A 49,872-nucleotide genomic window follows, 5' to 3' on the forward strand; every position below is an offset into this window, starting at 1 on the left:
GTAATGAATTACGTGTTCACTCAGAGACTTGGTATTCATTTATTGTCCGAAGACGTTAAGAATCCATGTCACTTTGAGTGCCCACACAGATTGTCTGATAAATTGTTAAAGAGCAGTTGCGACGCGCTTGAGCGCCTGTCGCGAGGTGGCGTATAATACGCTTTCCTCTTACAGAGTCAACCCGTTATTTAAGGATTTTTCTCTGCAACCGACCGGATTGTTTGTGAAGTGATTCACGTCTGCCGTGTCAGTGGAGGCGCATTATAGGGAGCTCCCGGGATATAGCAACCCTTAAAATACAAAAAACTTATCAACCGCTCATAATTTAATCTTTTAGCCACAACTGTCTATGTACACGAAACAGAACAAAGCCAGATATTGCATGGTCTGTCGCGACTTTCCGTCAAAAATAACACTTTGTGAAAATTAGCATTGTCCTCGTCGACTCTTCTTTTTTCTGCATCTTTACGCCCGGTTGACGACTTAAGCAACAGCCTTGACCCATGACAAAGCGGCGTGTGGTTGCATGTTTCTATAATCAGGGCCGTTTCTTCTTATCTGGTGTAAACCTATGGCTTATCAACTCAACATTAACTGGCCCGAGTTTTTAGAAAAATACTGGCAAAAGCAGCCGGTAGTATTAAAGAACGCTTTCCCGAACTTCGTCGATCCGATTACGCCAGATGAGCTGGCAGGGTTAGCTATGGAGCCAGAAGTCGACAGTCGGCTGGTAAGCCTGGAGCACGGCCAATGGCAGGCCAGCAGCGGTCCATTTGAACATTTTGATGATCTCGGCGAAACCGGCTGGTCATTACTGGCACAGGCCGTAAACCACTGGCATATGCCCGCAGCAGAACTGGTGCGCCCCTTCCGCGTGTTGCCAGACTGGCGTCTGGACGATCTAATGATCTCCTTTTCGGTGCCTGGAGGCGGAGTCGGCCCGCATATCGACCAGTATGACGTCTTTATTATTCAGGGTATGGGCAGCCGTCGCTGGCGAGTGGGCGATAAACTGCCGATGCGTCAGTTCTGCCCACATCCAGCGCTATTACATGTCGAGCCGTTCCCGCCGATTATTGATGAGAATCTGTGCGCCGGCGATATTCTGTACATCCCACCGGGATTCCCACATGACGGGATTACCCACGAAACGGCGCTGAACTACTCTGTCGGCTTCCGGGGACCAAATGGTCGCGATTTAATCAGCAGTTTTGCTGATTACGTGCTGGAGAATGATCTCGGCAGCGAGCACTACAGCGATCCGGATTTAACCTGCCGCCAACATCCGGGCAGGGTGGAAGAGTATGAACTCGAACGTCTGCGCGGCATGATGATCGAAATGATTAGCCAGCCGCAAGATTTCACGCAGTGGTTTGGCAGCTTCGCCACCACTTCACGTCACGAACTGGATATTGCACCTGCTGAACCGCCCTATGAAGAAGAAGAAATTGTCGATGCGCTACTGGGCGGCGAAATGCTGACTCGCCTGAGCGGCCTGCGCGTACTACATATCGGCGATTGTTTCTTTGTGAATAGTGAACAACTGGAGCCTACGGACCCTCAGGCCCTGGACGCGCTTTGCCGCTATACGCTCCTGAGTAAACATGAATTGGGTGAGACGGCGCTACGCAACCCGGCCTTTATTACCGAATTGACTCGTTTAATTAATCAGGGATACTGGTTCTTCAACGAATAATATTCATCATCAGTTTATGGAGAAGACGCGGATTGACGCGTCTTCTTTATATTGCATATCGCTATATCGTCATTTTCCGAGCAGAGTCTCATATTGCGCCTGGTATTGCGGCGCATTCCATGAACCATCAAACAGAGTGTAAGTAACATATCCTTTGTTCAACCAGCCTGAATCATTATCTCCTTCCGCTGGTTTTATCGCTTCCGGATTCATCGTCTGTTTTGCCGTGCCATCAGGGAGTAGTTCATAACCAATCTGCGGCGCAGGAAATTGTTCATTCCCAACATAATGAATGCCTTTAATTTCAGCCGACGGCAGCGGCGGATAGTTAATGCTCAGTCCCGATCCCTGCGGCAAAATTGGGTTACCCGGTTTATGAGCGGCATTCAGTTTATCCACCAATGAGACAACATAATCCACTGAATCGGGCCAATATTTATGCGTGCTCGGCCACTTGTTTTTCATCTCTTCTTCCGTGAAGCGATAACCAATGCTGGCCGCTATCGCCGGGAAACCATAGCGTAAAGCACGGGCCGCGGCACTCACGGTACCGGAGTTAACCTGCGCCATACCGGTATTGGGGCCATCGTTGACACCCGAAATAACCAGATCCGGCGGCGTATCTTTCAGAACGCCCCACAGGCCAAAATCCAGCGCATCCGCGGGCGTTCCCGGAAAGCAGTAGCGCTTGTCAGCAACTTTTTTAACGTCAAAAATTTTACCCGTCTTAAAGGTAATTGCCGAACCAATACCGCTCTGGTTGGTTGTCGGCGCCACCATCCAGACGTCATACCCTTTGGCGGCCAGTTTTTCCTGCAACGAGGTCGTGCCCACAGACTGGCAACCATCATCATTAACCAGCAGTATTTTCAGCGGTTTTTCAGCAGCCTGTACGCTGGCGGAAGATAGCGCCAAAATGGCGGCGGTCAGGATTTTCGTTCTCATCTTCACTCCTTATTGGGTAGCAGAGCTATTTCTTCGACAAAAAAAAACCTAAGACGCCTGTCGTCAGCCAAATTGACGTACAAGAATCTTAGGTTTTGCCTGCGGTCAGTAACAATCCCAGATAGAGAGAGGAAAATAACGTCAGAGCGTGGAAGAGTCCAGTCGCAATCACTGAATTTTGTGACAAAGCTCAATCCCTGATAATAATCCCAATTCAAAATCACCTATTAGTCCGAAAATTAAATTCAGAATAAAACCCTACCATCAGAATTACCGTCATGAAGATGATCACATTTATTGATATTCATAATACGCAGAAGATGCCTTTTCTCATCTTTAGTGATAACGTCTCCGGTGTTGGATTGTTACTGTTAAGAGCAGGCGAAACCTACATCGGATAGCACCGGCGAACATAATGTTATTTATGTTCCACATCGGGTATCTGACGTAGGTTTTTTTTTGCATATAAAAAGACCATTCAGATGGAGAATAATATGAAGAAATGGATAGTCGTATTAATGATGGCGGCAGGCGCAGCAACCTGCTCTGCGACTGAAGTTAAACATGACGATGGCGTGAATATCTATTTCGCTCGCCATGGAAAAACACTGCTGAATACGTTTGACCGTGTTCAAGGCTGGGCCGATTCACCGCTCACCGAAGACGGCATTCGCGTTGCCCGCTATCTTGGCGAGGGGTTAAAAGGCATTCCATTTGATAGTTTTTATTCCAGCGATGCCGGACGTCAGCGTGAAACCATGCATGTTATCCTCAAACAAGCCGGAGTAAGTAATTACCAACTCACTGAGCTAAGCGGTTTGCGTGAAGCGTTCTTCGGCGGTTTCGAAGGTGGCTATAACAAAGAGATGGCTGCGGCAGGTGCCAGGCAGTTAGGTCTTAAAGATGGCGCGGCGCTTTTCAGCCAAATGAAAGCAGGAAAACTATCCGTCGATACCAACCAAAATGCGCTGGCTGCTGCCGATCCAAAAGGAATGGCGGAAAATTATCAGCAGGTAAAAACCCGCACCCAGGCAGCCCTGCGCACTATCGTTGAGAATGCGCAGGCGCGTGGGGAAAAAAATGTGCTGGCGATTTCATCCGGTACCGCAATGCAAATTATGATTTCAGATTTAACGGACGATAACGCAAAAAATAAACCGCTCGCCAATGCTGCCGTGGTAAAAATAATTTATAACGACGGTAAATATATCATTCCTGAAATCGGCACGATGAAGTATGTTGAAGCCGGGAAACGTGCTCTCGACAAACAATAATATTCGCATTTAATTATTCATTACGGCAGGCTTCAGGCGAAATGACCTCGCCTGAATAACTACGTCCCGACTCTGGGGTTTATTATGAAATTCAATACTATTACAATCGCCATTATGATGCTGGTAATTCCCGCCAGTGTCTGGTCCGCCCCCCAACAAAGCAACGTTAAAGAATGCGATATGGTCGACACCGTGCTCGAGGATCCATTATTTAGCCAGTCACATATGAACGTATCTTTTAAAAACTACTGGAAATATCTGAAGGAAGAAGAAAGCGGGCCGAAAAGAGTCCACAATGCCTGGGGTCAGGGGGTCGCCATTGATTATCAGTCCGGCTATTTTGCCGATATTATTGGCTTTGACGCGACCTGGTATAGCGCGGTAAAGCTTGGTGCCAGCGATTACTTTAACTCCCGCGGCGTGCTCTACAACAACGGCAGCGGTAATAAAAAAAGTAATGCTGAAGGCTTTTCAAAATTCGGTCAACGCAACGTTAAGCTGCGATACCAACTGGAAGGCGTCGGGCTGAATGGCCGCTGGGGCTGGCAAACGATGAAAAATTTTGGCGTAATATCCAATTCAACCCGGCTCTCTCCGACCACCTACTTTGGCTGGACCGGCGCCGTGAACTACGGCCCATTCACCCTGCGCGGCGCTTACATTGAAAGCGCAATGGATCGTAACTCACCGGATAAGAAGCGCTTCCAGACCAACAGTGGGGGCTATATTAACCATATCGCCAGCGGCGATATTCAGTGGAAAAGCGAACGGCTGAACATGCAATACAGCTATGGCGAAAGCGATGACTATCTGCGCCGCCATATTCTGTTTGCCAATCTCAAGCCGATAAAAGCGCTGAACATTGGTACCCAGGTGTACGCTACTCACGCGTTGGATGCGTACAAAGCCATGCCGGCAAACAAGCGTGATTTTGACGACGATGCCTGGCATATCGCCATGGATGTTAAATGGCAGGACGATAGATGGAGTACCAAATGGGGTCTGGGCTATACCGATGCCAACAAGGCCAACGCGGTGGGCTTCTATCCGCGTCATATGAGCAAAAACTCGCGGGGAACCTTTACCTCCATGGCCTATGCCGGTAATGACTATATGCGCGATGGCGAACTGGTGCTCTCGAATATGTCGGACTACAACCTGACACCAGAACTGGCTATCGGCCTGGCAGGCAATATTGCCCAGTTCAACTACCGCGGCAATCATGTTCGCACGGGGGAAATCAACGCTTTCAGCCGCTGGGTGCCGTCGCACCCAAGGCTGAAAAATCTCACCGTCTGGGCGATGTTTGGACCGGGCTGGTCGTATAAGATGAGTGGCAAAACCCCGGTGCTTACCGATGGTGATTACCGTCGCGCTAACTCGCTCTCTTCGGAAGTGATTATCGAATATAAGTTTAACGTGTTCTGATAAATCGGCCCCGCCGCCATCGGCGGGGAAATCTGGCAACACGCGTCACCTGAATTCAGCGTTCTCAGATATTCCACCGCGACAAACGGCTGAATAAAATACCATTGGGCGCTGACAATATCACTATTGATACGTCATCGTGAATGACAGCACACCGTTCGCGCTACCGGTAGTCACGCGATCGCCGGTCTGATAATAGCGCGCTTTGAGCGGCACGCTGAATGATCCACCAGCAGAGGACGCGCCAACGGCGACATCGGAACCCAACGCCATCGGCTGATTGTTATAAAGCAATTGGATCCCAACCCCAGTGGCAGCGTCTGTTCCTCCGGTGGTATTAATCACCCCTTTAGTCGCATCAAAAATATTCCCTTCCATCTTCACGCTAACCTTCGTTCCGGCATTGCAGGTCATCGGCAGATTAAACGACTGAGTGTATGCATCCCCGGGCGTGGATCCTTTGCCATTAAATTCATTTTTATCCACCTCACGCATATCAACAGGTATTGATGCCGTCGTCAGCTTACAGGCTGGTGTGGTAACCGTAAACGCATTGATATTGACGGCGGCATCCGGGGATTGCCAAAGCAATGAGTTATTCAACAGGACCAGCGCACCTACCGTTTTGGCGGTTATCGTTCCGGAGCCAGTTTCTGTTGCAGTTTTATAAAACGTCACCGTGACAGTGCCATTCAAGGTGGAGCTCACCATTCCGGTGGTGTTCTCACAGAGTCTGGCGGTATTAACATCTCCCCGGAGCGTATTACTGCCGGTGACCGCCGCGCTACCGCCCGCACATTTTGTCGTTGAACCCGATATCGCATAGCCAATACCGTCGATGTTGGTTTTATAAACGCGCAAACCGTTCACCATCGAATCGAAGGTACCGTTCGCCTTCACACCTAAAACCTGATTAGAGATAACGCCCTCCGCAGAATCGTAGCAACTAAACGCATTAATTGTCGGGGTCACGAGCTGCGTGCCAATAACTGCGCCAACAGGCAAATCTCGCGATATTGTAATACTTTGCGGCGATACGGTGGTTGACGACGTTAATGTTGTGCAATCCCAGGCCCGGACTGCATGGGAAAACATCCCCAGTACAGCAAAAATCAGGGTGACTAAAATATGTTTCATGTTTCTTTCTCTCCTGCTCAATGGCATTGCGCAGTAACGTTGTGCGTTTTGTCTGAAATCTGCGTTATCTGATATGTTGCATGACAGCTCTCGCCTCCCCAGCGAACCTCTACGGTGCCCTTTTCCGGCGCGCCGTTTAGCCAGACCCGCATACGCTCATCAACAATTCCATCCGTCACGTTGTCGCGGTTTTTAATTTCGGCCGTTGCCCCGAAAGGGATCGCTTTCCCGGTCAGTTGCAACATGATTCTGTAACCCGTTACGGTGGGGTAATCAGCCAGGACCAAAGCACCTTTAGTTGGGACTACCGTACGAGTGTCATTGAGCACATCGGTATTTTTATTCAATGTCGCGGTATCCAGCGATAGATTGTTCTGCCGATACGGCGTGACGTATGGCACCACGGCAAAACCTTTATTGTCGGTGTAGATACCGCTGTTATTTGCCACCTTCACCCCGGCGGCGTTATCCGCTTTTACCAGTGCCAGGGTCTCACCGAGAGGCTGAGTCGCGGCAATACCATACGGGTGAACCACCAACCCGCCCATTGCCCCAACGGAAAACTGACTGTTATCACGAGAGTAGCTATAGCCAAGCTGATACTCACCATGACGACCTTTATAATTAACCGAGGCGCTCCCCATCGTATCGGAGCCTTTGCTGTTATAGCCCTGCTGTACGTTCCAGCTCAGGTTTTTGTCTTCCAGCGCTGCACCAGATAATCCCATCTGTGAAACGGTATCTCCTTTCTTATTGCTGTTAGCAGATAAGGTCATCCAGCTGTCCGGCAGAAAACGTGAGAGTGGGATCTGCACGGTAAAAGCGACAATATGATCGTTGTCATGACGCCATGGGCCTTTCGAGTAGCTGTAGTTCAGGCCATAATTGATGTTGTTAACGCTGGTGTTGTATCCCAGGTTAACACTACGCTCGCTATCACCGCCCCAGTAATCCTGCTGCCAGGCTGAGAGATTAACGTTGCCCCAGTCGCCGAGCCGTTGATTCAGCGTGATTTGCGCCTTACTGCGTTTATTACGCTGATTGCGCCAGTTGTCATCAAGACGAGTTTCATCGTCCGCGATGCGAAACGGATTTACATCGCCGTTTGCTTCCTGAAAATCGCGAAAGCCCGATGAGGAATAGCGATACCCCGTCAGACTCAGGGACGTCCCCGTTGTCGCAAAATCTTTAGCATACTGCGCGCGTAGCGAAACCCCTTCCTGTGTCTTCTCGGGTAATTGCGAACGGGCAAACGTGGTGTCAAAAGAGAGTGAGCCAAAATCGCCAAACCCCTTACCCATACCCAATGCGCCAGCCCGGTAATTTCCGGAGAACAGCATCCCGCCATAGACCGTCGTATCCCACGGCAAACCATAGCTCAGCGTGGTCTGCAGAAATGTCGGTTCCTTATCCTGGTCATTTGCCGCCCGATATTTCCCCGCCGCCAGCGCATATTTGAACTGACCTTCCCGTTGCATCACCGGTACCGCAGAAAACGGTTGGATAAACTGATGCACCGAACCATCCGCTTCGCGTACTGAGACGTCGAGATCGCCGCTGGCAGCGGTAGGATAAAGATCGTCAATCACGAAAGGTCCCGGGGGAACATAAGACTGCCAGATAATATTCCCGCCCTGACGTATGGTGACCTGAGCATTGCTCTGTGCGATACCGCGTACCACCGGGGCAAACCCACGCACGCTTTCCGGCAACATCGAATCATCGGAATAAAGCTGGGCGCCACGAAAATTAACGCTGTCGAATACGCCGGCCTGGGTATAACCGTCGCCTACGCTAAATTGGCTTTTCAGCTTTTTGATATCCCGCTCAAGGGACGTACCGATAGTGTTCCAGCGACTCACTCCATCGCTGTTGTTATAGGTTGAATAATTACGTAGCCGCCAGGCTCCCACATTGAAACCACTGCGCAGATTTAAATAGCTGTCGTTCCGTGAGTTGCCGTTGCTATGGTTATTAGCAGCAGAAAAGTTGTAATTCAAAAACAGCATATTCAGCCCATCATCCCACTGCACTGGCGATACAGATCCCTGAGGATCCCGTCGCAGATACTCCTGCGGCATGGAGAGCTCAAGCCGCATGCCATTAAACTGGAAATGAAGCTGGCTGCCGGGCAGGAGAGCGCTGATATTTTCGACCGATGCCGACTCCTGCACATCCATCCAGCCAGGCTGCGCATTCGGTTTCACGCCCCATTGGGTAAAATCTGCACGTGTCAGAACCGGCACCAAATCACTTTCATTACCGATGAAAGTGATATCGCGTGAGTCGACATAGCTCCCGTTGAGATAAACATCGACATGATAAACACCGGGAATCTGCCCGTCGGCTTTGCTAAAACGGGAGATATCGATATCACGTGGAACATTTCCACGGGTTTCAATAAAATCCGGGGCAAAATAATCCTCAGCCAGTAGCACAGGAGCGTGCATGCATAAATAAATAAGCACAGATAACTGAGTTAATTTCACATAACCTGACACAGCATTGACATGGAGCATGAATGATTAACCTAAATTTTAAATTTATGTTCAGCCGTAATACCTCCAAAATCATTGATCGCACGCCACGATACTTCACCACCAGTTACCGCTGCCTGAGATAGCGATACGGTTTGAAATGGTAAAACCATTGGAGGTTTTTCTAATTCTTTGCCATTAACTTTCACATCATAGAGCGACACGCTATAAGGTGACGGATTATGCACATTCAGCTTTCCACCAGCCGTTGAAAAAGTTAATTGCTGATAAGCTAATGAAGGGTCGCCTTTTAATCCCGCCGGGCGATAAAAAATCTTCATTTTACTTTTTACTGCAATCAGCAATGCGTTTTTCGCATCCGCCGATGATGATGGTATTGATTTAATATTCAGCCAATATACACTTTCCCTGTCCTGAGGTACGGTGTTGTCAGTTAACATTACGCGAACCGAATTCTGTGCATGTGGGTTTAATTTAAATAACGGCGGCGTGGTAATAAAAATACTATCACCATCGTCACTGTTTTCACTGTTACTGACCCATGACTGAATTAAATACGGTGTATTATCCGGGTTACTCACACTGATAGCCGCCTGATGGCCACTACCGTTATAAACAAGTCGGGTACCGCCTATTTCCACGCCACTGATCGCCGTTGCTGAGACAAGTAACAGACTCACCACGACTTTTTTTAATACTTTCTGAAACATGAAGAGATCCTGAGAGAGTCAGGGCCACAAGGGGCCCTGCTTTTACTGGTAAGTCACGGTAAATGACGTAGAAGAATTTGCCGTTCCTGCGCCAACGGTGCCCGTTGCCATATATTTAGCGAAGTAAGTCAGCGTGTTATTAACATCTTCCTGCAGAGTCACGCTTGCTGAGGAAGAACCGACTGGAATGAGCGTGGTACTATCCTGCTCATAAATAGCCACACCGACGTTGGATGCGCTTTGCCCACTGCTTAGCGCCAGAATAGACGGATTCGCGGTATTCGTTGTGCCATCAAAGCGAACGCTGGCGCTGGAAACGCTCTCCGGGCAGGATTTCAGTACAATGTTAAAACGTTTTGCCGCCGCCGTCGCGCCATTACCACCGGCAAATGTCGCGGTCGAAATAGTGCCGAGATCAACAGGTTGAGCAATAGCAGAAGTATCAACCACGCATGCTGTACCGGTAATATTCCCGGTAAAGTTAATCACTCCATCAGCAGCATTTGCCGCCTGAAATACGGACAGAGACATAAGAGCAGAAATCAGTGCAATCTTTTTCATATATAAATTCCAGATAGTTAATTAAATTGTAAAAAAAGAGACATGCTAAAAAAATTCTTGTGTCTTGTACCTCCATAAAAAATTGTTTAATACGGCATAACATTCAGCTATATTCGCAAGTGTTCTGCTTATAAAGTTCGCTGCGCGCAATATTCTGATACAGCGAAACGCGATTGCCTTGCCGTAGTTTAAAAATCAGGCTGCGCCGATGAGTATAAAATGTCTTCATCGTCATCCCTAATTGCCTGCCAATTTCTTTGGCATCCAGTCCTTGTTGCATACAAGAAAGGACTTCTTTCTCCCGACGAGAAAGTGAATATTTAACTCTGTAATTATATTGTGAATTCTTGACCAGCAAACAAGAGGGAATCTCATTCAATCGACATTTTTTATCAATAAAAACAAAATCCGCCATATGCTTTAATGCATAGTAGTCAAGATCGTTGGTGATAAACACAATAATTTTCCTGCCAGGAAATATTCGTTTTCGCACTTCTGACAGGTTTGTCGTATCAATATCTATAATATAGTAATTTTCATCAATCAACTCCGGCGTTAACAACGCACTGATGCCGACGATAAAAAAGTAATCATCAGAAAAAATGGCGTCTGACAAATCCATAAAACTTACCTTTTCGGCGTAATCCCCTTTGTTATTTAACGTCAGTAATCCCTCTCGTGTTTCGATGTAAAATTTACAGAAAATAAATTTTTATGACAGCATAAAAGTAATGGATTTCAGTCACACTGTTAAAAACGATCGTTTCTACTATCTTTTTATCATCAACAGACCATTGATCCACAATAATGATGAAAAACCAAAGTAAATCACCATTAATAAATTAAAATATAGAATTTAAAACTATCATAACACATAGGCACAACTTAATGATCTATTGATATTTGATAGCCAGAACTTGCAATAACCATGAATTTAGATTTTTCTTAGATAATATTCTATTAACAGTTAACCGAATATATTGCGTCGGAACAGGGTTAATTTTACCTGGCTAACAGTAGAGTAACATCAGCGGCGGCTTATTATTCTGTCAGGGGGCGCCTACAGATGTAGGAAGAGGGGCTATGGATGGAATTTTTCTATGTCGTGATCCAACTCATTGAGCGAACTTTCGATTCGGTCAAAAACATCGAGGAGTTCTGCCGCAGAAATAGCCTCGGGCAACCGATCTTCCAGCGACTGAGCGATATTTATCAATTCACTCACTCCCAGTAGTTGGGCTGTGCCGTTGAGACGATGAATATGATGCTTCACTGACAGGTAATCCCCATCCCGTGCGGTCGCCCGGGCGGCAGCCAAATCCCGTCGATTTTCCCGCTGTGCATCATGCAGTGCGGTGAGCATCAGCGCCCGATTACCTTGCGCCAGCAAGGCGAGCCGCTTCTCATCAAACCTCGCCCGGTTCGTCTGACTCACTCCGGCTAACAAATGAGAGATTTGCGCGAGGGTAACCGGTTTAAAAAGACAATCCGTCATTCCCGCCGCAAGACAACGTTCGCGTTCATGTTGCTGCGCCGTGGCAGTCAGCCCCCAGACTGGAAGATCGCTATCAAAACGTCTCACCTGCCGGGTAAGCGCAATGCCATCCATCACCGGCATGTTAAGATCAGTAATCAATAAATCATAACGATCCTGCTGAAGATAGCGTAATGCCTCTTCGCCATTCCCGGCTTCATCCGCAACAATTCCCAGCGTGGCAAGCTGGCATTTTAGCAACAGACGGCTGGAGGGATGGTCGTCGACGATTAATACCCGCAGCGATCGCCCAATAACCGAAGGTGAGGAAACGATTTCCGCAGGGTCGGGGATAGCCTGATAAGAAGTTTGCACCGATAAATTCAGCATCACGCGAGTTCCCCGATTCAGTTCGCTTTGCAGCTCGATGGTTCCGCCCATCTGCTTCATCAATGCGCGGGCAATCGCCAGGCCCAGCCCAGAACCTCGATGACGCACACCCACTTTCCCCTGGCTGAATGGCATGAATAACGACTGCTGCTCTTCACTGCTAATACCGGGTCCTGTATCAGTGACGAAAATCGTCAGAAGATGATTATGTTTTCTCGCAGATACCTCAACGCGGCCATGCCGGGTAAATTTTACCGCGTTGCCGATAAGATTAGTCAGCACTTGTCCCAACAACTGTGGATCAAACTGCATTGCTTCTTTTGGATCCAGATGCGAGTCATAGCGCAATTCTATCCCTTTCTGCGCAGCAAGCGCCGTAAAAAGCAGGACTTTCTCTCTTATCAGGGCATCCGAATTCACCCATTTCTGCACCACCTCCTGCAAACCTGATTCGATCTTTTCCAGATCGAGGATCTCGCCAATGAGTTTTAACAATGAGCGTGAAGCCATAGCTGCATGATCAACCGAGGCTTTATCTTCAGGGCTGAGGCTTACCGTAGAAAGCTGCAGGAGCTCCAGAAATCCCACGATGGCACTTACTGGAGTGCGGATCTCGTGACTCATATGGGAGAGAAATTCCCGCTTCTCTTCATTCGCCTTTTGCGCTTTGTTCTTTTCCATCTCCAGTAAACGTTGTGAGTTCTTTCTTATACTCACTTCCCTTGCCAGATAAATCACCCACAGTAAGGTGCTTATCACCAACAGCGCAGCCAGCGCCGCTACCAGATAGAAGGGGCGGTTATATAACTCCCAGGTATCTATTCTGACATCCGGCAGACGTATCCATTTGCTGACAATCTGTAAAACTTCTTTCTGTGGTATATCGTCAAGGGCTTTATCAAGGATCTGTCTCAATTCCGGCTCAGAGCGGGGAACGCCAAAACTAATTACCGCTGGATCGGCGTCCACCAGAGGAAGCCACGTAAGCTGGTCGGGATAATAATGTTCGCTAAAATAGCGGGCAGTCAGTTGATTCGAAATCGCAGCATCCACTTCCCCCGTGGCGACAAGGTTGAGCGCCACACTGGAATTTTCCACTTCTTGCCAGCGGATACCCGGATATTGGGCTTTCAGTTTCATCAGTAAAGTACTCGCGGCGCTGATGGCCACGCGCGATCCAGCCTGAAGCGCTATCGCCTGAGCGTCCTCCTTTCTGACAACGGTAACAAACTGGGTGGTAATAAAAGGGTGAGTAAAGGAAAGATCGTTTTCACGGCTCAAATCATAGGCGGCAGCCTGCACAATATGCCAGTTGTTCTTTTTCATCGCTGAAATCATGTCTTCATTCGATTTGACGACAACGGTTTCAAACTGCAGACCGGTTTGCAGGCTAATCAGATTCAGAAGATCGCCCACAACTCCCCGTATTTCCTGATTACTGTCGGTCATGGTGTAAGGAGCAAACCATGGATTAATAATCACGCGTAGCGTTTTGTGATTTTTTAACCACTGCTTTTCACGAGGGGTCAGATTTAACGGTTCGAGCAGAAAAGAGAGATTGCCTTTATCGATCATCGACTGAGCAATTTGTCCGTGCTGATTTTCATCTATGGCGCTGATGGTGCTGTTGATAATACTCAGCAAGCGTCTCTGCGCCGATAAAAATAAAAAGTGGCTCGTTTTCTGCGGCGCAGACCAATATTTAACCGTACTCAACGCCAGGCTGAACTCCTGAGAAAGCCAGGTGCTGGTCGTCAGTGAATCCCCCATAAACCACGCATTTTGCCCGTTGACAACGGAACTCAGCGCCTCCTGATAGCGGGTATAATTCGCTATCTCAGCGTTGGGGAACGCCTGATGAATGAAATCAGCATCGGGATAGCCGTCAACAACCGCAACACGAGTACTTTGCGGACTTTGTAAGGGGGCCATCACATTCGTCAGAGATGTCACCAGCCCGGGCCAGGAATGCACCAGTGAGGCTGAGCTCTCAATACCCTCTTCAGCGAATATGCGACTGTCAAGGCCGGTCAACACCGTATCGATCTCACCCGCTCTTAGCGCGCGCATCGCATCGGTGCGATTTTGATAGGCCAGAACGACGATTCGGATATTCAGCGAATAATGGATTAGCGTCAGATAATCAGCATTCATTCCACGGTAGCGCCCGGTGAGCATTGTTTGCACCAGAGGAGTCTGCCCCGGTTGATAAACCCCAACCCGTAACGCCCGTTTCTGCTGCAACCAACGCCTGTCATCCTCGCTCAAATAGACGGGTACCGGCGTGATGTAGCTATAACCTGAGAGCTCCAGTTCAACCGGAGGCTCACCTTGCGCATAAACAGCACGTGCGCTTGCGACAAAGATGATAAGGAGTATCACAAGCCACGGATTCATCGTCAGGTCAGCTTATTTTGATGGGCAAAAGAGAGGAGTTCGACTAACGATTTACAGCCTAACTTCTCCATTAACCGCGTTTTATAGGTACTCACCGTTTTACCGCTAATATACATCGCCTCGCCAATCTGAGAATTATCAAGGCCGCTTAGCACATAGCTCATCACCTTCATCTCCTGCGTTGAAAGTGACTCCAGACGTTGGCTGTCCGTTAACGCAGCAGACGACTCTTCGAGGAAAAAAGGAAAATAGCTATAACCATTTTGCGCTGCATTAATCGCGGCAAGAATATTTTCCATATCTTGTCTTTTACTAATAAACGCATTCGCGCCCGCCTGCGCACAGCGTTTACTGTAATAACGATCGTTTTTTGCTGACGCAACGATTAATATACCGGTAAAACGCTGCGCTCTGAGTTTCTCCACCAGCTCAACGCCATTTATACCTGGAATTTCGACATCCACAACGACTATATCCACTGCCGTTTTCGTTAATGCCTGCAGAGCCGCTGCCCCATCTTCATACTCTTTGATGATGACAATGTTCTGTTTTTCCAGTACACCACGAATAGCCATGCGCGCCAGGGGATGGTCATCCACAAGAATAGCGGTACGAGATGTATGCTCGCTCATATGCCACCTGAAACTGTGATTCTGGGGGTATGATACACTTACGCTGATAGTCTAACGACATTTTAAAGTAATTATATACCCTAAATAATTCAAGTTGCAGGAAGGCGGCGACGCCGTGAATTCCCAGAAGCGTATTCCCGTATATGACTATAGTTGACTCATTTACCCTGTTATTACCGTCTCCTGAACTGGCGAATATTCCGATTGATATCGTTAAGCAAGAGATACCTGCCGCTCCAACGCAACGGCCTTTCAGTAAAGAAGGGATAAAAATAGCGGACACAACGGTTAAAGGTACAATGTAAATCATGTCATTGTCAGCGCCCGCTAAATGAACCTGCGCGCTCCCGACATCCTGTTGATATCCGCGGTGGCACTCGCCATACCTAACGCTGGACCACCGTGAACGACGCGGTTGGGTCAGCGCCATGGCGATGCTGTGCCAGCCTCAGGTACTTATTGCCGATGAGCCGACAACAGCCCTTGATGTCACTATCCAGGCACAAATCCTCGACCTGATGCGCGAGCTGCAGCAGACATTTTCTACCAGCCTGCTACTGATCACTCACGATATGGGCGTTGTGGCAGAAATGGCCGATGATGTGCTGGTCATGAATCACGGCAACATCATGGAGCAAGCCCCGGTAAAGACGCTGTTTACCTCACCAAAGACGCCCTATACCCGCCAACTGTTGCAGGCGGTACCGGTGCTGGGTCAGGCCCCCGCGCTGGCGCCGGTTAAACAAATCCAGCCTCTGCTCAGCATCCGCGACCTCAGTGTACGCTTCCCAGTGCGCGGCGACGGCCTGCGCGTACGCCGCGAAGTCCATGCCGTGGCAGGCGTCAGCTTCGATCTTTTCCCCGGCGAAACGCTGGGCCTCGTCGGTGAAAGCGGTTGCGGGAAATCCACAACGGCAAAGGCGTTGATGAATATGGTGCCGTTTAGCGGCAGCGCACAGCTTAACGGGCAGGAGCTACACGGCCTTCAGGGTGAGGCGTTAAGAGCCATACGACGTGATTTGCAGATGGTGTTCCAGGATCCCTGGGCAGCACTCAACCCTCGCAAAACCATTTTCGATCTGGTAGGCGAACCGCTATTGATTCATGAGCAGACGCCAACAGCACGGCGCGCAGAGCGGGTGGCGCAATTGTTGCAGCAGGTCGGCCTGCCGACAGACGCGATGCGGCGGTATCCGCACCAGTTTTCCGGCGGCCAGCGCCAGCGTATCTGTATCGCGCGCGCCCTGGCGCTAAACCCCAAAGTGATTATCGCCGATGAATCGGTCTCTGCGCTGGATGTGTCAGTACAGGCGCAGGTGCTGACGCTGCTGGAGGATTTGCGCCAGCGCTACCAGCTCAGCTATCTGTTTATTTCCCATGACATGGCGGTAGTGGAACGCATCTGCCATCGCGTGGCGGTGATGTTTGGCGGCCAGATCGTTGAGATCGGCCCGCGCGATAGGGTGCTGCACCATCCACAGCATCCTTATACCCGGCACCTGCTCAGCGCCGTTCCCATGCCTGACGTCCAGCGCAAACGGGAAGCGCGTATCGCCAGTCCAGCGCCGGAACGTCCCGATCCCATCAAACCCCTCGGCTGGCGGGGGGAACAACAGCGCTTTATCGATTTTGGCGGCGGGCATCTTGCGGCTTGCTGAACGGCGAATACGTTGAACCGGCGGGCGCAACGGCGCGCCCGCTTATTTATTTAGGTCGCCAGCATGGCGGAGTGAAAATCAATTTCCCAGCGCAGAACATCGGCGTACAGGGCCGACAGACGCTGCTTTTGCGCGTCATCCAGCCCCTGAGCGCAGCAATCGAGCTCCTCTTTCAGCCAGCAGGCCTGACCATAAAAGGCGTCGTCAACATGTATCTCCAGCCAGGCGCTCAGGTCGCTGTCCGCCTGCGGGCAGGCGGCGGCGCGGGCGCACCAGTGATAGTACATCCACTCGGCGCCGAACATCAGAGTAATGATGTCGGCATAGCCGCCGCGCTGCGCAGCCAGCAGCATGCCATGATGAAAACGCGCGATCCCCGGCGGGATCGGCTGGTATTTTTCCTTCTGCACGCCACGTCGTGCCAGCACCGCGTCAAACCAACCAAGCTGAGTGTCCACCAACGCATTCAGGCCGCCGATCAGCCAGCGTTGCCGGGAGAGAGATGGCGCATGGCTCACACCAAGCGCCACGATTTTTACCGCCGTCGCCACAAAGTCACCTTCATAGACCAGATAACGATGGAAATCCTCTTCGGCCAGCCGATTTTCCACTATCGCTTCCACAAATGGATGCCGCTGCATCGCCTGCCACAGCGCCTGATGTTCTCGCAATAAACGGTCGCTGAACGTTTCCATTACTCCTCCTCCAGCGCCGCCTGAGCCACGGCCATAAAGTGCTTCACGCGCGCCCGTTCAACCGGGTTCCACCACACGCCCTCCTCTTTCAGAGTGCTGGCGACGATAACCCCCTGAGTACGGCTAAGGATCTCCACCACGTTATCCGGCGTAACGCCGGAACCGACCAGTAAAGGGAGCGAGGTAGCACTGCGGATCTCATCAATTTCCGACAACGTGGCGCTATCGCCGGTACGTTGCCCGGTGGCAATCACCGCATCGGCCTCAAAAAACTCAACATCGCGGGTCAGTTCAGGAATCGAACGATCGGCAACGATAGCGTGGCTGCCATGTTTAACATGACTGTCGGCAAAGACGCGGATGTGATTGGCCTGCAGCTGGTTACGGTAACGCAACGCCTTTGCCGCAGCGCCTTCGATAAAACCTTCATTGGCGATATAAGCATTGGCCCATTGGTTAACGCGCACAAAATCAGCCCCGCCCGCCAGCGCTGTCGCCAGCGCGGGAATGGCCGCATTCGCCAGCACGTTAATTCCCAGCGGAACCGGGAAACGACGACGAATATTGTCGGTGATTACCGCCATTAACGCTGCGGTTTCCGGGCCGATATCCTCCGGTTTTGAGAAAGGAATATCGCCATGATTTTCGACAATTAAGCCGTGAACGCCGCCTTCAAGATAATTTTCCGCATCCTTCAAGGCACGCTCAATAATATAACACACAGTTTCCCCATGATATTTTGGCGCACCAGGAAAAGGTGCACAATGAATAACACCAATAACCGCTTTACTTCGTGAAAAAACATCTTGAATTGCGCTACTTTTTCCTGCTGATATAGCACTCATAAATCAACCTCATATTTAAAGGAATCGGTTATGCATATTTATGTTGTCGGTAATATCACTGTCGATGAAATCTGGCGCTGTGCCTCGTTACCACAAAAAGGAGAATCTTTGCACGGCGAAAAAACAGCCCAGGATATTGGCGGAAAGGGTGCTAATCAGGCCATTGTTTTATCCCGCTGCGGACTACCAGTGACATTAATCGCTGGTAGCGGCAATGATTATTATGGCCAATGGATACATAATACCCTTCGCCAGGAGTCATTATTATTTTATCCCCAGCACGCAATATCAACGCATAGCGACACCTCAATTATTTTCACCACCGAAGATGATGATAATGCCATTATGACCACCACTGCCGCCGCGGAAGCCCTCACGCTCGATATAATCGAACCGCTGTTAGCCAATGCGTGCCCCGGCGATATCTTGCTGCAACAGGGAAATTTTTCTGCCGCAAAAACCGGCTCGCTCTTCGCGCTTGCCCGCCGTAAACAGATGGTCACGGTCTTTAACCCTTCTCCGGTACACCCGGCGTTTGCCGATCTCTGGCCGCTGGTCGATATCGCCGTACTTAACGAACACGAAGCCCGACTGCTACATCCTGACCCCGCCACCACGCTGATTGTGGAAACCCGCGGCGCGCTGGGCGCCCGACTCTATCACCATCAGGGGATTATCGACGTCGCCGCCGAACCGACAACGGTCGTCGATACCACCGGCGCAGGCGATACGTTCCTGGCGGTGATGCTGGCCTCCGCCCTGCGCAGGGAAACGCGCCCTGATGAACTGGCTCTGCGTCACGCCAGCCGTGCAGCGGCATTAACCATCAGCCGTAGCGGCACCCTGCAAGCCTTTCCCGATGCCAACATACTGGCCTCACTGTTGCAAAACAACGCGTGAGGCCCGCGGATTATTTAAAAAGCGGACGGTAGCTGTCGACGTTCGCTTTCGTGACTACCGTCGCCGGTACGTAAATGCTTTTTTCAACGGTCTTACCGCTGGCAATCGCATTCAGCGCTTTCACCGCTTCCTCCCCCATTTTGCGCGGATCCTGTTGCAATACCGCCGTGACATAACCGCCATCAATACCGGTAATGGCGCGAGCGGTGAGGTCCCAACCGAATATTTTGATCTCTTTTTGTTTACCCTGGTTTTCCACCGCCGCGATTGCGCCCAGCAAAGCCGGTTCGCCAGTGGCATAAATGGTGGTGAGATCCGGGTTACCGGTGATCAGGTTTTCCGCGGCGGTCATCGCGTCATCCTGAACGTTGCGCCCGTCGACAACGCTGGCGACAGAGATGCCATCATGGCCTTTTAGCGTGTCTTCAAACCCCTTCTGGCGCGCATTCTGGATAGCCGAGTTTAGCGCGCCAACAATACCGATTCGCGCTTTCCCACCGCTATTTTTAGTGACGTAATCCACGAAGTAGTGACCAATGATTTTACCGCCTTCGACGTTATCCACGCCGACCTGTGAAGCCTGCGGCCCGGAAGGAAGTACGGCATCAATAGCAATGACCGGAATATGTTTCGCCGCCGCCTCTTTTATCGCAGGCATGATACCATTAACATCAATGGCATCAACCATAATGCCTTTTACACCTTGCTGAATATAGTTTTCAATCGCATCATTCTGCGCCACCGGATTATTATTAGCATTAAAGATAACTAAATCCTTACCGCTTTTTTTGGCTTCTTCCTGTGCGCCTTTATTCATTTCATTAAAGAACAACGCCTGCTGGTTAATTTGTACTAACGCATAAGTTGGTGCGGCGGCAAACGCTCTTCCCCAAAACAGGGCAGACAGACTGAATGCGACCATTAATGCCATTTTTTTGCTGGTGTTGAGTAACATAGATAACGCCCTCGACAAAAGATAAAGGATGGTTAACCCCGGAAAACGGGGAATGTTCAGGCGGGACGAATAACGAAATACAGACGCCGGAATAGCGTTCTGGTAATGATCGAGCAGCAGGCCTTCCCTGCCATCCATTTATCTCAGGGAAAACATAAAAGCAGAAGCAACGTCGGGAACGGTTATTAAAATTCGCGTTTTGTGCCGACTTGTCAAGTGGCAAAAGTGTTATTTCAGGAAGACATAAGAAAAAACTATATTTTCTGAGTCAGCGAGCGTCTCTTATCGATCATGACAACCTGAACAACGGTTCAACAGAAAAGTATAACTTAACCACACTCTATGTTACTTATAAGGTTCCGACACTATCAGCAATGCCGCCATGATAAAAAAACGAGTCGTTCTTTCCGATGTCGCCCAGCGAGCAGGCGTTTCCAAAGCCACGGTTTCGCGCTATCTCAACCGCAGCCTGGCGCTACCTCAAGACACCGCAGACCGGATAGAGGCCGCGATTCGTGAGCTGGATTATCGCGGCAACAGCCTTGCACGCCGCCTCAGCAAAGGCGGTAGTGAAACCCTGGGGCTGGTGCTGCCTGATATCACCAACCCCTTTTTCGCCGAACTGGCGGATGCCGCGGAAGAAGCGGCGTCCGCACAGGGTTATAGCCTGGTGCTGTGCATTACTCGCAACAATCCAGAAAAGGAGCGCCAGTTTATTCGCTGGCTGGATACCTGCCAGGTCGATGGTCTGCTCTTCACCACCAACCGCCCCGATGATGGCCTGCTCCGCCGTGAAATTCAGCGCCACCAGCGCATCGTGCTGCTGGATGAAGATATTCCCGGCAGCAGCGCCCCCAAAGTCTTCGCCGACAATCTACAGGGCGGGCGGTTAGCCACCGAGCAACTGATCGCCGCCGGACACCGCCGCATCGCTTTTATCGGTGGCCCGGACGCGTTAATGAGCGTACGCGAGCGTTATCAGGGGTTTTGCGAGGCGCTGGCGCTGGCGGGGCTTAACTGCCCGCCAGAATGGGCGATGTATGGTCAATATGAGCGTGAATATGGCGCCCGTGCGCTCGACCATCTGCTCTCTTATGATGAACCGCCAACCGCAATTTTCGCTGCCAGCGACTTTCTGGTGCTGGGGATACTTGACGGTCTACGCGCCCGGCATCTGCAGGCGCCGGAAGCGTTATCGGTCGTGGGTTTCGATGACGCCAGCTACGCCGAATTCACCCAGCCACGGATTTCGACAATCCGCCAGCCGGCCCATCAAATGGGGCACACCGCCGTCAATCTGATGTTACGTCTGCTGCGCGGCGAAAGCGTTGCGGATCAAACCCGTTTGCCCGTCGAATGGATCGCCAGAGACTCTATTCGCACATTGATGCACTAAATCAGAGCATCTTTTGCACACTCTTAGCACATTTTATCGCCACATCCGCTTTTACCTTCCGCTCGAAGTAAACCGGTTTACTTAACACATCATTAATAATCGCTGTTTACTCATACAGTTAGCAGACTTACTCGCCACCTTTCCTGCAACTGGCACGTTTGCTGCTTTAATCACCATGGCGAACGAGTACCGAATACAGCAGCAGAAACCAAAGGGCGTCGTGTCATCATGAAGTAAACCGGTTTACAAGAAGTGAACCGCCGGATGATACGCCGCCCGACCGCAACGTCATCGACCATCTATACATTTTTGGGAGTAATGGCATGCATCAACAGGCAGCACCGGCCCGCGTCGAAATGGTGGACATCACCAAGACATACGGTTCGATACGCTCATTGCGCGGCGTTAATCTTCAGCTCGCTCCCGGCGAAGTGCTGGGACTGGTGGGAGACAACGGCGCCGGTAAATCCACGCTAACCAAGATCCTCTCCGGCGCGGTTGTTCCCACCAGCGGTACAATTCGTATCGATGGTGTCGAGCAGCGATTTCTGACGCCATCCGACGCCCGTCGCTGCCAGATCGAAATGGTGTATCAGGATCTGTCGCTGTGCGATACCGTCAACGTCGCCGGTAATCTGTTTATGGGCCGAGAACCGATTAAAAAAATCCTCGGCCTCCCCTTTCTTGACGAAGCCAAAATGCATGCCGACGCGCGCAACATGCTAAAAGGTTTAGGGATCTCGATCCCCGATACCAAAGTGATGGTGCGTAATTTATCCGGCGGTCAGCGTCAGGCTATCGCCATTGCCCGCGCAGCCGCGTTCAATCCTAAAGTGCTGATCATGGATGAACCCACCGCCGCGCTGGCGGTAGCCGAAGTGGAGGCGGTGCTAGCGTTGATCAAGCGGGTAAGCGCCCGCGGCGTCAGCGTCATTCTGATTACCCACCGTCTACAGGATCTCTTTCTCGTCTGTGACCGCATTATGGTGATGTATGAAGGCACCAGCGTCGCCGAACGGCAGGTCCGTGATACCAGCCTGGCGGATATCGTTAACCTGATCGTCGGAGAGAAATTTACCGCTCACTCCGCTCGCGCCCATTAAGGGGATATCGATGAGTATGATTAATCTATCCAGCCCGCGCGTCATGCAGCACTCGCTACCGAAGCGCATTATGCACAGCCACTCCGGGGTGGTCAGCATTGCGCTGTTTTTTGTCTTCTGTTGCGTGGTCTTTTCGCTGATCACCGGCAACTTTCTCACCGGCAGCAACTGGCTGAATATCATCCGCCAGACCGCGCCACTGTTGATCGTCGCCAGCGCAATGACCTTTGTGATCACCACCGGGGGGATCGACCTTTCCGTTGGTTCAACCCTGGCGCTGGTGGGCGCGCTGTCGGCGATCGCCCTTAATCAATGGGGAGTGCCGTGGCCGGTCGTATTGATCGGCGGTCTGCTGGTGGGGGCGCTGATCGGCGCGATCAATGGATTCTTTATCGCCCGTGAAGGGATCCCGGCGTTTATCGTCACGCTGGCGACGCTGGCGATCGTGCGTGGCATCGCGCTGCTGATCACGCAGGGTTATTCGATTCCGGTGCCGGAAGACAACCCGTTTATCCAGATGGGGCGGGCCTGGGTGTTCGGCGTACCTATGCCAGCGCTCATTGGCATCGCGGTACTGATTGTCGCACATATCACGTTGAATCATATGCGTTTTGGCCGCTACGTTACCGCAATTGGCGCCAACGCGGAGGGCGCGCGACGCGGCGGGATCAATACCCAGTCTGTGACGATACGCGTATACATGCTCAGCGGTATGGCCGCCGCGCTGGCGGGGATGATCATCACCGCGCGTCTTGGTAGTGGATCCTCCAACCAGGGGGAAGGCTTTGAGTTACAAGTGATTGCTGCGGTCGTGCTCGGCAGTACCAGTCTGTTCGGCGGATTCGGCACCATTATCGGCAGCCTGTTGGGGGCGCTTTCCATCGCCGTGATCCAGAACGGGCTGATTCTCTCGCATATCTCCCCGTTCTATACCCAGATTGCCACCGGCGCCATCATCCTGCTGGCGATCTGGCTGAACACCCGCATTCTCAATCCGGTTCGCCGCCCAGCTAAGGAGTAACCATGAACGTGAAAGGATCCATTTTTCGTCATCCACAGCCATTGCCGGTTGGCGTGAACAGTGGCCACGTAATGACCGTTCTCGGCCCGATGCCGCTGGCGAAAATGGGGGTTACCCTGATGCACGAGCATATTCTGCTTGATGCCGCCGGGAAATGGGTCGCTCCCTGCTGCTGTAGCGATCGGCATATTGCCGAAGCGCCGGTGAGCATTGAAAATCTTGGCGAGCTGGCGATGAATCCGCTGATGAGCCGCGATAATTGCCAGTTGTTCGATGTCGATACAGCGATAGCCGAACTGCTCAAATTTCGTGCTCTGGGGGGCGACACCGTGGTCGACCCTACCAACCTCGGGATTGGCCGCGACCCACGGGCATTGCAGCGCATTTCACGCCTGACCGGACTCAATATCGTGATGGGCACCGGGCTCTACCTTGAGCCATCGCATCCGGAGTGGTCAAAAGCGCTGGACGTCGCCACGCTCGCCGACAAACTGATCTACGACGTCGGCGGCAAAGAAGAGAAGCCCGCGGTGATTGCCGGGCTGATTGGCGAAATTGGCGTCTCCAGCCGTTTTACGCCGCTGGAAGAGAAATCGCTGCGTGCGGCGGGACGCGCCAACGCCGCCACCGGCGTGCCGATTGAAGTACATCTTCCGGGATGGGAGCGGCTGGGGCACAAGGTGCTGGATATCCTTGAAGAGGAAGGCGCCGACCTGCGCCACACCGTGCTGTGTCATATGAACCCCAGCTTTGCGGATAAGACCTATCAGCGCGATCTCGCCCGACGCGGCGCGTTTCTCGAATATGACATGATCGGGATGAGCTACTACTACGCCGACGAATCGGCACAGTCCCCCTCCGATGAGGAGAACGCCCGCGCCATCCGCGAGCTGATCGACGACGGCTTTATTCAGCAAATTCTGCTCTCGCAGGACGTCTTTTTGAAAACCATGCTGACTCGCTACGGCGGCCATGGTTATGGCTACATCCTCAAACATTTTGTTCCGCGTCTGCGCCGTCACGGCGTCAGCGACGAACAACTGGAAACGCTGATGATCGCTAACCCGCAGCGCGTCTTCGGCGGCTAATGGAGAAATCAATGAAAAAATCAGTTTTACTGGTCGGCGAATCATGGACCAGCAGCGCCACGCACGTAAAGGGTTTTGATCAGTTCTTTACCGCCACTTTTCACAGCGGGGCGGACGCGTTTATGCAGGCGCTGGCGGACAGCGACTATGCCGTCACCCACATGCCGGCCCATGAAGCGCAAAACCACTTTCCGCTGACTCTTGAAGCGCTGCAGCAGTGGGATGTGATTATTCTTTCCGATATCGGCGCCAATACGCTGCTGCTGCATCCGGATACCTGGCTGAAGAGCAAACGGACCGCCAACCGCCTGACGCTGCTGCACGATTACGTGGCGGCAGGCGGCAACCTGATGATGATCGGCGGCTACTTTAGTTTCCAGGGGATTAACGGCGCGGCCCGTTTCCGTAACACCGCTGTCGAAAAAGTGCTGCCGGTACGCTGCCTGGCGTGGGACGACCGGGTAGAAACGCCAGAAGGCTGCTACGCCGAAACGGTCGCCCGTCATCCGGTGCTGGACGGGCTGGACGGTGAATGGCCATGGCTGCTGGGTTATAACGAGGTGGAAATGCATCCGCAGGGCGAACTGCTGGCGACCATCGCCGGAACCGGCCATCCGCTGCTGGCGGTACGTCAGTATCAGCGCGGACGCTCCCTGGTCTGGACCAGCGATATGTCGGCCCACTGGCTACCGGAGGCGTTCAGCGCCTGGGATGGCTATCGCCGCCTGTGGATTAACGCGCTCGACTGGCTAACCGGGGCGCGCCAATGAATACCCCCTCGCTCGCCCTCGCCCGTCAGTTGCTGAGCTTCGATACGATCAACCCTCCAGGCCATGAAGCGGAGTGCATGGCGTTCCTGGCCGACTGGCTGCGGGAACGAGGATTTCAGGTCTCGTTGTCGACCTTTGGCGAAGGGCGCTGCAATCTGCTGGCCCGTTTACCCGGCCAGCAAAACGGTTTACCGCTGGCCTTCACCGGACATCTGGATACCGTTCCTCTCGGCGACGCCTCGTGGACTCGCGATCCGTTTGGCGAAGTGGATGGCGACCGGTTATATGGCCGTGGTGCCAGCGACATGAAAGCGGCGATCGCCGCTTTTCTTTGCGCCTGCGTCGCGCGGTTGGAAGAAATCCGCGCGGGGAGTGGCGTAGTGCTGTTGTTGACCGGCGGGGAAGAGACAGGCTGCGATGGCGCGCAGGCGATGCTGTCACAGGGGCAGTTACCCGGCGTCGGGGCGCTGATCGTCGGCGAACCGACGGCGAACTATCCTGTCATCGGACATAAAGGGGCAATCTGGCTACGCTGCCGTACCAGGGGAAAAACCGCCCACGGTGCGATGCCGGAACTGGGGATTAACGCGATTTATCGGGCAGCAGACGCCTTGCAAACGATCCGTCATTTCTCGCCTGGCCCGCCGCATCCGCTGATGCGCCAGCCGACGCTGAACGTCGGGAGGATAAGCGGCGGGCTGAATATCAACTCCGTCCCGGACAGCGCCGCGTTCGATGTAGATATCCGTACCGCGCCAAATCTCCGGCACGCTGATATTTGCACGCGCCTGCACCAGCATCTGGGGGAAGACGTGCGCCTTGAAACATTAGTGGATCTGCCCGCTGTACTCAGCGATACGGATACGCCGTGGATCCGCGATCTGTTCCGCCTGTGCCAGCCTTTACACCCGCAACCGCTGGTTCCGCGCATCGTTCCCTATTTCACCGATGCCTCGCTGCTGCTGCCAGCGCTTAATACGCCACCGTGTATTATTCTCGGCCCCGGCGAACCCTCGATGGCGCATCAGACCGATGAATACTGCGAGCTGGGCAAACTCGCCGCCGCCGAGGCGCTCTATCAACAGATTATCGCGGCCTACTGAACGACCTGCATGGTCGGATATCGGTATTGAAGCATCATCTTTCCCCCTGAGATGTGAGATTATACAAATCGCCATCACGTGGGCGGTCAATCCAGGCACGACAGCGGTTCAGACTAAGCCGGAGGCGCTGTCCGCTGGATACGCGCCATGATATCCCTGGTATCCGTCACCTCGGCAAATTCATAGGCCATAGCACTCAGCGAGATACGCTGCACATCTGATGCGCTCACTTCACCAAACCCCATATCAGGATAGGGCATAGCCGCACAGGCATCGCTTAAAGCAATCATTTTGTATTCCCGATGTACACCATCACGAATGGTAGTTTCACAGCAGACGTTGGTTACCGTTCCGCAGACAATCAGGGTATCAATATCCTTCATTCGTAGAATCGCATCCAGATCTGTGTTGTGAAAACCACTATAAAACAGCTTATCAACCACGATGTCACCGGGCATGGGGGAGAGAGCGTCAATGATTTCAACAGACGGATTATCGCGTCCCAGCAGCGCATTGACGTTAGGGTAGAGATCGCGCATCCGCCCGGTATCACTGCCATCTCCCCGCACCACATGCCGCAGATAGATCACCGGCATGTTGCATTGTCTCATCAGGCTACTGAGCGCCTGAATGTTTTCGATAATATTCGCCGTATCAGGAACGTATAACCCTGCCCCCTCCAGACAAAATACCTTCTGCATATCCACCACAATCAGCGCGGTCCGAGCGGGATTAATCACCCATGTCACTTTTTTCATCATAAAAATGTCTCCTCCTCAAGCACCGGCTTGCGTAAGCCGCGCACGAATACATTGATAATGAGATTGAGAGAAATCAGCAGGATGATGCCAATAATCATCGGCTGCGCCACGATTCCCTTCAGGGAGGCTGGCAGCAAATTCAGTACCGCTGGCGGTAGGTACATACTGCCCATGGAGAGTATGAAAGCGGGGGCGGCTACCGCCAGGTTAAGTTCGTCCCAGTGGATACGCGCCATTATCTGCACCCCACTCAGGGCGATAATGCCAAACAGAATAGAGGATGCGGCGGAAAGGACTGGTTCAGGAAGCGATGCCAGCAGTAGCCCAACCGGCGGTAGTAGCCCGATAAATAGCGACAACACTCCGGCAGTCAATGTGACAAAGCGGCTGGCCACGCCAGAAACCCGAATGATACCAACATTTTCTGGATACGATGTTGTCCCCAATCCGCCTGCTGCCGCGCCAACGGCACAGCCGATAAACTCGGTAAACAGCCCACGATTAATCCGCTGCGTCGTCAACGTTTGCCCGCCCCAGTCAGCCAGCAGAGAATACATGCCCATGGCTTCTGCTGAGGCCTGCAGAAACGCCAGCATCATCAGCAACACCACCGGGATCGACACGCCGAACCCGAAGGCGAAAAAGTGGGGTAACGAAATAAATGGCGTACTGGCGAAATCCGGCAGATGCCACGCCGTCATTAGCTTAAATGCTATCACGCCAACGCCGATTCCCCACAGCAGCGCACCGCGTTTTATCAGGTCATAGCGGCCAAACACCATGCAACTAATAATGGTAAGAACAGTCACTAACGCGGCGATAAAGCTGTTACCCAGCGTCCCGCCGCTGGCAGTGCTGAACCAGCCTGCCGGACCAATACTGGCGAGCTGCGCGCCAATAATCACCAGAAGGCAGCCAAAAACGATAGGCGGTGAGATATAACGAATCATCAGGCCGGTAATCCCCAGCCGTTTCAGCGGAATGGAGAGCGCGGCGAAGATTAACGCCGCCACAAACATCGATCCGAATGTGGTACCCAGCCCAACGCTGTGCGCCGACCCCAGCACGGCGACCATAAAAGCGGCCGTCGGCCCCTGAACAACCGGCAGGCGCAGAAATCGGCTCGATTGCAAAATAGTGACAATACCAGTAGTGAAAAAACAGGCCTGCACGATGGCGCCGGTCTGCTGGCTGGTGAGATTGAGCGCAGCGCCAATGATCACCGGGAAGACCCATATTCCAGTTAATGCCAGCAAGTGCTGTAGTGCGAACATCAACGTGCGAGTGGGCGACACCTTGTCTTCGATTCCTACCGAGAGTACTACATATGTGTTGGGCATGTTGATACCTGCTAAAGAGTGCGATGTTTATTGGGATCGGTACAGCATCACAGGCAATAAGCGTGCCGCTTACGCATAACCAGCGCACAGCGGCATGATCTGCAATGTATTAATTAGTCTGCCAGGATGATGTGAATCAGCGGCGCCCCACCAGGCTTCCCTCGTTAAACGCCAATCTGGTAACTGTGCAGCCAGGAGAAGTGCTGCTCCAGACTATTAAGTACCGCATTACGCTCAACGCGATCCTGTCCGGCCGGAAGGTGGAGGCAATCATTAAGCCGGCGGGAGGATTTCTGGATTTTTTCACCGCGTTTTTTGCGTTCCTGTTCATAACGTTCGAGCCCGCCGGTAAAGGAAGTCGTGGCGTCATCATTGAGAATGTGCGCCAACGCTACCGCGTCCTCAAAAGAGGAGATCGCGCCCTGCCCGTGGTGCGGCATCATGCCGTGTGCGGCATCACCAATCAGCACCGCACGCCCGCGATACCAGGAGGACATCGGACTGACCTGGAACATCCCCCAGCGTTCCGCCAGATTAACGTGTTCCAGCAATTGGCCGACGGCAGGGTGCCAGCCGGTGAAATGAGCGCGGATTTCCTCCGCATCCGACGGGACGCGCCATGACGCTTCCAGCCACTTTTCCGGACCATCCATAAACACCACGATGGTCTGATATGCGAAATTTTTACCCACCGGGAAATTCAGCACGTGCATGCCGTCACCCATCCAGTCGGTAAAGGAGCGTGGTTCCGGCAGCAGATCAAGATCGGCGGTTTTCGCCAGACCTCGAAACGCGCTATTGCCGGTAAACAACGGCAACGCGTCAGGGCTGACATACTGCCGCACGACTGACTTAATACCGTCGGCGCCCACCACTAAATCGGCACTGTCCATCGAGCCATCCGCCCAATGTAAGGTTATTTCACTGTCTGCCTCTTCCAGCCGTGCCAGTTGCTTATTCAGACGAATGGTCTGTTGACCAATCACATCGAGTAGTGCCGACTGCAGATGGGTACGGAATGCCCCGTAATAGGGATAGCCATATTCATTCCGGTACCAGTTTCCCCGGGCCAACGCTTGAGCGCCGGCTATGCTACCGTCCTCATTTCTGAAAAACGCCATCTCCGTCTCACAGGATCTTTCCGCCATCTGCGCGGCGATCCCCATCTCTTCGAACAGACGCGTGCCATTAGCCCATAAAGAGATCCCCGCTCCCAGCTCAGCCAGTTCACTGGCCTGTTCGTACACCGTCACCTCGTGTTGACTGTTCCGCATAACCGAAGCGAAGGCCAGACCGCCCATACCAGCACCCACGACTGCAATTCTTGCCATCTCGCGTCTCCTTATTCCTGGCCAGGATAGGTCAGATAACTCATACCGGTGATCCACTCCGGGACCGATTCATAGGCGACATAATCGGGGCGAGCCCCTTTCATTGCGCCCATTAACGCCACCCAGTTGAGGGCTTCATGGCCCCCGTGGCCGCCACGCTCTTCCACTTCGTCGTAGGTCAGCGCGCGCATGTAGCTGACATCGCCCGCTTCGAAACGCTCCAGCATTTCACGGTCCCACTCTTCGTTGACCAACGGATGGCTGTTCCCCAGCGGCCACTCCATTTTGCTCATCATTTCAATTTCATACTTCGCGAAATCGGTATAGATCGTCGGATCATTTATCAGCGCCTCCTTGCCGATGGTCTGGTAAATCTTCATGCGCTGCAGCAGCTCATCGCTCTCCGGTGCGCCTTCTGTCCAGACCGGAGGCCAGTGCGACAGTCCCCCGGTGGCGAGAAAGTGCACGCGAAACTCATCCGGTAAAGAATCGATAATCTCCCGCACTTTTTCGCCGAGATCATAGGCACGTGAATAAGGCATGAGTGGTGGAGAGAAGACGTTGATATACACAGGCACAACCGGAATATTGAATTCCGGATTAATAAACACCAGCGGCATCATCAGGTTATTGCCATATTCAATCGCGCCCATCCGCGTAGCTTCGAAACCGCCGTGAATAAGCTTTTCCAGTAGCCGTTGCGCAATTTCCGCATTGCTGGCGATACGGTGCTGTTTATCAAATTTCAGCGCTTCCATCATATGTTCAGCGGGACCGATATTCGCATCACTAACCGGTATGCCTAATGTCGGCATTAAATTACGAAAATTATTCTCAAAGTGATCGTCTAAAAAAGCGATGATCAGATTGGGTTTAGTTTCATCGATACACTGTTTTAATCTGGCATGGATTTCCGCCAGCCGCTGGCGTTGTGCAGGGGAAGGCGCATCGGCCCAGCCTAATGCCCCCGGAACGTGAGACATACTGATTGCACTGACTATCTTAGCCATAATGACCTCATTCTTTTTTATCAGATTATGGTATTGGTTAGCTGCCCAATTTCATTCATAGAAACCGTCACGCTATCGCCGCGGGCAAGATAACGAGGCGGAGAAAATCCGAGTCCCACGCCTGCCGGAGTACCGGTGGCAATAACATCTCCCGGCAGCAGGGTAATATTCTGACCAATAGTTTTAATTAATCGCGGAATATCAAAAATCAAATCGGATACAGGCGCTTGCTGACGCAGTTCACCATTTACATGACAGGAGATCGTCTGACTGCCGGGGGCGCCAAACTCATCGGCGGTGACCAGAACCGGCCCCATCGGGCAGAAACCATCAATTCCTTTGCCCAGCAGCCACTGACTGTGCTGTTTCTGTAAATGGCGAGAAGTGACGTCATTCACCAGGGTATAACCAAAGACAAAAGTCATTGGATCCTCATCCTGCGCAACCCGCCCCTTTTTCCCCAACACCACCGCCAGCTCGGCTTCATAGTCGATGGTGTTGTACGGATCCAGAGTGCTGTCGATGGCGTCACCAGGGCCGCAGATAGCGGTGGAGGGCTTGCTGAAGATGATCGGATTTGCCGGTACGTTGCCCGCCGCGGCGCTGGAATCATAGCCGCTGTTGGCGAACTCCTCAGCGTGCGCATAGTAGTTTTTGCCGACGCAGAAAATATTGCGCCGCGTGTCCGGAATGGGAGCCAGCAGGCGCACGGCGTCAATTGCCACCTCATTTTCACCAGAACCTTCACAACATAATATTAAACGGCTCTCGACCTCCGCAAAACGCTCGATAAGCACATTCATATCATTCGTGTTTACAATATCGCTGACGTCAATAATGTTACCAGCGTGATTAATAACACCAATTTTCCTGGTGTTTGAGTAAATATAAGTGACCAGTTTCATAATTAACCTTCCCGGTAAACCTGTCATTAATCGCGAGAACGAGCAACAGCCTCCACTTCAATCAGAAACTCCTCTTTCACCAACCGGTCGACCACCAGCAGAGTATTAGGCGCATAATCGGCAGTTGAAAATAGTCTGGAAAAAAGTTCTTGTCGGTTCTTCATGAAATTATCAATGTGCTGCGACGCCACCAGATAGGTATTGAATTTAACGACATCATTAAAATCACAATTAACAGCATGCAGAACTTCGCCGAGATTTTTAAACACCTGGGCAAATTGTGCATCAAAATCACCTTTGCCGACGACGTTACCGTCATAACCGACCGAGAGCTGCCCGGATATATAATAGAGATCGCCCGCGCGGACTTTAGTCAAACTGGAATAGAGCCCCTGGGCCGGACTGATATTTTCAGGGTTGATATACTTAACGTTTTCAGACACAACGACACTCCTTATAGCAAACTAAATCATGGTAAGCATGCCCGATGTATTACGCATAAATACTCATGACAAAGATTAGTACGATTCGCGACGGCGAAACCGGTCAAGCACCACAGCCAGAATAATAACTACGCCGACCGCAAGCGTCTGATAATATGCCGACACGCCGATCATATTCATTACGTTGGACAGCAGGGTCAGAACCACCACGCCGGTAATCACCTGGCGTAAATTTCCGGCCCCGCCGGTAAGTGCGACACCGCCAAGTACCACCGCCGCCAGCGATTGCAGCGTCAGATTCGCAGCCGCAATGGGCTGTGCTGAACTTGTCCAGGCGGTGAGAATAATGGCGCCGATACCGGCGCAGAACCCGCTGACCATATAAACCAGTACCGTATTAAGCCGAACATTAATACCGGATTTGGACGCGGCAGAGACGTTAGATCCCATGGCATATACGTAGCGGCCAAACAGGGTATATTTCATCAACACGCCAATAGCCACGGTCAGCGCAACGGCAATCCACACCATCACCGGCATCCCCAGCAGCGTGCCGTAACCGACCGCGTCAATGTAAGCGGCGGGAACATCATAAATAGGTACGCCGCCGGAAAGGATCAGCGCAAACGCCTGGGCGACCGAGAGCATACCCAGCGTGATCACCAGCGGTGAAGTATTAAAAAAGGAGATCAGCATGCCGGACACCGCGCCGGTAAAGGCTCCCACCAGCAGCATCACCAGCAGCCCGGCGGGAATACCGGCATGATTCATCACCATGACCCCGGCCACCCCGGCCAGCGACATAGCAGAAGAGAGTGAAAGATCGAGCCCTCCTCGTATCACCGCCACCGCCTGCCCCAACGAAAGGATCAACAGCGGCGCAAGCTGGCAGGCCAGGTTAATACCGTTACTCACCGATAAGAACCGAGGCTGAATAATCCCCGTTACAATCGCAACGACCACCACCAGCAACGGCAGCATCCAGTCAGACAGCGAGAACTTACGTTTTATCGCCGGTTTCTGCGAAGCCATCAGGCTGACATCTCTGCTTGTATTCATCACATCCCCTCCCGCGTCAGGCTGACACTTGATTCATCAGGAGCATCGTCGGCTGTTTCTTGTCCCACCACATCAGCAATAATCGATGCTTTATCGTGCTCATCCGGCGTGCGATACGTGTTCACTACATGACCATGAAACAGGGTCCAGACCGTGTCGCACAGGGATATGGTTTCAGCTAAATCACTGGAGAGCAGGATCACCGAGACACCACTGGCCGCCAGCGCCCGAATGCGTTGATGGATTTCATACTTGGCATCGATATCCACGCCGGCGGTAGGCTCTTCCAGCACCAGCACTTTCTTTGCACTTGCCATTGCCCGCGCCAGTAATACCTTTTGCTGATTACCGCCGCTCAGACTGGTCAATAAATCATGCTTATCAGCGAACTTAACCCCGCAGTCTTTCAGCATCTTATCGGCGCAGGCATCAACTTGCCGGGAGCGGATGAATCCCGCCAGGCTGAAGCTTTTCAACTGCGTCATCATCAGATTTTCAGCAATCGACAGCGTGGGGTAAACGCCATTACTGGCCCGCCCCGCAGGTAGCCAGGCCACCCCATTTTTCAGCGCATCCACCACGCTTTTCGGACGCCACTCATAACCATCCAGCCGGAAGCGAGACGAAACTGCGGGCGGCGTAGGGATAAACCCCACCAGGCTTTGCAACAGTTCGTCGCCGCCACAGCCAACGACACCGTAGATACCCAATATTTCGCCTTTCCCTAAGCTGAACACCCGGTTACCGCCGCCGCTGACCGGCAGGTTTTCAAAGTCGAGCAATGGCGGAAAGTTTTGTTCTCTTTTATTCTCAACGCGATGGCGACCAGGTGCTTTGCCCGTCAGACGCGAGACGATGAAATCTGCCGTTACTCCCGGTTTCACCGGAAAGGCGTCCACCACCTGGCCGTTGCGCATAATGGTGACGCGATCGCTGACGGCTAATACATCATCAATATGGTGCGTCACCAGCACCGACGCCATGTCCGTTTCGCGCAACCGCCGCAGAACGCTAAAAAACATCTCTTTTTCAACAGCACCCAACATGGCGGTGGGTTCATCAAAAATAATCACCCTGGGTTGCGACATCAGAGATTTACCGATTTCAATCAGTTGCTGGATCGCTACCGGAAACTGGCCCACCGCGCTTTCCATATCAATGTGAGCCAGTCCAAGCTGGCTCAGAACGTCCTGTACACAACTCTTTTCCTGAGAGCGGCGAGTAAGTGAGAGCAGAGTCTTACCTCTCTCCGCCCCCAGCCACAGATTGGCTCGCACGGACAGGCTCGGCGCCAGGGACAGCTCCTGATAAACCATGACAATACCGGCGTGGCGCGCTTCACGGGAACTGTTAAAAGCCACCCGCTGGTCGTCGTACCAGATACTTCCCTCGTCAGCGGGATAGAGCCCGCTGACGATTTTTCCGATGGTTGATTTCCCGGCGCCGTTTTCACCGAGAACGCAGTGGATTTCCCCGGCGGCAAATTGAACAGAGACATTGTTCAGCGCCTGGGTCGCACCAAATCGTTTGCACAACCCACTGATACGCAGCAGGGGAGAATTCGGATTAAGAGTGGACGCTACGTTGTTCATCCTCGCTTCCCTCAGGCTGCGTTACTGCATCGCCGGGACTTTCCAGTCCGCCGGTGCAATTTCATATGTTTCAAAAGGATGTGTTGCGACATTACTCTTATCGAGCACTTTATTCGGCACGTTATAGTGCGCATAACTCAAGCCATCGGCGCCGGCTGGGGCCAGATTTGGCAGCGGTTTATTTTCCATCGCGCGAATGGCGTACTGTACGATCAGGCGGCCCATGATGATGCCCGGCTCGGAAACTACCGCCAGCATTTTACCGTCCTCAATCATCGGCACCGCCCGTTCCACCATAGCGGAGCTGACCACGGAAGCATCACGATGCTGCTGGCGTATTGCCTGCACCGCCCCCATTCCGAGGGTAATCTGCGGGGTATAAATGAAGTTAATATCCGGGTTACGCAGCATCATGTCTGTGGCTTTGGCCAGCCCTTCCTGCAAATCAATGCCGCCGCCGAACGCAGAATCAATCACCGAAATCGGACTGGCGCATTTCTGCGCCTCGGCTTTAAAACCCTCATAACGCAGACGCACCCACTCAGCGCCCGCTGGCCCCGGGATCATCGCCACTTTTTTCGGTTTTGCGGCAGCTTTACAGACAGCATCGGCCATCAGCTTTCCGATATAAGTGTCATCCTGAAGCACGCCAAAATCGATGTTCTTACTGTTAACCGGGATGCCTACCGAAGCGACTTTCATGCCGGTTTCTTTAAGGGATTTGATAATTGGATCAAAACCGTTATAGGCCGCAGGGGCTAATACGGCGACATCGGCGCCGATGCTTTTAAAGGCTTCAAGTTGGGCAAACTGCTCGCGGACGTTACCATATGCGCCAGCAACAGAAACCTGCACGACATTCACTCCAGTGCGTTTGGCTTCATCGGTAATCCCATAAATAATACCTTTATAAAAGTCATCATTAAGATGTACGACCGTCACCGCCAGTTTAAATGGCTTGTCTGCTGTCATCGCGGGAATCAATCCCACCAGTCGATCTTCCTCTGCTTGCGCTGGTGCGGTCATTGATAGCGAAAGTATCATCGCCGTCATAAAACAGGTTAAACATAAAGATGCAGGTGTTTTTTTATATTGAGACAGCCAGTTCATTATTGTTTCCTCATTTCACAAAACACAGGGACAAATGCATCCCCCCAGATTGAACAGCGTTTTCCAAAATAAAAATCGGTATAGATACAGGCGTCCTACTAATCCCTGATAATGTCATCCATAATCGTGAGCGTGCGTAAAAGAAGAGTTAACTAAACAGTTGATTTACTGCAGCTAAAAAGGAATGACTGCGTTCAAATGCTACCGAATGCGAGCATCCATGAAGAATATAAAGGTCAGCTTGCTTTATTTTCCCCGCTAAAATAACCGATGTTTCCGGCGGAAATGGAATATCTTCCCGACCGTGTAACATTATAACCGGGCAATTAATCGTTGATAACGTTTGATCACTCAGCGTTGTTTGTTCAACATATTGCTGAGGATTTCCGGAAAACATACTATTAAAGTAACCGGCATAGCCATATGCAAAAACAACCGGCTCGCGGGCGGCAATATAGTCATCATCGATAAGCGCTGGGTCATGAATTAATGTGCTTAGCGTTGCCGCTAATTCAGCACGATTTACCGGGCAGCGCCATATCCGTCTGGTTGCATCGGATACGATAAAAGGGGCGCCGATAGCGCCGGTCGTTAATATCGCGGAAATTCGTTTATCGGATGCTGCCAGCTGCAGGGCAATTGCTGCCGATAGAGAATGACCAATGACGCCGATTTGAGGCGCGCCGATAAAATCGAGCATCGCTTTAGCCTGGCGAACCCACATGGCGAAATCGAAATAGGGTGGCGCAGGTTTACGGTCGCTGATGCCAAAGCCAATCAGATCCATCGCATAAATGCGGTAACGCTGACTCAGATTATCCAGCACCCGACTCCAGTTTCCAAGACTGGATGCGCCCGGACCAGAGCCATGAATCATCATGAGTGGCTTGCCCTCCCCGCCGGTGTAATAACCCACCTCCATACCTTCAAACTCAAAAGATGACCTCTTCAGTGGATGGGACATATCAGCTCCTGCGTCAGATTGGATGTCATGCTGATAATACCCGCAAAAAACCTTTTTCAAAGTAAAAAATGGATTTTTTTATTGATTATAAGTTTTTAGTATTAATATCTTCTTAACATATCTTGTGCTATCATTAACATCATAATGGACATTTTTAAAATTAACTTATTGAAAATAAAGCAGAGGTTGCAATGAAGACGCTCACGGAGGGAAGATCGCTGAACCAGACGATCTATGCTCGTATCAGGGAATTGATTTTGACCGGGCAACTGATGCCGGGAAACAAACTGAAGATTTCTGAGCTGGCGCATCGCTTTGATGTCAGTCTCAACGTTATCAGGGAAGCGTTGAATCGCCTGGCCGGCGAATTACTGGTAGATGTAGCGCCCCAGCAGGGCTTCAGCGTGCGCGGGTTAGACGCTGACGATCTTCGGGATCTCACGGAGCAACGAATTATCTTTGAAAGTATTGCCCTGCGGAAATCAATTGCGACGGGAGATGTAGAGTGGCAGGCCCGGCTGGTGGCCGCAAACCACCGTCTGCTACATACACCGCAAACGCTGGCGGAAGAGCCAGGAAAGCTAAATCCAGGGTGGCATTCACGTCATGAGGATTTTAATTTTATCATGATGGAAAACTGCGGGAGCGAGTGGCTGTTCCTGATGATAAAACAGCTGGCTGAGGCATTTTCCATCTATCAGCGCGTTTTATTGCCCCCCGCCGCCGAAGAGGGGGAGCGCAATACCGACCACAATCAACTTCTGGCTGCGATCCTTGAGAATGATGCCGATCGCGCGATCGCCATACTGACAGAACATCTTAACCAAACCCGGGATATCATGTTGAATGCGCTAAATGCGCTTTCCCCAGGGCAGAAGAAGACTTTTTCTCCCTGATTGACAGGAGTTGTAAGCCGCAGCGGCATCCCCATGCCGCTAAAACATCCGTGGCGTTTCGCGGCGGAACCCAAGGCCGATGATGCGGCCGACTAACCGCGGCAGCCAGCGGCTGTTGCTGAGCCAGGTCATCAAACGGGAGCGGCCCGCCGGACGGCGTTTTTTCGTCCTGCGCCGGCTCATTTTGATTTGTAAAAATTGCGTGGCTTTAGTGGGAAAATCACGCCGCCGCTGCACCCGCCGCAGATGTTTTAGCTGCAAACGCCGCTGGCGCAGCGGCAGGATAATAGCGTTAGCGGCCGCCACCGCATCCTGAATCGCCAGATTGACGCCCACTCCGCCGATCGGCGACATCGCGTGCGCCGCGTCGCCGATGCACAGCACGCCCGGCTTCGCCCACTGCTTCAACCTGTCGATACGGATGCTCAACAATCTGACCTGCTCCCAACTGACAATCTCCTGAAAGCGATCGTCCTGGAACGGAGCCACCCTCGCCACCTGCAGCAAAAATTTCTCCAGTCCGTTCTGTCGGATCGTCGTGAAACTCCCCTTCTCGATCGCATAGCCGCACTGCCAGTAATCGCCGCGATCGATCATGATAAAGTTACGCTTTGGCCCGGAATGACCCATCGACCATGACGAATCGCCCACTTGTTTACTGAGTTTCATCCACAGCAGATCCCGCGGCATGCCAAATGATCGGCTGCTGAGCGCTGCTTTTTCCCGCACCACGGAGTGCCTGCCGTCGGCGCCGACCACCAACTGGCAGGCAACGTCGATCGGCCCTTCCGGGCTGTCCGCCAGTACGCCGCACACCTGGCCCTGCTTATAGCGCAGCGCGATCACCTGCGCCGACTGTATCAGGGTGAAATGGGAAAAAGCGGCGGCCTGTCCGGCGAGGAAACTGAGGAATTCCCACTGCGGCATGAAGGCGATAAATTTGCAGCGCGTCGGCAGGTGGGAGAAGTCGGCCAGCATCACGTTGCGCCCGCCGATCTCCGCCCACAGGCTTTCCGCGCGCTGGTGCGGCAACATCAGGAGATCGTCAAGCAGACCAAGCTGGTGCATAAGCTCCAGCGTGGAAGGGTGAATGGTGTCGCCGCGAAAATCACGCAGAAAATCTGCGTGCTTCTCCAGTACCGTCACGTCAATGCCCGCCCGGGCTAACAGATAACCGAGCATTAACCCGGCAGGGCCGCCGCCTACGATGCAGCAATCGGTAGTGTAAGACGCAATCGAGGATGATGACATGCTCTTAAGTCCCCGTGGAACGACGCGGCTGCGGTAAACCGACGCGTCGTGGAAGAAATGCATTATTGATAATGATTATCAATATCACAAAGACTGTCAACCCAATGTCTTTGTGAAGAGGCGCTAAGCGTTGCGCTACAGCATACCGGTGATCGAGAATGAGGCATACGCCGCGCTGGCAACGCAGCATATCGCCACTTTCAGCGAACTGATTCCCGAACTGACCTGATATCTCAGCGGGGTAGCGAAATGCGGCGGCCCCGGCTGCGCACGGCATTTGTTAAAGGGCCGGGTAAAACGCAATACGCAGTTGCTGGCGGGGGCGCTGCGCGTGTTGGACGTCTCTGGCCGGCCTCTTCCTTTTCCCCCTCGGCCTAAGCGAGGGGGGCTGATCGAGCGTCTAGTGAATAACCTGCGACAGAAACGCGCGGGTACGCTCTGACTTCGGCTGAGAGAAGAACTCCTGCGGGGGCGCCTGCTCCACAATCTCACCGCGATCCATAAAGATCACCCGGTCAGCCACCGTGCGGGCAAAGCCCATTTCATGGGTAACGCACAGCATCGTCATACCGTCTTCTGCCAGACCAATCATGGTATCGAGCACCTCTTTAACCATCTCCGGGTCAAGGGCGGAAGTCGGTTCATCAAATAACATGATTTTGGGCTTCATACACAGCGAACGGGCGATCGCGACGCGCTGCTGCTGGCCGCCGGACAGTTGTCCCGGAAATTTATGCGCATGCTCAGCAATACGTACCCGCTGCAGATAGTGCATTGCCAGCTCTTCCGCCTCTTTTTTCGGTATCTTACGTACCCAGGTCGGCGCCAGCGTACAGTTCTGTATAACAGTCAGGTGCGGGAAAAGATTAAAGTGTTGAAATACCATACCGACTTCCGTTCGCACGCGTTCTATATTGCGAACATCATCATTGAGATGAATACCATCCACCACGATACGCCCTTTCTGATGTTCTTCGAGGTGGTTGATGCAGCGAATCGTGGTCGATTTGCCCGACCCTGAAGGCCCGCAGAGCACAATACGTTCGCGCGGTTTCACCTGCAGGTTAATATCTTTCAGCACATGGAATTGTCCGTACCATTTATTCACATTTTCGAGCGAAATCATCATTGCGTCAGCAGAATTAATCATAGATTGTGTCATATAAAACCTCAGTGCGATTTACGCCCGGTGTAAAAACGCTGTTCCAGATGCTGGCTAAAGCGAGACATGCTAAAACAAAAAATCCAATAAACGAGAGCGGCAAAAACATAGCCCTCCGTCGACATTCCCAGCCATGTAGGGTCAACCGTTGCCTGCTGCACGCTACTGAAAAGATCGAACAGGCCGATGATGATCACCAGACTGGTATCTTTAAATAACGCGATGATGGTGTTGACCAGACCGGGGATCGTGACCTTGAGCGCCTGGGGCAGAATAACCAGAATCTGCGTTTTCCAGTAACCCAGCGCCAGCGATTCCGCCGCTTCATACTGCCCTTTGGGCAGCGCCTGCAAGCCACCGCGCACGACCTCCGCGATATAGGCCGACTGGAACAGAACGACCCCGACCAGGGCGCGCACCAGCTTATCGATGGTGGTCCCTTCGGCCATAAATAGCGGCAGCATCACCGATGACATAAACAGCACGGTAATCAGCGGTACCCCACGCCAGAATTCGATAAAAATTACCGACAGGGTTCGTACGACCGGCATCTTTGAACGACGCGCCAACGCCAGTAAAATCCCTAGCGGTATCGCGCCGGCAATCCCCACCGATGCGATAATCAGCGTCAGCGTCAGGCCGCCCCACTGGCGGGTTTCCACGCGGCCAAGGCCAAAGTAGCCACCGTACATCAGCAGCCAGACGATAATGGGATAGGCCACCACCCAGCAGACGATGTAACGGCCACGGCGCGGCATCGATTTGATAAACATCGGAATGATGGACAGTAGCCCAATCACCAGCGCCAGATTGATACGCCAGCGCAGCTCATGGGGATAAAGGCCATACATAAACTGACCAAAACGCGCATGGATAAACACCCAGCAGGCACCTTCTCTGGTGCAGTCGGCACGGGTTGATCCGACCCAGTTCGCCTGGAAGATCAGCCAGTTCAGCGCCGGGGGGATCACGTTCCAGATAATCCACAGGCATAGCAGCGTCAGCAGGGTATTGAACCAGCTGGAGAACAGGTTTTTACGTGCCCAGGCCCAGGCTTTACTGACCGGATTCGTCGGCACAGGCGGTGTTTCATGTGTGGTAACAGACATAGTTATTCCGTTCTCTTAACGCTCAACCAGCGCGATCTTGCGGTTGTAGAGGTTCATCAGCAGCGAAATAATCAGACTGATGCTCAGGTACACCGCCATAGTAATGGCAATGGTCTCAATAGCCTGACCCGTCTGATTCAGCACCGTACCGGCGAACAGCGATACCATATCCGGGTAGCCGATCGCCGCCGCCAGTGAGGAGTTTTTCACGATGTTGAGGTACTGGCTGGTCAGCGGCGGAATGATCACCCGCATTGCCTGCGGGATGATCACCTGGCGCATAGTGACCGGATTCGGCAATCCCAGCGAACGGGCGGCTTCATTCTGCCCGGACGGGACCGACTGAATACCGGAGCGAATCACTTCAGCAATAAACGACGATGTGTAGATCGACAGCGCCAGGGTCAGGGAAGCCAGCTCTGGGATCATGACGAACCCACCGCGGAAATTAAATCCACGAAGTTGCGGGATATCCCAGTGGGCGGCGACCCCAAATAGCAGATGAGCGATCAGCGGGAAGACGATGAACATGGCCACGGCAAACGGCCAGGTACGGCGCAACTGACCGGTCTTTAACTGATGTTTGCGATTAAACTTCAGCAAGCCAACGCTACCGGCAATCGCCAGCGCCAGTGCGATGACAAAGGGCCAGGAGCCCGGCGCTGAGGTAGGCCATGGGATGTACAGGCCACGATTGCTGACAAATATCAGATCGAACGCACTCAATGCCTGGCGTGGACCGGGCAGATTACGCAGCACCGCGAAATACCAGAAGAAAATCTGTAACAACGGTGGAATATTACGGAACGTTTCGATGTAAATGGTTGATAGCTTACGCAGCAGCCAGTTATCCGACAGACGCGCGAGGCCGATAAAGAAGCCGAGAATAGAAGCGAAAACGATACAGAGCGCGGAAACCAGCAGGGTATTGGTTAATCCCACCAGGAACACGCGCGCGTAGGTATCGCCTTCCGTATAATCAATCAGATGCTGGACAATGCCGAAGCCAGCGTTACGTTCAAGAAAACCAAAACCGGAGGTAATGCCGCGATTGGCCAGGTTTATTACCGTGTTGTGGATGAGATATCCCGCAACGGTAAACACAGCCACAATGGCGACTATCTGGTAAAACCAGGCGCGAACCGTAGGGTTACCGATGGAAAAATCCCTTTTTACGGTTGGGCGTTGAGACATATTGAAACCTCAGTGAAAAAACGCATTGGGCACCGCATGGCGCAGTGCCCGACGGGAAGGCGGAATTAACGCACCGGCGGTGCGTACTGAATGCCACCCTGATTCCAGAGCGCATTCAGGCCACGCGAGATTTTCAGAGCACTGTCTTTACCGACGTTACGGTCAAAGCTTTCCTGGTAGTTACCGACCTGTTTAATAATGTTGAACGCCCATTTGTTGTCGAGCTTCAGATCCTTGCCAAAGTCGCCTTCAGCACCCAGCAGGTGAGCCACGTCCGGGTTGGAGGGTTTTGCCGCCAGCTGATCGACGTTTTTCGAGTTAATCCCCATTTCTTCAGCGTTGAGCATGGCGAACAGCGACCATTTAACGATGGTGAACCAGTCGTCATCCCCGCGACGAACCACCGGGCCCAGCGGCTCTTTCGAAATCACTTCCGGTAAAACAATGAACTCATCCGGTTTGCCCAGCTTAATACGCAGCGCGTACAGTTGAGACTGATCGGACGCCAGGGTATCGCAGCGGCCGCTGTCAAGCGCTTTGGCGGATTCGTCAGAGCGGTCGAAGGTCACCGGCGTGTATTGCATATTGTTAGCTTTGAAGTAATCCGCTACGTTCAGCTCAGTATCGGTACCGGCCTGGATACAGACGGTGGCGCCATCCAGTTCTTTCGCGCTTTTGAGACCGGCTTTTTTATGGGTCAGAAAACCGATGCCGTCATAATAGTTCACGCCGGCAAACAGGAAGCCCATGCCGCCATCGCGCGAAGAGGTCCAGGTCGTGTTACGGGACAGAATGTCCACTTCACCGGATTGCAGCGCGGTAAAACGCTCTTTTGCCGTCAGTGGCGTGTATTTGACTTTGCTGGCATCGCCAAACACCGCAGCCGCAGTGGCACGACAGACATCCACATCAATACCAGTGAATTTGCCGCTGGCATCGGCATAAGAGAACCCCGGCAGACCATCACTGATACCGCACTGAACAAACCCTTTCTTCTTAATTGCATCCAACGTGGCGCCCGCATGCGCTTGCTGCGCGACGGCAAGCAGAGAAGCTGCTGCGAATAAAGTAGAGAACATAATCTTTTTCATAAAGCATCCTGTGTGAAGAAATGTGGTTATGTGGTTGCATTGCGCATTTTAAGTGCGCTTTTTCTGTGTGCGGCCATCAGCCATTAATGAATAAGCAATTCTGGTGCCAAATTTTGTAATCCACTGAAATCACTGGTAGTAAATATTTATAATCTCACGCACCCTGAAAACAGCGATGACAACGGAATACCAAAAGGGGGCAATATGGCACCGCATCGTTCACAAACGGTGCAAGTGTTCCACCAAATGAAGGCAGAGGAAATGTCAGGGATGTTAGGTTGGATATGAGGACTGGCGGACAGGAGGACATGCCATTACGCCTGTCTTTATTTGTGGAGATACATCAGCTCAGTTGCTTCCAGCGCAAACAGCCGAATGATCTTGCGCTCTATTTCGTCGGACAGTGTGGTCTGATGCTTTTTCACCAGTTGCGGTTCAAACGTGCCGTTGCGATCACGCGGTGTTGCCAGTTCAAAACTACCGGTCGGTGCTTTGATGGTCTTTTTACCAGAGCCGTTTTCCGGTTAGCTTCAACATCCTGAGCCAGATGAGAATCCAGTTCGGCAACCCGTGCAGCTTCGGTTAACTGTTTGATTAAAGGTGTTAAGATACCATCTTTACCGGTTAATGCCCGAGCGGACTGAAGTGCGTTGAGGGCTTTGTCGAAATCGAAGGGCTGAGTCATGTGTCATTCCTTTTTGATTGTATATTACTGGAATGACACAGAATTTCTAACACTCTCAACGATATCTAACCGCCGCTCTCCGTTTTCTACTTTTGCGATGAAAGATTGTGGCCTTCCCAGCGCCTTACCTGGCTCTTCTTGGGTGATATGGCCAGCAACCCGCACTTCACGTAATGCCTTTATAACCATCAGGTATTCAATGGAGTAGACAGAAGTCATTTCGTCAGCCTCAACAATAAGTTAAGGCCCGACTATCATGGCACCGGCTAAATATCCAAAAATAGGATATTTACTATCAAATCCAACAACGATGAGCTTATAAAACGTCACTTCTGAGGCAAAACTGTTTTCAGTACGGCAGCAGGATCCAAAGATAGCAAATGAGCAATATGGGCAAATTCGATGATGTCCAGACGACGCTCACCATTTTCAACTTTGGCAACAAATGACTGTGGACGACCTAATGCTTTTGCAAGTTGCGCTTGCGTCAGACCTCGCGCCTGTCTCGCCGAACGCAACAGTCTTATAACCTGCTGATACTGTTCAGTATAAATAGATGACATTTGTGATACTCGATTTTTATCCCAAAATCGAATATCAGTGATTTACAAAATAATCCCAAAACAGGATAATTTGTTAAACATGCAAGTTTGTGAGGTAAAAGGAGTGACTAAACAAGACTGGCATCCAGCCGACATCATCGCCGCCCTGCACAAATGCGGCACCAGTATGGCAGTGGTATCGCGGGAAGCGGAGCTGGCCTCCTCCACGCTGGCGAATGCGCTTTCACGTCCCTGGCCGAAAGGCGAGTGGCTGATTGCCACCTCACTGAACGTTTATCCGGCCACTATCTGGCCCACTCGCTACCACTGTCAGGAAGATTCCCGCCTGCCGAAACATCCATTGCCGGACACAAAACCGCCCCTGGCAGCCTCCAATTTTCCGGTTCCGGAGAAACATTAACGCCTTGCCCCGGAACGCTTTTTCTCATCGTCAGGCAGGGCATTCACATTGCGTCGATAAGGAGAGTTGTTTATGCAAACTACCATCCTGTCTGTACTGCACCAGCCGATTGTTACAGCCGCTACTGAAGGAGAGCCATCATGATAAACGCCATCTCGCTTCTCCGTACCCATCATCCCCACCGTATCCACATCCTGCTTTTTTCAATGATGTTCACCGTCTATTTCCTGATGGGAACATCGATGATCACCCTGACCATCTATATGAATGAAGCAGGAATGCGGGAATATATTGTTTATGCCGTTTCCGGCTTCCCGTTGTCGATGATGATATCTCCGTTACTGTCAGGAGCCATTGCCGACCGCTATTTCCCGGCGAACAAAATGATTGCGACATTGTTTATACTCTGTGGCTGCATTTTGTTACTGGTGGTGTACTTTTCACACCGCCCGCTGTTATTTGTCGTGCTGTTTTTTCTTTATAAGCTGCTGTATGCCCCCACAGTCGGGCTGGCAAACAGCGTGGCGATGACCCACGTCACCGACCGGAACAAGTTCTTTCCGCTTATCCGTATCGGCGGAACGGTGGGATGGATTGCCGCTGCAGCGCTGATCAGCCTGCTACAGGCCGAAAAAACCGCTACACCGTTTATCATTAGCGGCGGTGTGGCGATCGTCACCGGACTGATTTATCTGTTTATTCTGCCGCATACGCCACCAGCCGCTGGGAATAGCGTGTTTCGCCTGCGTGATATCACTGGTGCAGACGCTTTTCGCACTCTGGACCACCCTGGAAGTGGGTTCAGGGTTTTCGTGCTGTGCTGCTGCTTCGCCACTATGTTGTCCACGCTTTACGATCAGTATGCTCCCCTCTATTTCAATGTTGCGGGACTGGAGCGAACTGCTGCTTTTATGTCTGTAGGCCAGGTGAGTGAAGTTCTGGTCACCGCGCTGATCCCGCTGTTTGCGCTACGTTTCAGCCTGAAAACCATTATGGTAATGGGGCTTCTGGCGATTGTGCTGCGCTATTCACTGTTGCTAACCAGCACTACCTATCCCGGTCTGACGCTGGCGATCATCGCGATTGCCTTGCACGGCTTCATTATGGGTTTTTACATCATCGTTTCACAGATGGTAACGGACATGATGGCCCCGCCTTCCATCCGCGCTCAGGCACAGTCACTGATGATGTTTATCTCGATGGGGGCAGGCTCCCTACTCGGTTCGTTGGTAATGGGCAATGTCCTCAACGTTTTTGTTAATGATGTGAATAACCTGGCGCAGTGGCGCATTGTCTGGCTGATCCCGGTGGTGGCTGGCGTCATCACGCTGCTGATTTTTATCTTCGGCTTTAAAAACCCTGTCGTCTGTTCAACATCCCCTGTGGAGGAAACTCATGCAAAAAGTGATTATTGACTGCGATCCCGGTATGGACGATTCCATCGCCCTGATTCTGGCGGCAAAATCGCCCGCACTGGACATTCTTGGTATCACCACTGTCTGCGGCAACCTGCCGGTGGCAAAAACCACCCACAACGCGCTTACCGTACTGGAACTGCTCAAACGCCCGGATATTCCGGTATATCGAGGGATGAGCAAACCGCTGATCCGCCCGCTACCATCAGATCCTTTCAGCCATGGTGATGATGGCCTTGGCAACAACCATCATCCAGCTCCAGTGCTCGCGGCCCAGCCCAGGCACGCCGTAGATTTCATCATCGACAGCGCGCGCCAACACCCTCATGAAATCACCGTTATCACACTTGCCCCTTTGACCAATCTCGCCATGGCGTTGTTAAAAGCCCCGGATATCGCGCCACTGATTAAGCGCGTGGTGGCGATAGCCGGAGCATGGGGGACAAACCGCGCATCGTTCGAGAATGCGACGGGGGATAACCCGCAATCGGAATGGAACGTGTTTGTTGACCCGGAAGCGGCGAAAATTGTACTGGAGTCCGGCGTGGCATTTCAGGCGGTTGGCCTGGATGTGGCGACGCACTTTAACGTAAACGTCAGCGAAGAGGATATTCAGCGGCTGGAACAATCCCCGCTGCCAGAGGCAAACCATGCCGCGAAAATGATGCGCTTCGTCCTTGGTCGAGGCTACCAGTCCTATTGCGTGATGATTGATGCCATGGCCGTCGCGGCAGTGTTAATCCCGGATCTTCTGAAAACCGTACCTGCTCGCGTGGCGGTAGAAACACAAGGACAAGTCACACTGGGCCAAACCGTGGCTGATTTCCGTCACTCACACAACTGGTATCACCTGCCGGAAATCCAGATCAGCGTGGAGGCTGATTATCGGCGCTTTATCAGACTGGTACTGGATACGCTGTGCGCGAAGGGTACAGCGAGAAACTGACGATACTGAAATTATACATACCGGATATTTAATTTTATAAGGCCGGTTCGATTTGAAACCGTTACATCTGCATCATATTCACTGCTGCAGGTGTTTTTATGATCAAGCGATTTATGTTGCTAACAGCGGTTTCTCTCCCGGCTTTTGCTATTACTACACCGGAAATCAGCGTCTCTGCCCTATCGTCGGAATGCTTGCAGTATCAGGTAGTTGGCGTTTGCTACTGGTTATAATGCACACCGTTTGGTTGTTCCGTGCGCACGTCAATGAAGGTACGCCATTTTCGCCCGGACCTGGTGGTATCAGCCTACAGCGTGACCGGACAAAACCCGTGGCCAGTCAGACGTTGTTTAAGAAGGGCGATGTCGTCGGGAAGAGGTTCGTTCATGGCGGGCATGCTACCAGGTTGCCCGCCGTGTGACCAGAATTACAGCAGCGTGAGGGGCGACAGCAGGCGCTTTGGCTGGCGGTTGGGTAGCAGCAACACATTGCTGTGCCGCCGCCCCCTCAGAACGGTGCGTACCAGTTTCTCGGTACACCGCTCAAGCCTTTATACGGGCTTACCAGGTTCCACTTAATATACAAATGAACGGGTTAGGTTCCGCCTCTCCACCGGTGATCTCTAGCCCATGTATTTCCAGACTGGAAGGAAATAACCGATCACACACCTTTTGGTTCAAGCCTGTCAGCATCTTTGGCTTGTCAGGTATAACGACGTTTATCAGCAGTTCACATAACCGCTCAGCCTGGCTCTCCATCCGCACGATGCTTGCAGATGCCCCTCTATCCTCACGGATTCAGATCGGATATTTCCAGAGTTACGTTGTCCTGAGGGCTTCAGACCACACTGTTACCGGTGTCGCCTGCCTCAGTAGGTTACCGCTAATGGGATAACGGGTTCTATACATAAATCGTGTTAAAACAATATATTAAGCGAATTCTTGTCGCACCCAGTCGATGCCCTCCATCAGCATCGCCAGCTGTGCCGGCGTCAGGAACACTTTGCCATCACGGGCCGACGGCCAGGCGAAGCGCCCACGCTCCAGCCGTTTCGTCAGCAGGCATAACCCGTCGCCAGTTGACCAGAGGAGTTTCACCTGACTGCCACTTCGGCCGCGGAAGATAAAGACGTGACCCGACATCGGATCATCTTTCAGCGCGGTCTGCACCTTTGCGGCCAGCCCGTTGAAGCCGTTTCTCATGTCGGTGATGCCGGCGACCAGCCAGATTTTCGTGCCTGATGGTAGCGGGATCACTGTTTAAGCTCCTGTATCAATATTGTCAGCAGGCCTTCGCTGACAGCGCCATCCAGACGGAGCGTTCCGTGCCGGAACGTCACCTCACAGCTGATACTGAGGGTTTCCGACTTATCTGCAGGCGTTTCTGGCGGCACAGCCAGCAGGGCACTGGTGGCATCGAGTGTTACAGGGAGCAGCTGAGGAAGGTCTGCCGAAGGCAGCGGGAATTTCCCCTCTCGCCACTGCTGACGCCATTTAAATAACAGATTGGCGTTGATGCCATTTTCAAGCGCCAGCTTTGATATGGACACACCGGGTTCACAGGAGGCTGCGACAAGCTGCTGCTTAAATTCGGGAGAGTAATTAGGGCGGCCCTTACGGCTGCCGGGAGCGACTGTTTTGTGCAAATCTGACATTTTGGTTCCCACCACTATTTGGTGGATACCACTTTGTCGAATTCATCAGATGATGACCAGACGGTGCTCGCTGGACGCTTACTGACGATTCACCATGAACGTTTATAGTACTGCAGTCTCTCCCTTTTTTTTAACTGTAGTGCAGACAGAAATCGTAAACTCCGGCGTTGACATGCCGGGGAAGCCCTTATATACCCAATAAACCTCAAGACACAGATTTGAGCACCTGAAAATTATCGTTAATTCGGGACGTCAGAGAACCCGCTATCTCCGGTAACGTATGGCTGAAAAATTCAGATATTGCATCCCTGAACT

General features: G+C 52.2%; 44 protein-coding genes and 4 pseudogenes. 16 read left to right on the forward strand and 32 right to left on the reverse strand.

The genetic code is table 11. The features are described 5' to 3' along the window. Positions 1–571: 571 nt before the first annotated feature. A complete protein-coding gene (locus ABK821_RS22160; RefSeq protein ID WP_343178861.1) occupies positions 572–1,696 on the forward strand; it encodes a cupin domain-containing protein in 1,125 nt (374 codons plus the stop codon). Between the two features lie 69 nt (positions 1,697–1,765). Here the strand turns inward: ABK821_RS22160 and surE are convergent, their stop codons facing one another. Further along, positions 1,766–2,641 carry a 5'/3'-nucleotidase SurE gene (gene surE, locus ABK821_RS22165; RefSeq protein WP_138362990.1) on the reverse strand — a complete coding sequence of 292 codons (876 nt, stop codon included), beginning with the start codon at positions 2,639–2,641 and terminating at the stop codon, positions 1,766–1,768. A 494-nt stretch (positions 2,642–3,135) separates the two neighbouring features. On the opposite strand from surE, the gene ABK821_RS22170 reads away from it, so the two are divergent. Both ABK821_RS22170 and ABK821_RS22175 read left to right on the forward strand, forming a co-directional pair. Then, entirely contained in the window at positions 3,136–3,915 is a 780-nt protein-coding gene (locus tag ABK821_RS22170; protein WP_138362989.1) for a histidine phosphatase family protein, read from the forward strand. Positions 3,916–3,999: 84 nt separating this feature from the next. Beyond that, on the forward strand, positions 4,000–5,343 hold the full coding sequence (locus tag ABK821_RS22175) for an OprD family outer membrane porin (RefSeq protein ID WP_138362988.1): 1,344 nt from the start codon (positions 4,000–4,002) through the stop codon (positions 5,341–5,343). A 123-nt stretch (positions 5,344–5,466) separates the two neighbouring features. Here ABK821_RS22175 and ABK821_RS22180 read toward each other — a convergent pair whose 3' ends face one another. The 7 genes from ABK821_RS22180 to evgA form a co-directional block, all read right to left on the reverse strand. Next, a complete protein-coding gene (locus ABK821_RS22180) occupies positions 5,467–6,480 on the reverse strand; it encodes a fimbrial protein (protein ID WP_343178862.1) in 1,014 nt (337 codons plus the stop codon). A gap of 17 nt (positions 6,481–6,497) precedes the next feature. Next, complete coding sequence (locus tag ABK821_RS22185) at positions 6,498–8,999, reverse strand: fimbria/pilus outer membrane usher protein (protein ID WP_395034167.1); 2,502 nt, start codon at positions 8,997–8,999, stop codon at positions 6,498–6,500. An 11-nt stretch (positions 9,000–9,010) separates the two neighbouring features. Further along, complete coding sequence (locus ABK821_RS22190; protein ID WP_343178864.1) at positions 9,011–9,688, reverse strand: molecular chaperone; 678 nt, start codon at positions 9,686–9,688, stop codon at positions 9,011–9,013. 42 nt (positions 9,689–9,730) lie between these two features. Further along, positions 9,731–10,249, reverse strand: a complete 519-nt coding sequence (locus ABK821_RS22195; RefSeq protein WP_138362984.1) for a fimbrial protein — start codon at positions 10,247–10,249, stop codon at positions 9,731–9,733. 103 nt (positions 10,250–10,352) lie between these two features. Continuing rightward, a complete protein-coding gene (locus tag ABK821_RS22200; protein WP_343178865.1) occupies positions 10,353–10,871 on the reverse strand; it encodes a LuxR C-terminal-related transcriptional regulator in 519 nt (172 codons plus the stop codon). 459 nt (positions 10,872–11,330) lie between these two features. Then, complete coding sequence (locus ABK821_RS22205; protein WP_343178866.1) at positions 11,331–14,510, reverse strand: response regulator; 3,180 nt, start codon at positions 14,508–14,510, stop codon at positions 11,331–11,333. Between the two features lie 2 nt (positions 14,511–14,512). Further along, positions 14,513–15,142 (reverse strand): acid-sensing system DNA-binding response regulator EvgA, encoded by a 630-nt coding sequence (gene evgA / locus ABK821_RS22210; RefSeq protein ID WP_343178867.1) that lies wholly within the window; start codon positions 15,140–15,142, stop codon positions 14,513–14,515. Between the two features lie 425 nt (positions 15,143–15,567). On the opposite strand from evgA, the pseudogene ABK821_RS22215 reads away from it, so the two are divergent. Continuing rightward, positions 15,568–16,800, forward strand: a pseudogene (locus ABK821_RS22215) (dipeptide ABC transporter ATP-binding protein); the annotation flags it as partial. 50 nt (positions 16,801–16,850) lie between these two features. Here ABK821_RS22215 and ABK821_RS22220 read toward each other — a convergent pair. Both ABK821_RS22220 and ABK821_RS22225 read right to left on the reverse strand, forming a co-directional pair. Continuing rightward, on the reverse strand, positions 16,851–17,495 hold the full coding sequence (locus tag ABK821_RS22220) for a TenA family protein (protein ID WP_343178868.1): 645 nt from the start codon (positions 17,493–17,495) through the stop codon (positions 16,851–16,853). Further along, positions 17,495–18,340 (reverse strand): BtpA/SgcQ family protein, encoded by an 846-nt coding sequence (locus ABK821_RS22225; RefSeq protein WP_343178869.1) that lies wholly within the window; start codon positions 18,338–18,340, stop codon positions 17,495–17,497. Before ABK821_RS22225 ends, ABK821_RS22220 begins: the two co-directional genes overlap by 1 nt. Positions 18,341–18,370: 30 nt before the next feature. Here ABK821_RS22225 and ABK821_RS22230 point away from each other — a divergent pair, with 30 nt between their 5' ends. After that, entirely contained in the window at positions 18,371–19,240 is an 870-nt protein-coding gene (locus ABK821_RS22230; protein ID WP_343178870.1) for a PfkB family carbohydrate kinase, read from the forward strand. A gap of 10 nt (positions 19,241–19,250) precedes the next feature. On the opposite strand, the gene ABK821_RS22235 is transcribed toward ABK821_RS22230, so the two are convergent. Then, positions 19,251–20,195 (reverse strand): substrate-binding domain-containing protein, encoded by a 945-nt coding sequence (locus tag ABK821_RS22235; protein WP_142502965.1) that lies wholly within the window; start codon positions 20,193–20,195, stop codon positions 19,251–19,253. 382 nt (positions 20,196–20,577) lie between these two features. On the opposite strand from ABK821_RS22235, the gene ABK821_RS22240 reads away from it, so the two are divergent. The 6 genes from ABK821_RS22240 to ABK821_RS22265 all read left to right on the forward strand — a co-directional run bounded on the left by ABK821_RS22240 (position 20,578) and on the right by ABK821_RS22265 (position 26,676). Beyond that, complete coding sequence (locus tag ABK821_RS22240; protein WP_142502791.1) at positions 20,578–21,591, forward strand: LacI family DNA-binding transcriptional regulator; 1,014 nt, start codon at positions 20,578–20,580, stop codon at positions 21,589–21,591. Positions 21,592–21,947: 356 nt separating this feature from the next. Further along, entirely contained in the window at positions 21,948–22,694 is a 747-nt protein-coding gene (locus ABK821_RS22245; protein ID WP_138362994.1) for an ATP-binding cassette domain-containing protein, read from the forward strand. A gap of 19 nt (positions 22,695–22,713) precedes the next feature. Then, positions 22,714–23,715: an ABC transporter permease gene (locus ABK821_RS22250; protein WP_171034946.1), complete on the forward strand. Its 1,002-nt coding sequence runs from the start codon at positions 22,714–22,716 to the stop codon at positions 23,713–23,715. Between the two features lie 8 nt (positions 23,716–23,723). After that, positions 23,724–24,803: a phosphotriesterase gene (locus ABK821_RS22255; RefSeq protein WP_138362993.1), complete on the forward strand. Its 1,080-nt coding sequence runs from the start codon at positions 23,724–23,726 to the stop codon at positions 24,801–24,803. 11 nt (positions 24,804–24,814) lie between these two features. Then, on the forward strand, positions 24,815–25,573 hold the full coding sequence (locus tag ABK821_RS22260) for a glutamine amidotransferase (RefSeq protein ID WP_138362974.1): 759 nt from the start codon (positions 24,815–24,817) through the stop codon (positions 25,571–25,573). Next, positions 25,570–26,676 carry a M20 family metallopeptidase gene (locus ABK821_RS22265; protein WP_343178871.1) on the forward strand — a complete coding sequence of 369 codons (1,107 nt, stop codon included), beginning with the start codon at positions 25,570–25,572 and terminating at the stop codon, positions 26,674–26,676. Before ABK821_RS22260 ends, ABK821_RS22265 begins: the two co-directional genes overlap by 4 nt. Positions 26,677–26,789: 113 nt before the next feature. Here ABK821_RS22265 and ABK821_RS22270 read toward each other — a convergent pair whose 3' ends face one another. The 10 genes from ABK821_RS22270 to ABK821_RS22315 form a co-directional block, all read right to left on the reverse strand. Next, positions 26,790–27,437: a cysteine hydrolase family protein gene (locus ABK821_RS22270; protein WP_206665982.1), complete on the reverse strand. Its 648-nt coding sequence runs from the start codon at positions 27,435–27,437 to the stop codon at positions 26,790–26,792. Further along, positions 27,434–28,777: a solute carrier family 23 protein gene (locus tag ABK821_RS22275; RefSeq protein WP_343178872.1), complete on the reverse strand. Its 1,344-nt coding sequence runs from the start codon at positions 28,775–28,777 to the stop codon at positions 27,434–27,436. The genes ABK821_RS22270 and ABK821_RS22275 overlap by 4 nt, the downstream gene beginning before the upstream one ends. A gap of 164 nt (positions 28,778–28,941) precedes the next feature. After that, complete coding sequence (locus ABK821_RS22280; protein ID WP_138362971.1) at positions 28,942–30,108, reverse strand: NAD(P)/FAD-dependent oxidoreductase; 1,167 nt, start codon at positions 30,106–30,108, stop codon at positions 28,942–28,944. An 11-nt stretch (positions 30,109–30,119) separates the two neighbouring features. Beyond that, a complete protein-coding gene (locus ABK821_RS22285) occupies positions 30,120–31,118 on the reverse strand; it encodes an extradiol dioxygenase (protein ID WP_138362970.1) in 999 nt (332 codons plus the stop codon). A gap of 20 nt (positions 31,119–31,138) precedes the next feature. After that, positions 31,139–32,023: a fumarylacetoacetate hydrolase family protein gene (locus ABK821_RS22290; RefSeq protein WP_138362969.1), complete on the reverse strand. Its 885-nt coding sequence runs from the start codon at positions 32,021–32,023 to the stop codon at positions 31,139–31,141. Positions 32,024–32,049: 26 nt separating this feature from the next. After that, entirely contained in the window at positions 32,050–32,466 is a 417-nt protein-coding gene (locus ABK821_RS22295; RefSeq protein ID WP_138362968.1) for a RidA family protein, read from the reverse strand. A 75-nt stretch (positions 32,467–32,541) separates the two neighbouring features. Further along, positions 32,542–33,525 (reverse strand): ABC transporter permease, encoded by a 984-nt coding sequence (locus tag ABK821_RS22300; protein ID WP_343178873.1) that lies wholly within the window; start codon positions 33,523–33,525, stop codon positions 32,542–32,544. Beyond that, the gene (locus ABK821_RS22305; protein ID WP_138362966.1) at positions 33,525–35,117 is read right to left on the reverse strand and encodes a sugar ABC transporter ATP-binding protein; all 1,593 of its coding nucleotides are present in this window, start codon (positions 35,115–35,117) and stop codon (positions 33,525–33,527) included. The genes ABK821_RS22300 and ABK821_RS22305 overlap by 1 nt, the downstream gene beginning before the upstream one ends. Positions 35,118–35,138: 21 nt before the next feature. Continuing rightward, a complete protein-coding gene (locus tag ABK821_RS22310; protein ID WP_343178874.1) occupies positions 35,139–36,227 on the reverse strand; it encodes a substrate-binding domain-containing protein in 1,089 nt (362 codons plus the stop codon). A 148-nt stretch (positions 36,228–36,375) separates the two neighbouring features. Then, the gene (locus ABK821_RS22315) at positions 36,376–37,191 is read right to left on the reverse strand and encodes an alpha/beta hydrolase (RefSeq protein ID WP_343178875.1); all 816 of its coding nucleotides are present in this window, start codon (positions 37,189–37,191) and stop codon (positions 36,376–36,378) included. 191 nt (positions 37,192–37,382) lie between these two features. On the opposite strand from ABK821_RS22315, the gene ABK821_RS22320 reads away from it, so the two are divergent. Next, positions 37,383–38,087 (forward strand): GntR family transcriptional regulator, encoded by a 705-nt coding sequence (locus ABK821_RS22320; protein ID WP_343178876.1) that lies wholly within the window; start codon positions 37,383–37,385, stop codon positions 38,085–38,087. 39 nt (positions 38,088–38,126) lie between these two features. Here ABK821_RS22320 and ABK821_RS22325 read toward each other — a convergent pair whose 3' ends face one another. The 8 genes and pseudogenes from ABK821_RS22325 to ABK821_RS22360 form a co-directional block, all read right to left on the reverse strand. Next, the gene (locus ABK821_RS22325) at positions 38,127–39,338 is read right to left on the reverse strand and encodes an FAD-dependent oxidoreductase (RefSeq protein ID WP_343178877.1); all 1,212 of its coding nucleotides are present in this window, start codon (positions 39,336–39,338) and stop codon (positions 38,127–38,129) included. A 400-nt stretch (positions 39,339–39,738) separates the two neighbouring features. Next, positions 39,739–40,500: an amino acid ABC transporter ATP-binding protein gene (locus ABK821_RS22330; protein WP_138362962.1), complete on the reverse strand. Its 762-nt coding sequence runs from the start codon at positions 40,498–40,500 to the stop codon at positions 39,739–39,741. Between the two features lie 8 nt (positions 40,501–40,508). Then, positions 40,509–41,609 (reverse strand): amino acid ABC transporter permease, encoded by a 1,101-nt coding sequence (locus ABK821_RS22335; RefSeq protein ID WP_138362961.1) that lies wholly within the window; start codon positions 41,607–41,609, stop codon positions 40,509–40,511. Between the two features lie 15 nt (positions 41,610–41,624). Beyond that, positions 41,625–42,803, reverse strand: a complete 1,179-nt coding sequence (locus ABK821_RS22340; RefSeq protein ID WP_138362960.1) for an amino acid ABC transporter permease — start codon at positions 42,801–42,803, stop codon at positions 41,625–41,627. Positions 42,804–42,868: 65 nt separating this feature from the next. Then, positions 42,869–43,894, reverse strand: a complete 1,026-nt coding sequence (locus tag ABK821_RS22345; RefSeq protein WP_138362959.1) for an amino acid ABC transporter substrate-binding protein — start codon at positions 43,892–43,894, stop codon at positions 42,869–42,871. Between the two features lie 359 nt (positions 43,895–44,253). After that, positions 44,254–44,579: pseudogene (locus ABK821_RS22350) on the reverse strand (transposase); the annotation flags it as partial. 24 nt (positions 44,580–44,603) lie between these two features. Beyond that, positions 44,604–44,798: a helix-turn-helix transcriptional regulator gene (locus ABK821_RS22355; RefSeq protein WP_308560828.1), complete on the reverse strand. Its 195-nt coding sequence runs from the start codon at positions 44,796–44,798 to the stop codon at positions 44,604–44,606. Between the two features lie 107 nt (positions 44,799–44,905). Further along, positions 44,906–45,142, reverse strand: a complete 237-nt coding sequence (locus tag ABK821_RS22360) for a helix-turn-helix transcriptional regulator (RefSeq protein WP_343178879.1) — start codon at positions 45,140–45,142, stop codon at positions 44,906–44,908. 103 nt (positions 45,143–45,245) lie between these two features. On the opposite strand from ABK821_RS22360, the gene ABK821_RS22365 reads away from it, so the two are divergent. The 4 genes and pseudogenes from ABK821_RS22365 to ABK821_RS22380 all read left to right on the forward strand — a co-directional run. Beyond that, positions 45,246–45,542, forward strand: a complete 297-nt coding sequence (locus ABK821_RS22365; RefSeq protein WP_142502796.1) for a helix-turn-helix transcriptional regulator — start codon at positions 45,246–45,248, stop codon at positions 45,540–45,542. Between the two features lie 140 nt (positions 45,543–45,682). After that, a complete protein-coding gene (locus ABK821_RS22370) occupies positions 45,683–46,957 on the forward strand; it encodes an MFS transporter (protein WP_343178880.1) in 1,275 nt (424 codons plus the stop codon). Then, a complete protein-coding gene (locus tag ABK821_RS22375) occupies positions 46,938–47,903 on the forward strand; it encodes a nucleoside hydrolase (protein ID WP_343178881.1) in 966 nt (321 codons plus the stop codon). Before ABK821_RS22370 ends, ABK821_RS22375 begins: the two co-directional genes overlap by 20 nt. Before the next feature lie 98 nt (positions 47,904–48,001). Then, a pseudogene (locus tag ABK821_RS22380) lies at positions 48,002–48,238 on the forward strand (TraU family protein); the annotation flags it as partial. A 594-nt stretch (positions 48,239–48,832) separates the two neighbouring features. On the opposite strand, the gene tnpB reads toward ABK821_RS22380, so the two are convergent. The 3 genes and pseudogenes from tnpB to ABK821_RS22395 all read right to left on the reverse strand — a co-directional run. Then, on the reverse strand, positions 48,833–49,159 hold the full coding sequence (gene tnpB, locus ABK821_RS22385) for an IS66 family insertion sequence element accessory protein TnpB (RefSeq protein WP_343178882.1): 327 nt from the start codon (positions 49,157–49,159) through the stop codon (positions 48,833–48,835). Then, the gene (tnpA, locus tag ABK821_RS22390) at positions 49,156–49,557 is read right to left on the reverse strand and encodes an IS66-like element accessory protein TnpA (protein ID WP_343178883.1); all 402 of its coding nucleotides are present in this window, start codon (positions 49,555–49,557) and stop codon (positions 49,156–49,158) included. Before tnpA ends, tnpB begins: the two co-directional genes overlap by 4 nt. A gap of 205 nt (positions 49,558–49,762) precedes the next feature. Next, positions 49,763–49,872: pseudogene (locus ABK821_RS22395) on the reverse strand (IS630 family transposase); the annotation flags it as partial.

This window comes from Klebsiella sp. KE9456, assembly GCF_043832615.1.
Classification (GTDB): domain Bacteria; phylum Pseudomonadota; class Gammaproteobacteria; order Enterobacterales; family Enterobacteriaceae; genus Klebsiella; species Klebsiella indica.

Coding starts and splice junctions, on each gene's coding strand:
- ABK821_RS22160 (WP_343178861.1), top strand. CDS start 572: ATGGCTTATCAACTCAACATTAACTGGCCCGAGTTTTTAGAAAAATAC.
- surE (WP_138362990.1), bottom strand. CDS start 2,641: ATGAGAACGAAAATCCTGACCGCCGCCATTTTGGCGCTATCTTCCGCC.
- ABK821_RS22170 (WP_138362989.1), top strand. CDS start 3,136: ATGAAGAAATGGATAGTCGTATTAATGATGGCGGCAGGCGCAGCAACC.
- ABK821_RS22175 (WP_138362988.1), top strand. CDS start 4,000: ATGAAATTCAATACTATTACAATCGCCATTATGATGCTGGTAATTCCC.
- ABK821_RS22180 (WP_343178862.1), bottom strand. CDS start 6,480: ATGAAACATATTTTAGTCACCCTGATTTTTGCTGTACTGGGGATGTTT.
- ABK821_RS22185 (WP_395034167.1), bottom strand. CDS start 8,999: ATGCTCCATGTCAATGCTGTGTCAGGTTATGTGAAATTAACTCAGTTA.
- ABK821_RS22190 (WP_343178864.1), bottom strand. CDS start 9,688: ATGTTTCAGAAAGTATTAAAAAAAGTCGTGGTGAGTCTGTTACTTGTC.
- ABK821_RS22195 (WP_138362984.1), bottom strand. CDS start 10,249: ATGAAAAAGATTGCACTGATTTCTGCTCTTATGTCTCTGTCCGTATTT.
- ABK821_RS22200 (WP_343178865.1), bottom strand. CDS start 10,871: ATGGATTTGTCAGACGCCATTTTTTCTGATGATTACTTTTTTATCGTC.
- ABK821_RS22205 (WP_343178866.1), bottom strand. CDS start 14,510: ATGAATCCGTGGCTTGTGATACTCCTTATCATCTTTGTCGCAAGCGCA.
- evgA (WP_343178867.1), bottom strand. CDS start 15,142: ATGAGCGAGCATACATCTCGTACCGCTATTCTTGTGGATGACCATCCC.
- ABK821_RS22220 (WP_343178868.1), bottom strand. CDS start 17,495: ATGGAAACGTTCAGCGACCGTTTATTGCGAGAACATCAGGCGCTGTGG.
- ABK821_RS22225 (WP_343178869.1), bottom strand. CDS start 18,340: ATGAGTGCTATATCAGCAGGAAAAAGTAGCGCAATTCAAGATGTTTTT.
- ABK821_RS22230 (WP_343178870.1), top strand. CDS start 18,371: ATGCATATTTATGTTGTCGGTAATATCACTGTCGATGAAATCTGGCGC.
- ABK821_RS22235 (WP_142502965.1), bottom strand. CDS start 20,195: ATGTTACTCAACACCAGCAAAAAAATGGCATTAATGGTCGCATTCAGT.
- ABK821_RS22240 (WP_142502791.1), top strand. CDS start 20,578: ATGATAAAAAAACGAGTCGTTCTTTCCGATGTCGCCCAGCGAGCAGGC.
- ABK821_RS22245 (WP_138362994.1), top strand. CDS start 21,948: ATGGTGGACATCACCAAGACATACGGTTCGATACGCTCATTGCGCGGC.
- ABK821_RS22260 (WP_138362974.1), top strand. CDS start 24,815: ATGAAAAAATCAGTTTTACTGGTCGGCGAATCATGGACCAGCAGCGCC.
- ABK821_RS22265 (WP_343178871.1), top strand. CDS start 25,570: ATGAATACCCCCTCGCTCGCCCTCGCCCGTCAGTTGCTGAGCTTCGAT.
- ABK821_RS22270 (WP_206665982.1), bottom strand. CDS start 27,437: ATGATGAAAAAAGTGACATGGGTGATTAATCCCGCTCGGACCGCGCTG.
- ABK821_RS22275 (WP_343178872.1), bottom strand. CDS start 28,777: ATGCCCAACACATATGTAGTACTCTCGGTAGGAATCGAAGACAAGGTG.
- ABK821_RS22280 (WP_138362971.1), bottom strand. CDS start 30,108: ATGGCAAGAATTGCAGTCGTGGGTGCTGGTATGGGCGGTCTGGCCTTC.
- ABK821_RS22285 (WP_138362970.1), bottom strand. CDS start 31,118: ATGGCTAAGATAGTCAGTGCAATCAGTATGTCTCACGTTCCGGGGGCA.
- ABK821_RS22290 (WP_138362969.1), bottom strand. CDS start 32,023: ATGAAACTGGTCACTTATATTTACTCAAACACCAGGAAAATTGGTGTT.
- ABK821_RS22300 (WP_343178873.1), bottom strand. CDS start 33,525: ATGAATACAAGCAGAGATGTCAGCCTGATGGCTTCGCAGAAACCGGCG.
- ABK821_RS22305 (WP_138362966.1), bottom strand. CDS start 35,117: ATGAACAACGTAGCGTCCACTCTTAATCCGAATTCTCCCCTGCTGCGT.
- ABK821_RS22310 (WP_343178874.1), bottom strand. CDS start 36,227: ATGAACTGGCTGTCTCAATATAAAAAAACACCTGCATCTTTATGTTTA.
- ABK821_RS22315 (WP_343178875.1), bottom strand. CDS start 37,191: ATGTCCCATCCACTGAAGAGGTCATCTTTTGAGTTTGAAGGTATGGAG.
- ABK821_RS22320 (WP_343178876.1), top strand. CDS start 37,383: ATGAAGACGCTCACGGAGGGAAGATCGCTGAACCAGACGATCTATGCT.
- ABK821_RS22325 (WP_343178877.1), bottom strand. CDS start 39,338: ATGTCATCATCCTCGATTGCGTCTTACACTACCGATTGCTGCATCGTA.
- ABK821_RS22330 (WP_138362962.1), bottom strand. CDS start 40,500: ATGACACAATCTATGATTAATTCTGCTGACGCAATGATGATTTCGCTC.
- ABK821_RS22335 (WP_138362961.1), bottom strand. CDS start 41,609: ATGTCTGTTACCACACATGAAACACCGCCTGTGCCGACGAATCCGGTC.
- ABK821_RS22340 (WP_138362960.1), bottom strand. CDS start 42,803: ATGTCTCAACGCCCAACCGTAAAAAGGGATTTTTCCATCGGTAACCCT.
- ABK821_RS22345 (WP_138362959.1), bottom strand. CDS start 43,894: ATGAAAAAGATTATGTTCTCTACTTTATTCGCAGCAGCTTCTCTGCTT.
- ABK821_RS22355 (WP_308560828.1), bottom strand. CDS start 44,798: ATGACTTCTGTCTACTCCATTGAATACCTGATGGTTATAAAGGCATTA.
- ABK821_RS22360 (WP_343178879.1), bottom strand. CDS start 45,142: ATGTCATCTATTTATACTGAACAGTATCAGCAGGTTATAAGACTGTTG.
- ABK821_RS22370 (WP_343178880.1), top strand. CDS start 45,683: ATGATAAACGCCATCTCGCTTCTCCGTACCCATCATCCCCACCGTATC.
- ABK821_RS22375 (WP_343178881.1), top strand. CDS start 46,938: ATGCAAAAAGTGATTATTGACTGCGATCCCGGTATGGACGATTCCATC.
- tnpA (WP_343178883.1), bottom strand. CDS start 49,557: ATGTCAGATTTGCACAAAACAGTCGCTCCCGGCAGCCGTAAGGGCCGC.